This is a genomic window from Methylorubrum salsuginis, from assembly GCF_900114375.1.
Classification (GTDB): domain Bacteria; phylum Pseudomonadota; class Alphaproteobacteria; order Rhizobiales; family Beijerinckiaceae; genus Methylobacterium; species Methylobacterium salsuginis.
On record NZ_FOSV01000001.1, the window covers coordinates 302600 to 359641 of the forward strand.

At 69.3% G+C, this 57042-nt stretch carries 52 protein-coding genes and 2 tRNA genes (1 of these 54 running past the window's edge); 26 read left to right on the plus strand and 28 right to left on the minus strand.

The window, feature by feature from the left end; genetic code table 11:
• On the minus strand, nt 1–6011 hold a 6011-nt coding region (locus BM140_RS26065; RefSeq protein ID WP_207549413.1), incomplete at its 3' end, for a choice-of-anchor I family protein.
• Between the two features lie 578 nt (nt 6012–6589).
• Between BM140_RS26065 and BM140_RS26525 the strand changes: the two genes are divergently transcribed.
• The 3 genes from BM140_RS26525 to BM140_RS01395 all read left to right on the plus strand — a co-directional run bounded on the left by BM140_RS26525 (nt 6590) and on the right by BM140_RS01395 (nt 9467).
• On the plus strand, nt 6590–8062 hold the full coding sequence (locus BM140_RS26525) for a family 16 glycosylhydrolase (RefSeq protein ID WP_091941189.1): 1473 nt from the start codon (nt 6590–6592) through the stop codon (nt 8060–8062).
• A gap of 146 nt (nt 8063–8208) precedes the next feature.
• Nucleotides 8209–8394, plus strand: a complete 186-nt coding sequence (locus BM140_RS01390; protein WP_091941191.1) for a hypothetical protein — start codon at nt 8209–8211, stop codon at nt 8392–8394.
• A gap of 770 nt (nt 8395–9164) precedes the next feature.
• Nucleotides 9165–9467 carry a hypothetical protein gene (locus BM140_RS01395; protein ID WP_091941193.1) on the plus strand — a complete coding sequence of 101 codons (303 nt, stop codon included), beginning with the start codon at nt 9165–9167 and terminating at the stop codon, nt 9465–9467.
• Here the strand turns inward: BM140_RS01395 and BM140_RS01400 are convergent.
• Together BM140_RS01400 and BM140_RS01405 are read right to left on the minus strand one after the other, a co-directional pair.
• Nucleotides 9458–10132 carry a class I SAM-dependent methyltransferase gene (locus BM140_RS01400; protein ID WP_091941195.1) on the minus strand — a complete coding sequence of 225 codons (675 nt, stop codon included), beginning with the start codon at nt 10130–10132 and terminating at the stop codon, nt 9458–9460. The genes BM140_RS01395 and BM140_RS01400 overlap by 10 nt on opposite strands.
• A 112-nt stretch (nt 10133–10244) precedes the next feature.
• Nucleotides 10245–11828 (minus strand): oligosaccharide flippase family protein, encoded by a 1584-nt coding sequence (locus BM140_RS01405; RefSeq protein WP_091941196.1) that lies wholly within the window; start codon nt 11826–11828, stop codon nt 10245–10247.
• A gap of 501 nt (nt 11829–12329) precedes the next feature.
• Here BM140_RS01405 and BM140_RS01410 point away from each other — a divergent pair.
• The 4 genes from BM140_RS01410 to BM140_RS01425 all read left to right on the plus strand — a co-directional run bounded on the left by BM140_RS01410 (nt 12330) and on the right by BM140_RS01425 (nt 17053).
• Nucleotides 12330–13466, plus strand: a complete 1137-nt coding sequence (locus BM140_RS01410; protein WP_244535238.1) for a glycosyltransferase — start codon at nt 12330–12332, stop codon at nt 13464–13466.
• Nucleotides 13463–14317 carry a glycoside hydrolase family 16 protein gene (locus tag BM140_RS01415; protein WP_091941198.1) on the plus strand — a complete coding sequence of 285 codons (855 nt, stop codon included), beginning with the start codon at nt 13463–13465 and terminating at the stop codon, nt 14315–14317. Before BM140_RS01410 ends, BM140_RS01415 begins: the two co-directional genes overlap by 4 nt.
• A 627-nt stretch (nt 14318–14944) precedes the next feature.
• Nucleotides 14945–15529, plus strand: coding sequence for a DapH/DapD/GlmU-related protein (locus tag BM140_RS01420; RefSeq protein ID WP_091941200.1), 585 nt, complete (start codon nt 14945–14947; stop codon nt 15527–15529).
• Between the two features lie 426 nt (nt 15530–15955).
• Nucleotides 15956–17053, plus strand: coding sequence for an acyltransferase family protein (locus BM140_RS01425; protein ID WP_165616363.1), 1098 nt, complete (start codon nt 15956–15958; stop codon nt 17051–17053).
• A 171-nt stretch (nt 17054–17224) separates the two neighbouring features.
• Here BM140_RS01425 and BM140_RS01430 read toward each other — a convergent pair whose 3' ends face one another.
• The 11 genes from BM140_RS01430 to BM140_RS01480 all read right to left on the minus strand — a co-directional run bounded on the left by BM140_RS01430 (nt 17225) and on the right by BM140_RS01480 (nt 31095).
• Nucleotides 17225–17902 (minus strand): FkbM family methyltransferase, encoded by a 678-nt coding sequence (locus tag BM140_RS01430; protein ID WP_165616364.1) that lies wholly within the window; start codon nt 17900–17902, stop codon nt 17225–17227.
• 120 nt (nt 17903–18022) lie between these two features.
• Nucleotides 18023–19351, minus strand: a complete 1329-nt coding sequence (locus tag BM140_RS01435; protein WP_091941206.1) for a glycosyltransferase family 4 protein — start codon at nt 19349–19351, stop codon at nt 18023–18025.
• Nucleotides 19348–20712 carry a polysaccharide pyruvyl transferase family protein gene (locus tag BM140_RS01440; protein ID WP_244535239.1) on the minus strand — a complete coding sequence of 455 codons (1365 nt, stop codon included), beginning with the start codon at nt 20710–20712 and terminating at the stop codon, nt 19348–19350. The genes BM140_RS01435 and BM140_RS01440 overlap by 4 nt, the downstream gene beginning before the upstream one ends.
• Nucleotides 20699–22390 carry a tyrosine-protein kinase domain-containing protein gene (locus BM140_RS01445; RefSeq protein ID WP_091941208.1) on the minus strand — a complete coding sequence of 564 codons (1692 nt, stop codon included), beginning with the start codon at nt 22388–22390 and terminating at the stop codon, nt 20699–20701. Before BM140_RS01445 ends, BM140_RS01440 begins: the two co-directional genes overlap by 14 nt.
• Nucleotides 22387–23292 (minus strand): glycosyltransferase family 2 protein, encoded by a 906-nt coding sequence (locus BM140_RS01450; protein ID WP_091941210.1) that lies wholly within the window; start codon nt 23290–23292, stop codon nt 22387–22389. Before BM140_RS01450 ends, BM140_RS01445 begins: the two co-directional genes overlap by 4 nt.
• A gap of 427 nt (nt 23293–23719) precedes the next feature.
• Nucleotides 23720–24847, minus strand: a complete 1128-nt coding sequence (locus BM140_RS01455) for a glycosyltransferase family 4 protein (RefSeq protein ID WP_091941212.1) — start codon at nt 24845–24847, stop codon at nt 23720–23722.
• Between the two features lie 291 nt (nt 24848–25138).
• Nucleotides 25139–26572, minus strand: coding sequence for a hypothetical protein (locus tag BM140_RS01460; RefSeq protein ID WP_091941214.1), 1434 nt, complete (start codon nt 26570–26572; stop codon nt 25139–25141).
• A gap of 9 nt (nt 26573–26581) precedes the next feature.
• Nucleotides 26582–27904, minus strand: a complete 1323-nt coding sequence (locus tag BM140_RS01465; protein ID WP_091941216.1) for a polysaccharide biosynthesis/export family protein — start codon at nt 27902–27904, stop codon at nt 26582–26584.
• Nucleotides 27901–28827, minus strand: a complete 927-nt coding sequence (locus BM140_RS01470) for a GumC domain-containing protein (protein ID WP_165616365.1) — start codon at nt 28825–28827, stop codon at nt 27901–27903. The genes BM140_RS01465 and BM140_RS01470 overlap by 4 nt, the downstream gene beginning before the upstream one ends.
• A 66-nt stretch (nt 28828–28893) precedes the next feature.
• The gene (locus tag BM140_RS01475; RefSeq protein WP_091941220.1) at nt 28894–30066 is read right to left on the minus strand and encodes a glycosyltransferase; all 1173 of its coding nucleotides are present in this window, start codon (nt 30064–30066) and stop codon (nt 28894–28896) included.
• A 246-nt stretch (nt 30067–30312) separates the two neighbouring features.
• Nucleotides 30313–31095, minus strand: coding sequence for a sugar transferase (locus BM140_RS01480; protein ID WP_244535240.1), 783 nt, complete (start codon nt 31093–31095; stop codon nt 30313–30315).
• Nucleotides 31096–31776: 681 nt separating this feature from the next.
• Between BM140_RS01480 and BM140_RS26530 the strand changes: the two genes are divergently transcribed.
• The 3 genes from BM140_RS26530 (at nt 31777) to BM140_RS01495 (ending at nt 34084) form a co-directional block, all read left to right on the plus strand.
• The gene (locus BM140_RS26530; protein ID WP_280142575.1) at nt 31777–31899 is read left to right on the plus strand and encodes a hypothetical protein; all 123 of its coding nucleotides are present in this window, start codon (nt 31777–31779) and stop codon (nt 31897–31899) included.
• Between the two features lie 83 nt (nt 31900–31982).
• Entirely contained in the window at nt 31983–32363 is a 381-nt protein-coding gene (locus tag BM140_RS01490) for a response regulator (protein WP_165616366.1), read from the plus strand.
• A gap of 281 nt (nt 32364–32644) precedes the next feature.
• On the plus strand, nt 32645–34084 hold the full coding sequence (locus BM140_RS01495) for a mannose-1-phosphate guanylyltransferase/mannose-6-phosphate isomerase (protein ID WP_091941227.1): 1440 nt from the start codon (nt 32645–32647) through the stop codon (nt 34082–34084).
• Nucleotides 34085–34126: 42 nt separating this feature from the next.
• Here BM140_RS01495 and BM140_RS01500 read toward each other — a convergent pair whose 3' ends face one another.
• From BM140_RS01500 to BM140_RS01520, 5 genes are all read right to left on the minus strand, one after another.
• Nucleotides 34127–35029 (minus strand): diacylglycerol kinase catalytic domain-containing protein, encoded by a 903-nt coding sequence (locus tag BM140_RS01500; protein ID WP_091941229.1) that lies wholly within the window; start codon nt 35027–35029, stop codon nt 34127–34129.
• 12 nt (nt 35030–35041) lie between these two features.
• On the minus strand, nt 35042–36025 hold the full coding sequence (locus BM140_RS01505; RefSeq protein ID WP_091941231.1) for an SPFH domain-containing protein: 984 nt from the start codon (nt 36023–36025) through the stop codon (nt 35042–35044).
• Between the two features lie 20 nt (nt 36026–36045).
• Complete coding sequence (locus BM140_RS01510) at nt 36046–36783, minus strand: NUDIX hydrolase (protein ID WP_091941233.1); 738 nt, start codon at nt 36781–36783, stop codon at nt 36046–36048.
• Between the two features lie 657 nt (nt 36784–37440).
• Nucleotides 37441–37517, minus strand: a tRNA-Arg gene (locus BM140_RS01515).
• 44 nt (nt 37518–37561) lie between these two features.
• Nucleotides 37562–37638: transfer RNA gene (locus BM140_RS01520), tRNA-Pro, on the minus strand.
• Nucleotides 37639–37833: 195 nt separating this feature from the next.
• Here BM140_RS01520 and BM140_RS25310 point away from each other — a divergent pair.
• The gene (locus BM140_RS25310; RefSeq protein WP_131803719.1) at nt 37834–38118 is read left to right on the plus strand and encodes a hypothetical protein; all 285 of its coding nucleotides are present in this window, start codon (nt 37834–37836) and stop codon (nt 38116–38118) included.
• Between the two features lie 48 nt (nt 38119–38166).
• Here the strand turns inward: BM140_RS25310 and greA are convergent, their stop codons facing one another.
• The 3 genes from greA to BM140_RS01535 form a co-directional block, all read right to left on the minus strand.
• Nucleotides 38167–38631, minus strand: a complete 465-nt coding sequence (gene greA, locus BM140_RS01525; RefSeq protein ID WP_091941236.1) for a transcription elongation factor GreA — start codon at nt 38629–38631, stop codon at nt 38167–38169.
• A gap of 45 nt (nt 38632–38676) precedes the next feature.
• On the minus strand, nt 38677–39663 hold the full coding sequence (gene acuI, locus BM140_RS01530) for an acrylyl-CoA reductase (NADPH) (RefSeq protein ID WP_091941238.1): 987 nt from the start codon (nt 39661–39663) through the stop codon (nt 38677–38679).
• Between the two features lie 235 nt (nt 39664–39898).
• Entirely contained in the window at nt 39899–40498 is a 600-nt protein-coding gene (locus tag BM140_RS01535) for a hypothetical protein (RefSeq protein WP_091941240.1), read from the minus strand.
• A 472-nt stretch (nt 40499–40970) separates the two neighbouring features.
• Here BM140_RS01535 and fdxA point away from each other — a divergent pair, with 472 nt between their 5' ends.
• From fdxA to BM140_RS01550, 3 genes are all read left to right on the plus strand, one after another.
• Nucleotides 40971–41309, plus strand: a complete 339-nt coding sequence (gene fdxA, locus BM140_RS01540) for a ferredoxin FdxA (protein WP_091941242.1) — start codon at nt 40971–40973, stop codon at nt 41307–41309.
• A 411-nt stretch (nt 41310–41720) separates the two neighbouring features.
• Nucleotides 41721–42308, plus strand: a complete 588-nt coding sequence (locus BM140_RS01545) for a CarD family transcriptional regulator (RefSeq protein WP_091941244.1) — start codon at nt 41721–41723, stop codon at nt 42306–42308.
• A gap of 281 nt (nt 42309–42589) precedes the next feature.
• Nucleotides 42590–43462, plus strand: coding sequence for an RNA polymerase factor sigma-32 (locus BM140_RS01550; RefSeq protein WP_091941246.1), 873 nt, complete (start codon nt 42590–42592; stop codon nt 43460–43462).
• A 256-nt stretch (nt 43463–43718) separates the two neighbouring features.
• Here BM140_RS01550 and BM140_RS01555 read toward each other — a convergent pair whose 3' ends face one another.
• The 3 genes from BM140_RS01555 to BM140_RS01565 form a co-directional block, all read right to left on the minus strand.
• The gene (locus BM140_RS01555) at nt 43719–44693 is read right to left on the minus strand and encodes a LysR family transcriptional regulator (protein WP_091941248.1); all 975 of its coding nucleotides are present in this window, start codon (nt 44691–44693) and stop codon (nt 43719–43721) included.
• 356 nt (nt 44694–45049) lie between these two features.
• A complete protein-coding gene (locus BM140_RS01560) occupies nt 45050–45994 on the minus strand; it encodes a ribose-phosphate pyrophosphokinase (RefSeq protein ID WP_091941251.1) in 945 nt (314 codons plus the stop codon).
• Nucleotides 45995–46291: 297 nt separating this feature from the next.
• On the minus strand, nt 46292–46519 hold the full coding sequence (locus BM140_RS01565) for a DUF4170 domain-containing protein (protein ID WP_091941253.1): 228 nt from the start codon (nt 46517–46519) through the stop codon (nt 46292–46294).
• A 257-nt stretch (nt 46520–46776) separates the two neighbouring features.
• Here BM140_RS01565 and BM140_RS01570 point away from each other — a divergent pair, with 257 nt between their 5' ends.
• Both BM140_RS01570 and BM140_RS01575 read left to right on the plus strand, forming a co-directional pair.
• Nucleotides 46777–47175: a lysozyme inhibitor LprI family protein gene (locus tag BM140_RS01570; protein WP_091941255.1), complete on the plus strand. Its 399-nt coding sequence runs from the start codon at nt 46777–46779 to the stop codon at nt 47173–47175.
• Nucleotides 47172–48338: a YbfB/YjiJ family MFS transporter gene (locus BM140_RS01575; protein ID WP_244535241.1), complete on the plus strand. Its 1167-nt coding sequence runs from the start codon at nt 47172–47174 to the stop codon at nt 48336–48338. Before BM140_RS01570 ends, BM140_RS01575 begins: the two co-directional genes overlap by 4 nt.
• 19 nt (nt 48339–48357) lie before the next feature.
• Here the strand turns inward: BM140_RS01575 and xseA are convergent, their stop codons facing one another.
• Together xseA and BM140_RS01585 are read right to left on the minus strand one after the other, a co-directional pair.
• Entirely contained in the window at nt 48358–49890 is a 1533-nt protein-coding gene (gene xseA / locus BM140_RS01580) for an exodeoxyribonuclease VII large subunit (RefSeq protein WP_091941257.1), read from the minus strand.
• Nucleotides 49891–50021: 131 nt separating this feature from the next.
• Nucleotides 50022–50237, minus strand: coding sequence for a hypothetical protein (locus BM140_RS01585; protein WP_091941734.1), 216 nt, complete (start codon nt 50235–50237; stop codon nt 50022–50024).
• A gap of 127 nt (nt 50238–50364) precedes the next feature.
• Between BM140_RS01585 and purD the strand changes: the two genes are divergently transcribed.
• From purD to BM140_RS01630, 10 genes are all read left to right on the plus strand, one after another.
• The gene (gene purD, locus BM140_RS01590; protein ID WP_091941260.1) at nt 50365–51675 is read left to right on the plus strand and encodes a phosphoribosylamine--glycine ligase; all 1311 of its coding nucleotides are present in this window, start codon (nt 50365–50367) and stop codon (nt 51673–51675) included.
• Nucleotides 51672–52115, plus strand: coding sequence for a nucleoside deaminase (locus BM140_RS01595; protein WP_091941262.1), 444 nt, complete (start codon nt 51672–51674; stop codon nt 52113–52115). Before purD ends, BM140_RS01595 begins: the two co-directional genes overlap by 4 nt.
• Before the next feature lie 306 nt (nt 52116–52421).
• The gene (locus BM140_RS01600) at nt 52422–52637 is read left to right on the plus strand and encodes a hypothetical protein (RefSeq protein WP_131803721.1); all 216 of its coding nucleotides are present in this window, start codon (nt 52422–52424) and stop codon (nt 52635–52637) included.
• A gap of 248 nt (nt 52638–52885) precedes the next feature.
• Nucleotides 52886–53116, plus strand: a complete 231-nt coding sequence (locus tag BM140_RS01605; protein WP_244535242.1) for an elongator complex 1 family protein — start codon at nt 52886–52888, stop codon at nt 53114–53116.
• 211 nt (nt 53117–53327) lie between these two features.
• Complete coding sequence (locus BM140_RS01610) at nt 53328–53621, plus strand: hypothetical protein (protein ID WP_091941268.1); 294 nt, start codon at nt 53328–53330, stop codon at nt 53619–53621.
• A gap of 1 nt (nt 53622) precedes the next feature.
• Nucleotides 53623–54066, plus strand: a complete 444-nt coding sequence (locus BM140_RS01615) for a hypothetical protein (RefSeq protein ID WP_091941270.1) — start codon at nt 53623–53625, stop codon at nt 54064–54066.
• 63 nt (nt 54067–54129) lie between these two features.
• Complete coding sequence (locus BM140_RS25675; protein WP_165616368.1) at nt 54130–54300, plus strand: hypothetical protein; 171 nt, start codon at nt 54130–54132, stop codon at nt 54298–54300.
• A complete protein-coding gene (locus tag BM140_RS01620; RefSeq protein ID WP_244535243.1) occupies nt 54300–55748 on the plus strand; it encodes an APC family permease in 1449 nt (482 codons plus the stop codon). Before BM140_RS25675 ends, BM140_RS01620 begins: the two co-directional genes overlap by 1 nt.
• Before the next feature lie 4 nt (nt 55749–55752).
• The gene (locus tag BM140_RS01625) at nt 55753–56427 is read left to right on the plus strand and encodes a hypothetical protein (RefSeq protein ID WP_091941272.1); all 675 of its coding nucleotides are present in this window, start codon (nt 55753–55755) and stop codon (nt 56425–56427) included.
• Entirely contained in the window at nt 56411–56677 is a 267-nt protein-coding gene (locus BM140_RS01630; RefSeq protein ID WP_091941274.1) for a hypothetical protein, read from the plus strand. The genes BM140_RS01625 and BM140_RS01630 overlap by 17 nt, the downstream gene beginning before the upstream one ends.
• A 10-nt stretch (nt 56678–56687) precedes the next feature.
• Here BM140_RS01630 and BM140_RS01635 read toward each other — a convergent pair whose 3' ends face one another.
• Nucleotides 56688–57042, minus strand: the 3' portion of a protein-coding gene (locus tag BM140_RS01635) for a branched-chain amino acid ABC transporter substrate-binding protein (protein WP_091941276.1). Its footprint extends 770 nt past the window's final position; only the last 355 of its 1125 coding nucleotides appear in the window; the start codon falls outside the window, past its right edge; it ends in the stop codon at nt 56688–56690.

Consider the following 57042-nt stretch of genomic DNA (forward strand, 5'->3'; position numbering starts at 1 on the left):
TCGATCTCCTGGCCCGCCGCGAGGGTGTAGCTCGTGAAGGAGAAGACGGTGTCGGTGCCGCCGCGGGCGGCCTCGATCACCTGATCGCCCGCGTTGTCGACGATGTAGCGGTCGTCCCCGGTGCCGCCGACGAGCACGTCGCGCCCGACGCCGCCATCGAGCAGGTCCGTACCGGATCCACCCAGCAGGCGGTCGTCGCCCCCGAGCCCGAGGACGGTGTCGTCGCCCGCCGCGCCGTCGAGCCGGTCGGCGCCGTCGGTGCCGCGATAGGTCGCCGAGACCGCCGCGGTGATCGCCAACGGGATCGCGAAGCCGCGGGCGGCACCGCCCTCGGCATAGGTCAGCCCGAGCGTCTGCCGACCGACCGGGGCGTTGTCGGCCACCGTGTAGGTCAGGGCCGCGAGCTGCGCGGCATTCAGCGTGTCGCCGACCGCGACCGCCGCGTCGCCGAGGCGGAGCGTCCCGGCCTCGGGCAGCGCGGCGACGGTGTAGCCGGTGCCCGCCGTGCCCGGCGCCTCGATCGCCAGCGGGGCCGCGGTGCTGCCCTGCTCGAGCGAAACGGTCGCTTCCGAAGCCGCCAGAACGGTGTCGTTGCGGACATCGAGGTTCTGGATGCGCTGATCCAGGGTCGGGGCGGTGTCGCGCGTGCCGTAGGCCGTGCCGCGATGGAAGGCGGCGAGGTACTCGGCGAAGGCGTCCTGTTCGGTGCCCTCGGCGGCGAAGGTGGCGACCTGGCCCCCATCCGGGACGGTGTCGGCGTTGAGCGCCACCACGTTGGCGAAGCTCGGGTTGGCCGTGACGAAATTCTTGAACGGATAGCCGTCGCCGCCGGTGAGGAGGAAGCTCAGCGTCACGACCCGGATGGCGGCCGGCGCATCGGCCACGACCGCGCCGTTCTCGACCAGGGCGCGGGTCGGGTTGCCGGCCGCGTCGATGATCGAGGCCGAGACCACCCGCTCCCCCGCGGGCAAGTCGGGATCGTAGCTGAAGCTGATGCCGCCGATCTGGGCGAACTGACCCGGCGTCGCGCCCGGCGCGACGGCCGCGACCGCGTGCTCCAGCACCGCCAGGAGCTGGTCCGCCGTCACGGTGACGAGCGAGAGCGCGTTGTTGAAACGCAGCGAGTTGGCGATGTCGAGCTGTGAGATGTCGCCCTCGGCCTTGCCGGCCTCGGGGTTGGCCGCCGGGGGCAGCTCGGCGGGGTTCGCCGGATCGGAACTGATCGTGCCGATCGAGTCGCGCAGGCCGCCGCCGTTCTTGATCGAGACCAGGACGGTGTCGTCGGCTTTTTGCGCGTACCAGAGGTTGGCGTCGGACGAGAGGTTGCCGAGGTTGGTCTCCTCGGTGCGCACCTCGCCGCGGCGGCCTTCCAGATAGACCGCGGTCTTGCCGAAGATGTTGGAATCCTGCCCGTTGATGACCGCGCCGACGCCTTCGGCGATGTCGTTCACGAGGTCGCCGCGGGTGCCTTGCGCGAACGGATCGGTGTCCACCGTTCCGTCGCCGTCGATGTCGATCGGCTTGGAATAGAGGTCGTCCACCACCTTGTCGGTCGTGGCGTAGGCGCCGCTCACGCTCGAGTCGATGCTGCCGGCGATGACGTCGCCGTTCTCGTCGAACGCGACCACGAGGCGGCCGACATAGGCGTACTCGTTCGCGGTGTTGACGATGACCGTGGTCTTGCCGTCGGCATTCGTCGTCACGAAGGGGTAGGTCTCGGCGGCCGTGTCGCCCGGCTGGAGGCCGCGGGCGACGTCTTCGGAATCCGCCATCAGCGTGTGCGAGCCGCCGGCCACGATCACGTCGATGCCCTTGAGCAGCGGCGCCAGCGCCTTCTCCAGCGCAAGCTGCTGCAGGTGGGAGACGAGGACGATCTTGTCGATGCCCTGCGCGATCAGGGCGTCGATGGTCGGCTGGAGGATGGCGGCGAGCGCCGCCATGTCGTCGGCGTTCGGGCCGATCACCTCGACGCCGCCGGTCGAGGACAGGCTCTGGACGATCTGGGTGGTGGCGCCGACGATGCCGATCTTCTCGCCGCCCTCCTCGATGATGGTAGCGGGCGCGATCTTGGTGCCGATGCCGGCCGCCGGCGGGAAGCCCGAATAGTCGGCGGCATTGCGGATCGTGTCCGCGTAGAGCCCGCGCAGGTTGGCATCGCCCGAGAAGTCGAGATCGGCCGCGAGGTAGGGGAACTGCGCCCCCGGATAGCTGCCGGTCTGGCGGATCAGCGAGGCCAGCGCGCTGGTGCCGGCGTCGAACTCGTGGTTGCCCATCGCCGAGGCCTGGATGCCGATGATGTTCAGCATCGCGATGTCGGCGGTGCCCAGCCCCGGCGTGATGTTGAGCGTGCCCGCGGCCAATCCGTAATAGGTCTCCAGCGCGGTCTCGTAGACCTCCTTCAGCGACGGGTCGCTGCCGGCGTTGAAGAACGGGCTCGGCAGGACGTTGTCGCCCGACGACAGGGTGATCGAGTTGGCTTGCGTGTCTTCGAGGTAATCGACGATGGCGGCGAAGTTGCCGGCGCGATCGACGGCGTTCAGCCCGGCCTCGAAATCGGAGCCGTGCAGGATCTGCAGGCGATAGGGCGTGACCTCCGGCAGGTCGATCTCGTAGGCGGTGACCGTGCCGCTGACCTCGTTGGCGACCAGCAGCATGCCGGCCCCGGTCGGGCTCTCGCCGGCCGGCACGTACTTGACGACCTCCGGCGCCTTATCGCCCTCGGCCGGCGCGAGGTATTTCACGTAAGTCGGGTCGGCCGGATCGGTGACGTCGTAGATCATCACGCCGCCCTGGCGCTCCAGGCCGACGAAGGCGTAGGTCTTGCTGCCGATCTGGGCGACGTCGATGCCCTCGGGCTCGCCCGCCTTGTTGTCCGAGCGGGTGTCGAAGCTGACGCCGTTGCTCTCGCCGTTCTGGTTGAACACCGTGCCGGCATTGGGGAGCGCGGCGACGATCTTCTCGAATTCGCCGCCGGTGTCGGACACCTTGGTGATGGTGCCGTCGGCGTTCTGGCGGAAGATCGACATCCCGCGGCCGCCGAAGGTGAAGATCTCCTCCACGCCGGCCTGCGTCGGGTCGGTGTCGCCGTCGATGTTCGAGACGGTGAGGCGGCCGGCGTAATCCTCGCTCTTGAGCGCGGCCTCTTGGCTGCCGAACACCGCGTCGTTGAGATCGAGGGCGGAGAGGCGCGCCTCGTCCGAGCCGTCGACCCGCGAATCGCCCTCGTTGGCGGTGGCGAAGTAGGTGACGCCGCCGACCGTCCAGGTCGAGACCGCGTCGGGCATCAGCAGGCCCTTGATCGGGGCGGTGACGATGTTGATCTTGCCCTGGCTGTTCGAGCCGGTGCCGGGCCCGTCGCGGTCGGAGAAGTCGCCCTCGTTGCCGGCCAGCGCGTGATCGACGAAGCCGAGCGGCAGGATCGAGAGCAGCACCGGGCCGGTGCCGGTGATGTCGAAGCTCGCGACCGCGTTGTTCTCCTGCAGCGTGACGTAGGCGCGGGTGCCGTCGGCCGAGACGTCGATGTATTCGGGCTCCAGGCCCTGCGAGGCCGAGAGGCCTTCGAAGATCCGCACGCCCGCCGCGCGCAGGCCGTCCTCCGAGCCGTCGAGCGCCCCGAACCCCGTGGTCGCGACGGTGGCGTTGGCCGCACCCTGCGACAGGTCGATCAGCGAGACCGAGCCCGCCGATTCCACCTCGCCCGCGCCGGGATTCTCGCCCTCGTTGGCGACGAGCAGCTTGGTGCCGTCGGGGGTGAAGGTCAGCATGTCGGGCAGCGCGCCGACGGTCAGCGTCTTGATGAGCTGGCCGGTGGCGGTCGAGAACAGCGCGACCGTGCCAGGATCGGACTTCACCGGCGCCTCGATCGCGACCGCGAGCACGCCCTTGGCGATGGCGATCGAGTTCATGCCGCTCTCAGAGGTGTAGCCCGAGACGAGAGCCGCCACGTCGATCTCGCCGATCTTGGCGGGCGCGGTCGGATCGGCGAGGTTCACGATCTCGACCCGGTCGGTGACGTTGTTCATCACGAACAGACGGTCGCTCGACGCCTCGAAGGCGACGACCTCGGCCGAGCCGGTGCCCGAACCGGTGGCGTAGGTGCCGAGCAGGCGGGTGACGAGGCTGTCGGTCGCGACGGGCGTCGTGGTCGAGCCGGTCAGCGTCGAGTCGCCCTGCTCCAGGATCGCGACGCCGTTCACCGTGGCGGCGGGCACGACGAGGCTCGCCAGCAGCGGGTCGTGGTCGCTGGTCTGGTCGGCGAATTCGGCGTTGATGTGCACGATGTCGAACTCCGCACCCTGAAGCAGGCCGCCCGTGACCAGGACGTGGTCGAGCGTCTGGGAATTGCCCTCGAAGACGTAGTCGTACCGCTCGGCCTCCGGCAGCGCGTCCATGAGGTCGGACAGGATGGCGGTGCCGCCCAGGCTGTAGGTGGCGGTGGCGTCGATCGGGTCGGTGCCGGGCACCGTGTAGCCGGAGAGGTTCGCCTCGCCCTTCAGGACGCTCAGCGGCTGCTCGCCGGGGAACTCGTTGAGGTCGCCCACGACCATCACCTTGGCGTCCGGGTCCTGCGCCAACAGGCGGTCGACGAAGCCGTTGACGGCCTGGGCCTGGGCCGCGCGCTGCACCTCACCCGCGTTGAAGGGCGGCTGGTCGGAGCCGAGGAGGGGCGCGCTGCCGCCTTTCGAGGTGAAGTGGTTGTTGACCACCGTCACGGTCTGGCCGTTGAAGGTGAAGTCGGCGGCAAGCGGCGGGCGCGAGCCGAAGAAGGGGTTTTGGGCATCGCTCTGCTGGCCGGCATCGGCGGCCTTGAGCGGGCTGCCGTCGGCCGCGACCGTGCGCAGCGAATCCTCGACGAGGGACACCCGGTCGGTGCGGTAGACGAAGGCGGTGCGGATGTTGCCGCCCGGCTGGCCGCCATTGGTGTCGTCGCCGATGAACGGGTTGTCGGCATAGGCGTAGGTCACGCCCGCGGGCGCCGCCGCGTTGAGGGCGTCCACCAGCGCCTGGAGGGTCGCGGCGGCGCTGGTCAGCGTCGAGTTGGTCGGACCGTCGCCATCCTGCACCTCCTGCAGCGCGACGATGTCGGCGGCGTTGAGCGCGCCCAGGATCTCGGCGGCGACCCGCTCGAACCGGGCGGCCCCGTCGGTCGGGTCGAGGTTCTCGGCGTTGTAGCTCGCCACCAGCAGGCGGCTGGCCGTGCCGGACAGGGTGCCGTCCTCGCGGGCGATCGGGCTCGGCGCGGCCACCGTGTAGGCCTGCGTCGCGCTGACTTGGTAATTGCCGAACTCGTAGGTGACGATGCCGGTCACGTCGGAGAGGTGCGCCCCGACATTCACCGCCGGGGTGGTGAAGCCGCGCAGCAGGCCGGAATCGTCGTCGATCTGGATGCGCTCGGGGTTGAAGTCGCCCCCCACCGTATCGGTGTCGCCGAAGCGCGGCGTGCCGAGTTCGGTCAGGAGGTTGCCGCGGGCGGTCAGGCCGGTCGCGCTCGCGCCGTTGGCGGCGTTGCCGTCGTCGACGACCGTGAAGATCTCGCCGAAGCCGTTGGTCGGCCCGGTGGCGACCGGCGCCTTCACCGTGACCAGCATGCCCTCCAGGCTCTCGAAGAAGGCGACGCCCTCGGTGAGGCTCTCGGTCGGCGGCAGGCGCCCGCCCGCGCCGCCGATCTGGACGGGGGCGATGTCGGGAGCCTGATCGGCCTGGGCCAGGATCTGCACCGAACCCGACGCGGTCGCGGTCAGCTGCGTGATCGAGAGGCTGCCCGGCGCGGCCCCGCTCGGCGTGAACTCGCTGACGAGCCCGGTGGCCTCGACGTGCTGGCCGAGCGTGACGGCGGGCGCGGTGCGGGTGAAGACGAACAGCCCGTCCGAGGTGGCGGCGTCGCCGTCGCCGGTCGGGTCCTGGATGTAGAAGCCGTTCGAATCGATGGCCGTGACGATGCCGCTCGTCGTCACGCTGCTGCCGGCGACCGGCGAGCGCGTGCCCGATCCCTGGATTTCGTAGGTGCGCACCGGCGTCGTCCTCCCGAAGGCCGCAAGATAAGCCGGCAAATAGGTCGGCTTGATCCCGGCATCTCTTTCAAAGATCCGGCATGTTTTGGCAGTATTGTGCGCGACGGAAAGCACATGACTGTGCCGCATCGTGCAGGATTGGCCGATCTTCTTCGTCTATGCGCTGCTAAAACAGCGGTTCGTGACACGCGTATGAAGCGTGACGCTCACCGTCGCGTCGTCGCATGATGTTGATCGCGATCGGCCGCTCCCGCTCCCGCTCCCCCCTGCCCCGCCGAGCGCGGGCGGGGCGTGCTGCGGCGGCGTCGCCTCACGCAAAGCGGGGCGGCCCTGAGCCGAAACGCCGTTCCGACGCTCCGGCCCGAACCGAAAACCCCGCCAGGCCGCGTTGAACGCCGGCAGTGGGCCGGGCGAATGCGCTGCGTTGCGTTGATCTCCAAGAAACCATTGTCTCAGGCGTTCGGGGTTCTGCGCACATTCCGCATTCGGGTCGGGGCGCATTTAGATTTTATTATATCCCGGCCGCCACGCTTCGAAGGAACAACTTGCCCAAACATCGCACTGCTGAGGAATAGATCATGCCGGCCCCGGCGGGATACCAACTGGTTTATGCGGACGAGTTCAACCAGCTCAGCGTCTCGGCGAGCCGAACGGCGGATGCGAACTGGTACAGCGGGCAGGCCTGGGGCGGGTCCTTCGGGGAGGCGCGCTTCCTGCCCGCGAATGCCGCCAAATCGCCCTTCTCCATCGTCGACAAGGGCGGCGAGACCGCCCTGCGCATCCACATGACGCGCGATGCGGGCGGGCAACTGTCGAGTGGACTGATCTCCAACACCTTCCCGGACGGCACCAGCAAGACCGTCCGCGACGGCAACCCCTACGGCTATTACGAGGCCCGGCTCTGGCTTCCGGACGGGACGGGCGTCTGGTCGGCCTTCTGGGCGCTCGAATCGGAGCGGCTGTCCCCCACGCGCGACCGTGTGGTCGAAGTGGACGTGATGGAGAATTACGGCACGGCGATGCCGGGCCAGTATTCGAGCGTGGTGCACGAGTGGGATTGGGCGAACAAGACCCTGGAAGGTCACGCCAGCACCTATGCCCGTGCCAATCCGGGCGTGGGCGTCGTCGCGTCGGGGTGGCATACCTACGGCGTGGAGATCACGCCCGAGCGGATGACGTTCTACTTCGACGATCGCCCCTACTGGACGAAGGCGACGCCGGCGGCCCTCGATACCGACCCGATGTTCATGATCAACCTCGCGGCCGGCGGCGGCTGGACGATCGATCCGAAACTGAAGGACGCGTCGCTGTACGTCGATTATTTTCGCGCCTACGAGGCCAAGCCCCCGGGCGCGCCCCTCGATACGAAGACGGACGGGCCGACGCTGAAGGGAACGAGCGGCGACGACGTCCACGTCGTCACCGACGCGAACACGCGGATCGTCGAGGCCGCGAAGGGCGGCAACGACACGGTCCGCACCAGCGTGTCCTACACCCTGCCCGACAACGTCGAGAAGATCGTTCTCCTCGGCAAGTCCGATCTCGGGGCAACCGGAAACGGTCTCGCCAACGAGATCTACGGGAACGAGGGGGCCAACGTCCTCTCCGGTCTCGACGGCAACGACCGGATCTTCGGCGGGGGCGGCAAGGACGTGCTGATCGGCGGGGCCGGTGACGACCGGCTGGCCGGCCAGAACGGCGACGACGTCCTGATCGGCGGCCTGGGGGCCGACCGTCTCTACGGCGATGCCGGTGCCGACCGGTTCGTGTTCCAGAGCGTCCACGACAGTCCGGTTTCGGGGCGCGACACCATCGTCGGCTTCTCCGCCGCGCAGGGCGATCGTGTCGATCTCGCGCAGATCGACGCCAACGCGCTCCTGGCCGGCAACCAGCACTTCACCTTCATCGGCTCCGATGCGTTCACGGCGCCCGGCCAGCTCCGCTTCGAGAAGGGCGTCCTCTCGGGCGACGTCAACGGCGACCTGCGGCCCGACTTCGCGATCGATCTCCTCGGCGTGAAGATCCTGATGGCGGACATGCTGATCCTGTAGAGCGCCCTCCGACGGAAGGGGCCGGCTCGACGGTCTGCGCGGCGCAACGTGACCCGAGGGGCGGGCGGGGGCGCCGGTTGGCACGGTTCATGGTAAAGGAATTCCTTACGATGTCCGGGAGCCGGCGTCGGACGAGGAGTCCATCCATGCAGGATCGCGATCCGCTCTGGTACGACCGCGCCGAGCCTGACGAGGAGCCGGGGCTTCTGCTGACATCGGCCGCGATCCTGTTCGTGGGGGCGCTGAAGCTCTACGGCATGCCGTATCGCCTCTGCCGCACGCTCGCGGACCGGTTCATCCGCCGGGCCTTCCGGACCGCCCCGCGGCCTTGAACGGCCGCGGCTTACGGCCGGTGCCGACGAGTCGCATCTCCCCGTCATCGTGCCGCTTGGGGCATCCTCCCGAACGGGGGATGCCGGCATTCGGAAAAAGACGATGCGGCACAAGGATCTTGAGGATCGCCCGGGATCCGATATCCAGGATGATCCTCCCGCTTCGAGGGGCGGCATCCACCCTTCCGGCGGATCCACCGAATGCCTCTCGCGGCCCGCCCGACGCCCTGTCGAGCCCGAACGGGAAAACAGGTGCAGACGGATGACCTCCGTGGCTGTCCAAGTCCAATCGGCTTAATACCGATCGGCGATGATCCCGACTCGTCGCCGACTGCCCCGGCGACTGCGCGGCGGCGGTCGTCCGCCGGACGCACGGAACGGGGCCCGCGGTCCTGGTCCGCACCGTTCGGTTTAAGTCTTTTTACAAAAACGACTTTTTGAGAGCCGGCATCCGCCTCGCGGGCCGATGCCCGAGCGCATGCCCGGCGGGACGCGACGGATGATGGCGCGGCTTCTCCGGAACGAACCGCCCTTCCCCGCAGGGGTGCGGTGAGCGGCTCGACACGGAACGGTTTCGCCGCGCGGCAAATCTCCTCTATGTTTCCCTGCCCCGCCGAGGAGCCATCGCTTCGGCGCAAGAAAGATTTGTTCATGGGTGACCGGCATTCTCGCGACGCCAGCGGGCACCGTCACCGTTCCGTGCGCGGCCGTCGGTCGGCGTCTTGGCGTGGGATCGCGGCCGTGAAACGCTGGGAGACGGAGAGAGAGTGATGGGATCGATCACGATTTGGGCGCTCTTTGCCCTCTTCGGAGGCATCTGCGCCCGCTATGTCTCCGTGATCGGCTTCGCCTTGACCGCCGTGGGGATCATCGCGCTCCTCGCCGTGACGAACGCCCTGACGGAGGGCGGCCCCTTCGGTGCCGGGAGGCTGGTCGGTGGGTTCGTGGCTCTGCAGGTCGGCTATTTCACCGGCCTCGTCGTGCTCGCCCTGACCCGCCACGTGGCGCGCCTCGTGTCCAAGAAGGATCTGCGGCAGGTCGAGAAGGGCGACCTGCACATCCATCACGACTGAAGGGGACGCTCTCCCTCCGCCGGTCGGCCGGCGTCCGGCGCCTTGCGGGCGAAGGCCCAGACCATGACGGGATAATCCGGCTCGTTGGCGAGCGACCCGAAGAAGCCGCGCTTGCGCCAGGTCCGTAGATTGCCCACCAGACAGGCACGGTTCCCCCAGGCCTGCGCGCGGATGTCCTGCGCGGCGAAGCCGCATTCCTGCAGCAGGTAGCTCAGCCCGTCCGGTGTCCAGCGCGAGCAGTCGATCGGCACGCGGTGGACGCGCACGAGGAAGGGCGTGGCGATGACGAAATGTCCGCCGGGCTTGAGCATGGACCAGACGTTCCGGCCGGCGCGATAGGGCCAGGGGAGGTGCTCGAAGACCTGATCGGCGATGATCAGGTCGAATTGCTGCGGCAGGGTCTCGGCGCAGATGTCGAAGCCCGGATACTCGGTGTTCGTGTAGCTCTTGAATTTGAGATCGCGCGTCCACTGGTTGCCGCCGGAGATCTCCAGCACGTCGAGTCGCTGTGGCCCGAGCCCGCTGATGAAGTCGAAGCAGTCGCGGTACATCGCCGAGCGGACCCAGTCGGTGGTGTCGTACCCGGTGCTGCGAAGCATCCCGCGCATCTTCTCCCAGAGGGCCGGGCGCTGCCAGATGGCGTCGAGAAGGGGGGCAATGATCATTCCGGTTGCATCCCGTTGATGGGGTCGGGCGGATCGCGCTCCTCGCCGCCCGACCGATGGGTGAGTCCTTGCAAGCGCCTGCCCCTTGCAAGACGCGGGCAGCGCCCTGCCCTCATCGGCGGACCAGGCGCCGGATGCCGAGGAGATCCTCCCGCAGGCGCGACCCTTCGAGGAGAAGCAGGACGACGAGATGGCTCGCGAGCCCGGCCAGAAGGCCGGCGGCGATCCGCGGAATTTCCGTCGGGGCGCCCTGCACCACGAAATGGCAGGCGAGGCCGGCGGCGAGGCCTCCGAGCGTGGGCGCCCACATCCCCCGCAGCAGCGGCCCGATCGACGACAGGCCGATCCGGCCGGGCGCCCGCAGCATCAGCACGGCGAAGAGAATCTGCGCGACGCCGATGCCCCAGGCGACGCCGAAGGGGCCGAGCCAGGGGCCGGGCAGCACCGCGGCCACCCGCGCGACGACGAGGAGGAGCGAGAGGCGGAAGAGCGCCCAGCCGGCCCCCCGGGCGAGCATGAGCGCGCCGCTCTGATGCGCCACCGCGTTCAGGGCATAGAACGGGATCAGGATGCTCAGGATCGTCGCGGCGTCGCTCCAGGCGGGTCCGAGGATCCGCAGGATCAGGCCGGGCACGAGGGCGGAGGTGAGGAAGGCGACGGGGGCCAGCAGGATGCAGAGCAGGCGCACGAGCTTGGCGTGCAGGGCGGCGAGCTGCGCCTCGTCCTCGCGCAGGGCGTGGGCGTAGAGGGCGCCCCAGAGCGGACCCGACGCCGCCTCGCAGAGGAAGCGCGGCACTTGGTTGGCGAAGGTGAAGGTGCCGAGCGCCGCCGGGCCGAACAGGCGGCCGAAGAGGAGGTTCTCCACCAGCCGGCCGGCGAAGTCGACGAGCCGGCTGCAGACGAGCGCGCTGCCGGTGGAGACGTGCGCCCTGAGCACCGACGGCCGGAACACGAGGCCCGGACGCACGAAGGCGAGGAGGTTCAGGACGCATCCGCGCACGAGGTAGAGCACGACGTACTGGGCGGCGAGGCTCAGCGCCCCCGCGCCGCGCAGCGCGAGCGCCACGGCGACCGCCGCGCCGACCAGGCTGCCGGCCAGATCGGCGCCCGAGATCGCCGCGAGCCGGCGCTCCCGCGTCAGCCGGGCATAGGGCAGCACGGAGACCGTGACGAAGACGAAGCTCACGGAGAGCAGACCCATCACGCCCGCGACGCGCGGCTCGTGCGACAGCTGCGCCAGGATCGCGCCCCAGCCGGCCACGGTGAGCGTGAGGCCGACCCCGACCATCAGCACCAGCCAGAAGGCGGTCGACCAGATCTCGCGCGATTGCGTCGGCTCGCGGGCCAGGGAGGCGCCCAGCCCCCCGTCGGCCAGCGTCATGAAGAAGGCGACGGTGGGCAGGGCCAGGGCGTAGACGCCGAATTCGGCCGGCCCGAGCAGATGCGCCATCAGCGGCAGCATCGCCAGTTGCAGGCCGATCTTCACGAGGTTCGCACCGCCCCCGGCCAGCACGTTGACCGCAAGCGTGCGCGCGCCGCCGGGGGCCGCCTGCGCCATTTGGGCCGCCATCGCGGCTTGGTCCGGCACCGGCTGGGTCGGAGGATCGGGAAGCGGGACGGCCGTCTCCGGCGGCGCAGCCTCTTCCGGATCGGGCGCGACGGCGTGATCCCGGAGACGCTCGTTCTCTTCCCTCATCCTGAAGCGTTCTCCATGACGGCCTGCCGCTGCCGCGACCGAACGATCCCCGGGGCGGATGCCTCACTGGCAAGACTTGGACTGGCAAGACCCGGGCCGCCGGCGCGCGGACGCGCACGCCTCGCCCAATCGTGAGCGTGCCTTGCAAGCCGCCCGTTCGCTGCCGACGCGCCTTCGGCCCCGGCCAGCGCCGCGGAGGTTTTGCAAGAGACGCACAGTCCTGCGCCCTGCGACACGGTCGGGGCGGACGAAAACATCTGACTTCTTCGATGGATCGACCGGCACGGGGCCGGTCGGACATCGTTCATGACGGGAAGATCTGATCCGGCATGCCTTGCATCCTCGCGAATTCTGCCGATGATGCATTGCAAAATCCATGCACGCGTCCGGCTGCGGATGGTCCGCGGGCGGTTTTTGCAAGGCGAGCGGCCCCCGATCCCGGGCGCGCTCGACCCCGCAAGGCGCGGGCGCCTTCAGGCAGGTGTGCAGGTGCAGGCGGACGTGCGGGAGCCCCTTCGTGCCGAATCGGATCGTGCCGGGACGCCTTCCCTCGCGCCGTCCCTTCGCGTCTTCGTCCACCTCGCGACCGACAAGGATGCGGCGGCGTGGCGCCGGGCTTGGCAGGCCGGCACCCTGGTCGGCGTCAACGAGGAGACGCCCTACGGCTACGGCCGCGCCGAGCGCATGGGCTGTACGCTCGCCTTCTCGCGGGCCTTTCCGGAGAAGCCGGCGGTACGCTTCCTGCGGCTCGGGCTGCGCGTGCTCGCGGGGTTCGACCTGCTGCACGCCCTGCGCCAGGGCCGGGCGCTCCGCGAGGCCGACGTGGTCTGGACGCACACCGAATCCCAGTTCCTCGCGGTGGCCGCCGCCCTCGCCTTCCGGGCGCAGCGGCCGCAGCTGATCGGGCAGAGCGTCTGGCTGTTCGATCGCTGGGAGCGCCTCGGCCCGCTCCACCGGATGCTGTACCGCCGCCTGATCCGGGACGTGGACGTGCTCACGGTCCATTCCACCGAGAACCTCGCCGTGGCCCGGGCGCTGTTTCCCGGCAAACGGGTATTGCACGTGCCCTTCGGGATCCCGTCCGAGCGGATCACGCCGCCCGTCCGGCGGCCGGGCCGCCCGCTGCGCGTCCTGGCGCTCGGCAGCGACCGGCATCGCGACTGGGCCTGTCTCGCCGCGGCGCTCGACGGCGTGCCGGAGGCCTCGGCGATCATCCTGTCGGGCACGGCGCCGCGCCGGCTCGCCCGCGGGCGGCCGAACCTGCGGGTCGGCCGTGCCCGCAGCCAGGCCGAACTCGCCGCCCATTTCGCCGAGGCGAGCGTGGTCTGCGTGCCGCTGAAGCCCAACCGTCACGCCAGCGGCATCACGGTGATCCAGGAGGCCGTGCTCGCCGGCCTGCCCGTGGTGGCCACCGCCACCGGCGGGCTCGAGGGCTATTTCGGCCCCGACGCCGTCCGCTACGTGCCGCCCGGCGATCCGGCGGCCCTGCGGGCGGCCCTCCTCGAGATCGCGGCCGATCCCGAGGCGGCCCGCGCCCGCGCCGAGCGGGCGCAGGCGCGCATGATCGAGGCCGGGATCGGGGCCGAAACCTACATCCGCCGCCATGTGGAGATCAGCCGGGAGATGCTCGACCGATGAAGGCTCCGACCCTGGGACGCCCCGCCCACGCCGCGTTGCTGCTCGCGGCCCTGCTCGCCCCCCACCCGTCCGCGGCGGCCGACGAGCCGCTCGACCTGTGCGCCTACAAGCCGGCCTTCATGGAGGAGTTCGACAGCCTCAGCGTCGCCCCGCGGGTGCTGAACGCGGCGCGCTGGATCTCGCACACGCCCTGGAACGGCGATTTCGGCGATGCCCGCTTCGTCGACGACGCGCCCGCCGGGCCCTTCGCGATCAAGGACGGCATCCTCCACATCACCGCCCGCCGGGACGAGGCGGGCAAGTGGCGCTCCGGCCTGCTCGCCGCCTCGGACGGCACGGGGGCGGGCTTCGGCCTGCGCTACGGCTACTTCGAGGCCCGGATGCGCCTGCCGCCGGGGCCGGGCACCTGGCCGGCCTTCTGGCTCGGCACGCAGCGCCCGAACAGCGACAAGACCCCGAGCATCGAGATCGACGTGATCGAGTATTACGGCCATTCGGACGCCGCCTACTCCGCGGCTTTGCACGTCTGGTACAAGGGCAAGGACAAGGAGCGCACCACCAACACGGTGCAGAAGATTCCGGTGCCGGCCGGCTCGCTCCTCGACGCCTTCCACACCTACGGCGTGCGCGTGACGGCCGACACCATCACCTATTATCTCGACCGCGCGCCGGTCTGGCAGCGCCCGACGCCGCCCGAACTCGACAAGCCGCTGTTCCCCCTCGTCAACCTCGCCCTCGGCTCGGGCTTCCCGATCGACCGGACGCCCAACCCCTCGGTGCTCTTCGTCGACTACGTGCATGTCTACGCCCCCGATCCCGAGGGCCGGGCGGCGCGCTGCCCGGGGCGCTGATGACGCCCCCGTCCGGGCACCGGCCCCTCGGGCGGCGAAGACGGCGCGGGTTGCCATCGGGGCGTGTCCCGAGGCCCCATGGTCCGGGGCTCCCATGGTGGGGCTCCCATGGCCCGCGCCGTCCCGGACGCCCCCGGATCGGCGCGGCTCGCCCTTTCATGCCAAGCCGCATGGAAGACGACAGAGGGCCTCATCCCAAGCGGCACGGGACCGGACCGATGGTCCTGTTCCGAGCGTCCGGCGGAGGCCCGCCGCCCCGCCGTCGCGGGGGGCAATCGGCGATGCGTCACGATCATCGGCGATGGGGATCACATGCATCCGGCGCCCGACCGTTGACCCCATGTCGCGTCCCTTTGCGCGGCGGGCAACGGACGATGCGTGCCGTCCTCGTCGAGGGGCAGTGCGGCTCCGATCCACGGGGCGGAGCGGACCGGCGCCCGCCTGCGGTAATTCAGACTAGAATGTGCAAAATACAAATAACCCAAGCGGGAAGTGCGCCGATAATCGCATCGATGTTTTCACCTATGGTTGTAATTGGCTCATATTGGCACGGATGTTGCCCCACGACCAATCTCGATCGCACGCCCGGCGCGACGCGAGAGGTTGCATTCGAAAACGATCTGAACGATGCGGGACCTCGTCATGATCTTTGCCAGAGAAACGCTTCGGTACGTCTTCGTCAGCGCGGCAAACCAAATTCCTCGATTTCATACATTGGACTTCGTCAGAACCTCGATCCTTCGATGGGCAGGGCTGAAGATCGGCGAAAAGAGCCGTATATCCGGACACCTTGTGCTTGAGTTCAGCCTTCGGCGCGCAACCGTGAAGCATATATCGATCGGAAATGACTGCTTTTTAGGGTATAATTGTAGAATTTCTGCATCGAAGGCGGAGGTATGTATCGGAAACAAGTGTAATATTGGGCCCAATGTTTCGATAGAAACGGCGGGTCATTGGTTCAATCGGAAGGCAGACAAAAGGCATTCCTATCACAAGCCGGTGACGATCGAGGACAATGTCTGGATCGGGGCGGGATGTATCATCTTGCCCGGCGTGACGATCGGCCGGAACTCCATCGTCGCGGCGGGAGCCGTGGTGGCCAAGGATGTCGCCGAAGGGGTTCTGGTCGGCGGGGTCCCGGCCAGGACCATCAAGACACTGTCCGACTTCCCGGCAAACGCGTTTCCAGCCTTGGCCGAGGCGGTGGCTTAGCGTCTCTCACAAAATGCCCGCCGCGCTGTCGCGCTTGAAGACAACACCGACGGTGAACGGGCGCTTTGTGAGGCACTCCTCGGATGTCGAACGGTCGGATGAATGAGCGTCTGAGTCGTCGAACGCCCGCTCGCCTTGACCCACCGCTGCCGACCGCCGGGAGAAGATTGCGAACGCCAAGCTAATACAATGTTAAGTGTTCAAATGGTCAGCTTCGTCTGACTTGAGCTTGAACATCTCACCCGGTGAACAGCCGGGTTATAATACGCTCTCGGGCCGAGAGCATGTTTTCGGCACTCGATTCTCCGAACGCAGCGACCGCGCCTGCCGTAACCAAATTGATATGTGGCCAGCATCTTGCTTTGCCTTCCTTGCGGCGAAAAATTCATCGCGAGATAGCTGGTCACATATTTTGGCAGTGCCGTTTTGAACAATAGATCAAAAACTACGGGCAACCACTATGCAGCACTTGATGCATTGCGTGGCATTGCTGCAATTTCAGTGTTGTTCTATCATTTTCACGAATGGCTTGGTCAGAAATGGCTTGCGCCGAATGCAAGATTTGCAGTCGATTTCTTTTTTTGCCTCAGCGGCTATGTTTTGTCCGCAGCTTATGTCCATCGGATAGGTTGCGATTTGAAAAAATTCGATTTAATAAGGACAAGACTGATAAGGCTTATGCCAATTATATTTCTTGGTACTGCGATAAGTGCCCTGTACTATGCTGTGCGTATTTTAGTCCTCAAATATCCTTTGGATCCGGGCCTGCTCTCGTTCGCCACTTTGCTGGGACTGCTCAATTTGCCGTTTTTCGATGCCCCAAAAATCATCGGCGGCCCACAGGTTTTCCCGCTTAATGGACCTCAATACACCTTGTTTCTTGAGCTGGTGGTAAATTTATTCTGGATCATGACGTATCGGTATAGTGCAATTAAAATAAATATTGCCATAATACTAATTAGCGTTGTGTTGATGTTTTATTGCGGTGTTGGCGGCGACACAGCGGAAACTTTCTGGATGGGGTTTCCCCGAGTATTTGGTGCGTACTACCTAGGAGTTATTGCATTTGAGCTTGATAGCCAATTTCGTCAATTGAGTTTACGGCAGATTAGGGCCTTATTCGCTGCATCATGCATTACAACATTGTCAATTTTTTACTGGCCGACATCCTTGCCAAATGGCGTGGGGATCATATGGGGTTTTGCCTTATCTCCTGTTATCATTGTCTGCGGTGCACGCCTGAATTTGAGCGGATCGATCCGTTGGGCAAGTAATTTTCTTGGGCAAATTTCGTATCCTGTTTATGCCTTGCAATTCCCTGTGTTTCTTTGGATGAATGGAGTTTATCAGCAGCTACTCGGATGCCGCAATTCGGGTGCTTTAATGGTGATTGTCACCATAGCCTTGCTATGCGTTTCTTGGGTTGTATTGCGTTATTACGATGTTCCTGTGAGGCGTTTTTTGATGCGCCTCAACAAAAACGGTCGGCTGGAGCCTGCTGGTGTGGAGCAGCGGATGCTTTAGTTCAAGTCCTTGGTCGCTTTGCAGCGGTTACGATAGGACCAAAGATCATATTAAGATATCGACAGCCATATCCGGCTGGGTTGTATCGGGCCGACAGCTCTCTGTCGGTTCGTCGCGTCCGGAGCTGCCCCCGGCGCATCACGATAAAGCTGCTTCCTTGCGCGAGTGCCCTCACCGCCGGATGGCGGTGAGCATCGGCGAGGCGTGGCGGACCGCGAAGCCGAAGGTTTCCAGCTTCTCGACGATCTCGCGCTCGCAGCGCCCCTCGACCGTGTGGAGTTCCATCGTGATCTGACGGACCCCCGCGATCGACGCGTGGTCCAAGCCGTCGAAGATGTCGTATTCCGCGCCCTCGCAATCGATCTTCAGGAGCGCGACCGGGCCACCCACGGAGCGCAGGACGGACGTGATCGCCGCCGCCTTGACGGTGACCGGGCGGGTGCCCTCGCTCACGCGCTGGTCGATGCTCGAATAGGCGGTGGTGAGCGACGAGCGCTTCTGCAGGAGCAGGAGGATCTCGCCGTCCTCGCCCGCAACCGCCTCGTTGCGCACGGCGACGTTGCCGAGGGCGTTGATCGCCACGTTGCGGGCGAGGCGCGCGCAGACATCGGGGTTCGGCTCGAAGGCGATGACGCGGCCGGTCGGCCCGACCTTGCGGGCGGCCAGCACGGTGAACGATCCGAAATTCGCCCCGATATCGATCACCGTATCGCCCTCGCGAACGGTGATCCCATGGTCGAAATAATCCTCGCGGATGACGTTCTCGTAGAGCGTGTACCATTCATGGCACCCGGCCTGGAGATCGAAGCGCAGGCCGGCGCATTCCGCCCGGTAGTCCGAGCGCTTCACGCGCAGGAGATCGAGGATCAGGGGGCCGGAGCGCCGCTGGCCCCGTAGATGCGGCGGACCTGCTCGATTTTGGCCTGGATGTTCACGGGGCGGCGGCTCTCCGATGAACGGGACGGTCGGTCAGGCGGGCAAAGCGGCCCGCGCCGGCGAGAGGCCCGCCGAGAGGGCCGTGGCGTAGGCGTCGAGCAGGGCGTCGGTCCAGCCCTGCGCGCTGTGGCCGAGATCGGCCGTCCGGGTGAAGGCGTTGCGGCTCATCTGCTCGGTCAGCGCGTCGTCGCCCGCCAGCCGCGCCATGGCCCCGGCCAGCGCCGCCTCGTCGCGCGGGTCGCAGGCGAGCCCGGCCTCGCGGGCCACGATGTCGGCGGCGAGCAGCGCTTGGTCCGTCAGGATCACCGGCAGGCCGCTCCACAGGGCCTCGCCCGCCACGAGTCCGTAGGGCTCCGGGTAACGCGAGGGCATGACCAGTGCGCGGGCGTCGCAGACGAGGCGCGCCACCGTCTCGGCCGGCTGGCGGCCGGGAAACACGACCTCGGGATGGGCGCGCCGCAGCGTCTCGAGGAGCGGCCCGTCGCCGATCACCATGAGCGGGACGCCCGCCCTCCGCGCGGCCCGGGCCGCGAGGTCGGGGCCCTTCTCCTCGTTCAGACGTCCGACGAACACGAAGGTGCGGTTGCCCTCGGCCGCGATCCGGGTGGGGCTCCAGGGCGTGATCGGGTTCGGGAGCGTGGTGATCGATTCGTCCGGCACGCCGCCGCGGACCAGCAGCGGTCGCATCGCCGCGTGGATGGCCAGGACGCGCGGGCCCCCGCCCCGATAGTGCAGGGTTCGGGCCTGCACCGTTTGGCGCGCCACCCGCCAGAGCTTGTGGGCGTAGCTGCGGCGGTCGCATTGCGTCGTGAGGCAGGCGAGGCCCAGCGGCACGTGCGGACAGGCCTCGCCCTGCCGGAACAAGGCGTAGGCGCCGTTCGGGCAGGTGAGGAAGAAGTCGTGTGCGCTCACGAACAACCGCTCGCGCACGGGCTCGAGCGCCCGGAACACGGAGGGCGAGAGGATCTGGCTCCAGGTATGGAGATGGTAGACCGTACCGGGATCGTCCTGGCGGATCAGGTCGCCGACGAGATCGAGGGTGGCCGGGTTGTAGAGGCCGCGGCGCAGGCTCGCCAGGGCGCCCGCTTCGAGCAGCCGCCGGCCTCCGAGCGCGTGGACCGGGATGCCGGCCTCGTCGAGGACGGGATTCCGGCCCTCGTCGCCGGCGAGGTAGGTGACCGGGAGGCCGCGCGCGCGCAGGAGGCCCGCGCTCAGCAGCGCGAGGCCCGTGGCGCCGCCGAAGGCGAGGGAGCGGTCGTTGATCACGACGACGCGGCTCGGCATCGGGCCGGATTCCCTCCGACGTGCCGGCACGGCCTCGTCGGCGTGGGCAGGCGCGGCGGCGGCGGGCAGAGCGCTCATGCGTGCGCCTCACGGCGGGTCGCGGCGCCGGCCCCGGCGCCCGTCCGCAGCGCCTCGGCGAGAACGGCGATGTCCGCGCGGGCCTCGTCGAGGATCGCGGCGTGGCGGCGGCGGTCGAGCCCCTCGCGCAGGCCGCGCTCGGCCAGCGCCAGCACGGTCTCGGGGGCCTCGCGGCCGGCGGTGCGGACGAAGTCGCCGCGCCCGACGAGCTCGAAGAAGCTGACGAGCTTGCGGTCCCAGGTGAAGCCGATCTGGGGGATGCCGTAGGAATAGGCCGCGATGTTGGCGTGGAGCCGGTGGGCCATCAGCAGGTCGAGGCCCGACACGAAGGTCGCGAGCTCGCTCGGGTTGCGGAAGCGCGGGGCGAAGGTCATCGCCGGCCCGCCGGCCGGGGCGGCCTCGGCCAGGGTCGGGCGCAGGCGGCGCAGATAGGCCTCGTCCTCCGGGCTGCCGTTGGTGAAGACATCGACGGCCCATCCCCGCGCGACGCAGCCGCGGACCAGCGCGGCATACCACGCGGTCAGGTCGCGCTCGCTCACCGCCGCCTCGTCGGAATGGTAGCGCAGGGTGGTCGGATGCGTGAGGCCGAGGCCGATCCGCGGCGTCGTGCCCGGCCTGCGGACCTGCGGCACGTGGCGGGCGACCAGCAGGCCGGGATCGTGCACCACCCGCGCCGGGGGCGCGCCGGACGGACCGAGCCGGCGGTTCCAGATCTCGGCGGAGCGCGCGTCCCTCACCGAGGCGTCGAGGATGCGCGTGCCCGCCAGCGCGCGGCGGAACAGGGCGGCCCCGGTCTCGGACCAGTTGTCGGCCGCGCCGACGGCGAACACCGCGGTCGGGATGCCGGCGGCGCGCAATTCGCCCCAGGCGGCCTCGATCTTGAGCGGGAAATTGAGGTCGGCGTCGCTGAACAGGTTGCCGCCGCCGGTCACAGCGGCGTCGATGCCGGCGAGCCGCGCGCGCCAGACCGGGCGTTGCCGGCTCATGGAGCGGCCGAGCAGCGTGCGCGCGATGCCGTGGCGCACGGGGGTCGGGCAGCTCTGAAGCAGGCGCAACGCCGTCCCCCGCAGGCGCCCGCCCTCGACGTAGTCCGTGCGGCCGGCCAGATCGAAGGCCTCCACGGTGAGGCCGGGCAGGACGCGCTTGAGCTCGGCCTCGATGCATTCCGCGAGGAGGCCGTCGCCCAGGTTCGGGCTGTACTTGACGTTGAAGAGGCCGATCCGCAGTCCCCCCGCCCGATGCTCCGCGCGGGATCCGGGCCCGATCCCGTCGGATCGGGAGGCCTCACGGGGCTCCGTCGCCGCGCATGCCGCCGCCGGACCGGTGTCGATGTCGTCGAGAAGCGCCCTAGGCCGATGCACGGATGCGCCTCCAGGCGGTGCGAGACTGCGCCGGATCGTTGAGGACGATCCCCAGGACGCGACAATGGGTCGAGCCGAGGGCGCGGATCGCGTCCGCGAGCTCGTCGAGCTTCGTCCGGTCGAGGTGGGCGACGAGGACGATGCCGGTCAGCATCGGCCCGATCGCCTGAGCGTCGGCGGACGCGTCGAGCGGCGGCAGATCGAGGACGAGGGGCCTCTTGCCGCCGAACCGCGCCAGCGCCGCGCGCAACGCCTGCGTTCCGAGGAAGGCGTCGGGGTGGGCCGTCCGCCCGGCCGCGACGGCGGGCACGAAGCTGAGCGAGGCGTCGAGCGGGACTTCCGGGAGGTCCGCGTCGGTGCCGCAGGAGAGGGCGAAGTCTTCGAGCCCGGCCGTCGCCTGCGGGGCGAAGCGGCGGGTGAGTTCGGGCTCGCGCAGATCGGCATCCACCAGCACCACCCGGTCGCCCGATGCCGAGACCAGGCGGGCGAGATGGGCGCTGAGCGTGCTGCAGCCCGTGCCCTTCCGACAGGCGACGAAGCCGATCGAGACGGAGCGGGACGCGCCCTCGGAAGAGAACAGGACGGTGCGCAACTGGCTGAGGGCGAGGGCGAACGCGGCGTCGCGCCGCTTGGGGGTTGCGGTCTCCATCAGCCGCCCGCCCTTGAAGCGCGGGACGAGGAAACATTCGAGACCGAACACGCGTCGGATCTGGGCCGGCGAGCGCACGGTGCGGTCGAAGCTGTGCAGGACCGCGATGCCGCCGACGCCGCTGACGAGGCCGAAGAAGGCGCCGAGCAGGAGGATCAGCTTGGTCTGCGGATAAGCCGCCACGAGGGGCCGCAACGCCGCGCCGACGATGCGGGCATCCGAGTCCGGGAACTGGAAGTCGGTGATCACACCGGTGGCGACGGCCTCGTCGGCCGCCTTCCTCTGGGCCTGGATCAGGGCGATCCGGCCCTGCAGGAACTCGGTGCCGCGCTGGTCCGAGGCGGCGCGGACCAGCACTTGGTCGCGGATATAGGCGGCCGCGATGGCGTTCGTCAGGCGGGCGGTATCCTGCGGCGTCAGGCCCCGGAAGGACACTTCGAGAACGTAGGATTGTCCCAGCCGCTTGACCTGGACCCGATCGGAGAAGTTCTGGAACGCGATCTCGCGGGCGCGCATCGCCTTTTCTTCGGGCGTGAGCGGCGGTGGGGCCGGCAGCGGGAGCAGGGCGAGGAGGCGGTCGAGGGTCCGGCGAAGGAAGCCGGGCGGCTTCTCCGCGTAGGCCGGATCGGTGTCGAGGCCGAGCGTGTCGAAGACGTAGCGCAGGTTGCGCGCCGATTGGATGACCTGCACCTGGCTCTCCGCCTGGGCGCTGTCGAGCGTCGGGGCGGTCGCGGCGGCGGCGGCGGCCGCATCGGCCCCCGGCGGCAGGCGCACCCGCGGTTCCAGCGCGATCTGCGCCGCGGCCCTGAATTCGGGATCGGCGATCAGCACGTAGGCGACGCCGGCGGCCGTACAGACCAGGACCCAGAGCGCGAGAGGGACCGCCCGCCGCCGGATCGCGGCGATCAGGTCGCCGATCAGCGTGGTCTCGAGATCGTGCCCGGGCCCGCCGGGGTCGATCGGTTCGCGCCCGGCGCGCGCGTCGTCGTGCGGGTCGTCCGGGCGGACGAAGAAGGGGGTGTAGTTCATAGGGAGGCGGCCCGTTCCGGGGTCAGGCGCATGCGCAGCAGGTCGCAGGCGGCGATGAGGTTTCCGGCGAGGCGCCCGCGACGGTCGACATAGGGCTCGGGCCGGGCCGACTTCGCGAGGTTGGACGCGACGTTGCGGGCGATCTGGCGCACCAGCTGGGCGGTCGTCATCGTGCTCTTCCGGTACATGTAGACCGGGTTCATCACCTGGGAGTAGCCGAGCTTGCGCCCGGACACCCGGCCGCCCTTGACGCCGAGATGGACGCCGGTCGCGGTCCCGAGCTTGATCAGCCGGCCGCCGCGCTGCTCGACGCGGGTTCCGAAGTCGCGGTCCTCCAGCCAGCCGTAGAGGACGAGCCGCTCGTCGAACCGCAGCCCCTCGATCGCCGCGCAGCGGAAGGCCATGTTGCAGCCGTAGGGGCTGTAGCCCGGGATCACCCAGTCGCTCGTGGCCGGATCGTGGGCGGCGATGTGCGCCAGCGCCTCCTCCCGGGTGAGGCCGGGCCCGAGGATGCCGTCGGCCAGCACGTGGCCGGTGATGCAGGCGAGCCCCGGCTCGACGCGGAAGGCCCGCGACACGGTCTCGATCCAGCGGGGATCGGGATAGAAGTCGTCGTCGAAGAAGACGACCCAATCCGTGCCGTCCGGCAGCGCCCGCAGGATGCCGTTGCGCTGCCGGGCGAGGCCCGGCTGTTCGTAGACCACCGTCACGTCCGCCCGCGCGGCGACCGCGCCGACATCGGCCGGGCCCGTGCAGCAGACGATGATCGTGTGCGGCTTGAGGGTCTGGCGGGCGAGATGGTCGAGCATCGCCGCGAGTTGATCCGGGCGACCGCGGGTCGCGATGCCGACGCAGACGCGCGCCGGCTCGGTGTCGGTGCTGTGGAGGGGCCTGATGCTCATCACCGCTGGCTTCTCTCGCTGGCATGAAACGATCGGATCCGGCGTCCCGGCCAAGCAATCTGCGTGCGCGCCGCCGCCGCGCCGGGTGCAGATCCGGATCGCGTCGCGATCGGGCCGGGGCCTCGCGCGCGCGCCGACGGAGCGGAGGCCGCTCGGTCGAAAGACGGCACGCGGCCGCGAAGACTCGGCGATGCGTCCCGACCCGACGTGGCCGGGCGCGGCTCTCGAGCATCGTCCCAGACACGGGATCCGGGACGATGTTCTATGGTGTTGTGCCGCATCGGCTTTTTTCCGAAAGCCGGTTTCCATCTTTCGGGCCGATGCTCTAGAGCTGCGTCCGATCGCGTTGGGTCGGGACGCATCTCTAAGCCTTTGTTGAGTCGCGCTTTCTTTCGACGAACCGGCATCCACTTCGTCGGAAAGCGCTCTAGATGTCGCGCAGCAGGGCGAGATAGCCCTGCGCCGCGTTGTGCCAGGAGAAGGCCTTCGCGCGTTCCAGTCCGCGCCCGCGCAGATCGGCCCGCAGGGCCGGCGAGGTGACGAGGTTGCGGAAATGCGCCTGCCACGTCGGCGCGTCGTCCGGCCCCGCCAGGAGGGCGGCCGCGCCGCAGATTTCCGGCAGGCACGACTGGTCCGAGGCCACGACCGGGCAGCCGAGGGCCATCGCTTCGAGGACGGGCAGGCCGAACCCTTCGGAGCGCGAGGGAAAGGCCAGGCAGAGTGCGTGCGCGTAGAGCCAGGCGAGGTCGTCGTCCGTGACGAAGCCGAGGCCGTGGATGTTGCTGGCCCTGACGGATTCCGTCGGCGAGAAGATCGCCGCCGAGCCGCCGGCCACCACGAGGTCGATGCCCAGCGCGTCGAGCGCCGCCGCCTGCCGCAGGATGAAGGCGGCGTTCTTGTGCCGGGCCCGGCTTCCGAGCAGCAGGACGAAGGGCCGGATTCCGTCGAGGCGGGCCGGCAGGTCGGAGCGCGCCGCGCTCCAGCGGTACACGTGCTCGTGCCCGTTGTGCATGACCGTGATCGCCCGCGGCGCGATGCCGAGGCGCTGGGCGAGCTGCCCGGCCGAGAAATGCGAGACCGAGGTGATCATCGCCCCGCGCTTGACGAGGCTCGGCAGCAGCACCCGGTAGAGCGCGCGGAAGGTGGGGCTGTAGCTGCCGGGCGCGTCGAACACGTTGGTGTCGTGCATGCACACGATCTGACGGCGCAGCGAGACCGGTCCCGTGTTGCAGAGATTGAGCAGCGGCGCGTCCGTGCGCAGGGGCAGGATCGCCTGCTCCCAGAGATGGCCGGAGGCGCCCTCCGCGTGGCAGGTCCGGATCGCCGAGAGAGCCGGCACGGTGGTCGCGGCCGGCGGCAGGATCAGCCGGACCCGCGCAGCCCGGTCGTCCAGCAGGCCGTCGAGCACCGAGACGATCTCCCGGGCATAGCGCTGCACGCCGGTCACCGGTTGGGCATAGAAGCGGCCGTTGATCGCGAAGGCCAGCGCAGGAGACACGCCGGGGCGCCTCAGGGGCGGGCCGCGGGTGAAATGCGGCGCGTCGGCATAATACATCGGCCCCTCGCCGAGTGAGCAACGTAGCGGAGGTTTCGACACGCGGGCGGACTTCAGAATAGTGCCATCGATGACGGCTTCGCATCAATTGTGCCAAATGCATCGACTTGTCTTGTCTTGATCGGATCGTTCCGGCGCAGGTAACGCTTTCGTGTCTTCGGAATTCAGGGCCGGTCCCGAGGGCGCGGCCGACCCGTTCCCGGTTCCTGCGCCGTGCCGCCGGGCTGCGGGGGCGGAGAGCCCCGCGCGGCATGGCGGCCGAACCTGCGCGGTCGCGTGCGGCGATCCCGATCACGACCGGACCTCCGATGGACCGCCCGATGCGGACAAGCTCCCGCGCGGCGAGCGGGATACCGGCCGCAGGCCGACGGAGGGCGTGTGGGTGGCGGCGATCATGCCGAGCGCCGCGGAGACGGCGATGCCGATGTCGGGAATGGTCCCGGAGAGCTGGTACATCACCAGCACCGGCACGAGGGCGAGCTTCGTGACCGTGGCGAACAGGAGGGCCTCGCGCGAAGCCCCCCGCGGGGCGGCCACGAGCTGCTGCGCGATGAAGCCGAACATCAGCAGCGCTCCGAAGAGGCCGGTGCTGCCGAGGATCGAGATCGCCCAGTTCGAGACGCGGATCGAGCCGAGCCCGACGCCGAGGCCGCCGGAATCCAGGAAGGCGTGCCAGCCGACCCGGTTCCACAGGCTGCGCTCGGCGTAGGAGGCCGAGCTCGACTTCTGGAAGACCATCTTGTCGACCATCGCGACGACCGGGTCGAACAGCGTCGGCTTGATCACGAAGGCGGCGAACACCGCGAAGACGGCGAGCACGATGAGGCCGAATTCCAGGCCGATCTGCCCACGGCGCGGATTGCCCGCATCGAGCATGCGCACGAGCAGGTCGAGGCCGTAGACCGCCCCCAGCACCGCGAGGCCGACATAGGCCGTGGACGAGGTCGAGAGCAGGGTCATCAGCAGGAGGGCGACGATCGCACCCAGCACCAGGAGCTGCTCGACGCCCGCACGGTAGAGCGGCCGGGTGAAGATGAGGGCCGCCGCGAAGCCGACGCAGGCCGTGCCGTAGCTGGAGGCCTCCGGCATCAGACCCACGACGCGCTTGGCCCCGTCGGCCTCGACATCTGTCAGGAGCGCGTAGGTCGCCGTGCGGAACGGATCGAGGACGGCGCCGATGTTGAGGGTGTAGGTGATCAGATCGACGAGGCCGGTGGCGACGAGCGCGAAGGCCGCGTAGAGCAGCGCGCGCCGGTAATGGGCGCGCAGGGCGTCCGTCTGGCCGATGATCGCGAAGGCCAGAGTGGCGGCGTAGGACAGCATCATGTAGCCGGACTGGGTGATGTTGCCCGCTCCCGGCTTCAGGATGTCCGTGCCGAACCGGAAGGCGGAGACCGGCACGACCTCGATCATCCCGGCGAACAGGCGCGGCAGCACCACGGCGCCGAACAGGGCGTAGACGAGGAAGGCCGTGAACAGGAGGAGCCGCTGCGGGTCGAGGGCGGCTTCGACGCCGCGCAGGACGTTGCCGCGCTGGATCAGCACCTTGCAGACGAAGACCGCGGCGCAGACCGATTGCGGCAGCAGGGTCGCCCCGCCGCTTCCCGGCAGCATCTGCAGGGAGCCGAACGCGCCGCAGACCATCAGTAGGTAGAGCAGGCCCGGTCCGTTCGAGGCGGCCGCCGCGACGATCAGGACCCACAGGAGCGCGGCAGGCCAGCTCACGGGCGTGCCTCAGTAATTGCCGGACGAGTCGGCGGAGGCCCGGGCGCCTCTGTCGGCGACCGCAGGGTTCGGGCTGGTCATCCGCGGCTGCACGCGCACCACGTCGCCGGGTTGCAGCAGGTCGTCCTCGTCGGCCGGCAGCGATTCCGCCTTGCCGCCGCGGCGGCGCAGGATGACGTAGTCCGGCTTGGAGAAGGCCTCGGAATTGGCCAGCACGGCCGCGGGCGAGGTGATCTCGGCCTGGCGCAGGAGGTTGTTGGACGCCCCGATCTTGGCCTCGGTCTCGTTGAGCTTGATCCGCGTCTCGGCCGATTCCTGCAGGGCGACGTTGCGGCGCTGATCCCTCAGGTCGAGGATGTCGCGGTCGGCCTTCGAGATGTCCTGCCGGGCCCGGATCACGGCGATCTGAATGTCGAGCCGGTTGGATTCGAGGGTCGCGATGGTCTGCGACGCCTCGATCTGCCGCGGCATCGCCGAGAGCCCCTTCGCCACGAGGCCGGCGATGCGGGAGAGTTCGTTCTTCATCAGTTCGAGCTGATCGGCGGTCTTGACGTCCTTCGCCGTCAGCGACGCGATCTGCTCCGTCAGGAATTCCTTGTATTGCTTGAGATTGAGGATCTGCGACTCGAGCGCCGCCCGGCGGGTGTCGAGGGTGAGGCGCTCCTCGCGCAGGATCCGGGCGATCTCGGGGTCCTTGCCGCGGGTTTGAAGCTCCACCGGGAAGGCGATGGGGATCTCCCGGATCTCCGCATCGAGACGGGCCTGTCGGGCGATCAGCGCGAGACGGGTCGCCGACAATTCCTCGATGTCGCCGCGGGCCTGCACGGCGTCGCGGGTGAAGCGCAGCAGGAGGTCGGTGGGCACCCGCTGCATGCCGCCGGCGATGCTGACCGCCTGAAGGACGCTGAGCTGGGGCCGGTAATCGTACTCGCCCGGCTTCTCGACGCTGCCCAGCACGTAGATCGGGCGGAACTTGACGACCTGGACCGAGGCGTCGGGCTTGGTGGCGAGGCCGGCCTTGGCCTTCAGCCGCTCCGTGAGTTCGGCCGCGACCTCCGTCGTCGTGCGGCCGCTGGCCTCGATCTCGCCGACCAGGGGCAACGCCACCTGTCCGGAGGGCGTCACCGTGAACTCGCCGTCGAAGGCCTGCCACTGGTAGGCCTCGCCCGTGCCGGCCCGCAGGTCGGAGACCTTGACCTCCAGCCGGTCCTGGGGCCCGAGCCGGTAGGGCTCGTCGGCCCAGGCGGCACCGGAGGCCGCGCCGGTGGCGGTGAGCAACAGGACCAGGGCCAGGCGGGCCGCGGCATACCGGGTCTGGAGACGCGTTCTCATGCGATCCTCACGCGTTCGGGCGATGGTCCGATGGGGCGGCCGATGCGGGCGGTCCGCACCGTGGGCCGAGAGACGGACTGCGGCAGCAGCACGATGAGCAGGCCGCTCATCGCGCCGAGCCCGGCCAGCATCGCCAGCAGCGGCGCCGGCTTCGGGAACGCGCTGCGCAGCGGGAGCTTGGCGGGCCCGAGCAGGCGCACGTCGGCATCGGGCATGCCGCCGTCGGGGATGCTTCCCAGGCGCAGGCCGGCGCTGGCCGCCAGAAGCTGCGTGTGCAGGCTGTTCACGCGGCTCTCGAGATAGGCGCCCCGGCGCTTCTCACGGGCCAGCACGCCGCGCAGGCGGTGGGCGGCGTAGGCCACGGCAATCGCGTTCACGACCCGCGTCGCCTGTTTGGCGCTCTGCGCGCGGTAGGAGATCTCGATGACGTAGGACAGCCCGAGCCGGCGCGCGCGCACGCGGTTGGCGAACGCGTAGAAGGACGGGACACCGTCCGCGGCGGGCTCGATGAGGCGCTCGAACCGGCGGATCTTGGCGCCGAGATAGGCCCAGAGCCCGTCCGCGCCGCTGCGGCTCTCGGGAGCCTCGGACAGGTTCAGCGCCTTGAAGACCTGATAGAGCAATTGCTCCGAGCGCAGGGCGCGCAGTTCGGTCTCGCACTGCTCGCCGTCGATCATGAACTGGTGGAAGTGCCGGACATCCTCGGGACCGTCGTTGATGATGACCCGCGGCTGCAGCAGAACCTGCGTCGTGGCGACGAAGTCCGGCCGCAGCAGTTTCACGTAGACCGCGCCCGCCGCGACGAAGGCCGCGACCCACAGCGCCAGGAACACCCTTTTCGAGCGCAGGAGCCTCAGGGTCGAGACGATGCCGGCCCAGGCCTCCTCCTCGGAGCGCTCACCGCCCCAGATCGGTCGTGCCATCGGCCGGGCGGCCATTCGGGGGGAAGCGGCCCTCATCGCCGCCACGCTCCGCGAAGCGCCCGATCTTCACGCATAGGCCGGCCGTCTGCGGCTCAGCGGAACCGGCAGACCGGCCGCCTCGGGCGCGGCGACCGGCGGCTGGCTGCCATAGGTGCCCATCCAGGCGGCGCCGACGGCCTGGCGCATCTGGCGCTCGAACCGGGCGGGATTGAACTGGCGTGCGTGCAGGGCGATCTCGGCCGGGTCGAGATCGAGACCTTCCAGGCGCGCGACCGCGTCGATCAAGGCCTCTTCGCTCTGCTCGTGGAAGAACACGCCGGTGCGGGCCTCGACCACCGTCTCGGTGGCGCCGCCGCGTCCGTAGGCGATGACCGGGCGACCACTCGCCATCGCCTCCACGGGCACGATCCCGAAATCCTCCTCGCCGGGGAAGATGAGGCCGCGCGCCCGCGCATAATGATGCCGCAGGGTGGCGAAGGGCTGGGCCCCGAGAACCTCCACGGTGGGGCCGGCGAGGGCGCGCAGCTCGCCCAGCATCTCGCCGCCGCCGATGATCACGAGGCGCCGTCTCAGCGCGTTGAAGGCCCGGACGGCAATGTCCGGCCGCTTGTAGCGGACGAGTTCACCGACCATCAGGTAGTAGTCGCCGACCTCCTCCGGCGCGACCGGCGCGAAGGCGCTGACATCGACCGGCGGATGGATGACCTCGGCGTCCCGGCGGTAGTAGCGGCGGATGCGGCCGGACACCGTGCTCGAATTCGCGACGAACCGATCGACCCGCGCGGCCGAACTGGCATCCCAGGTCCGCAGGTAATGGGTCAGCAGCGGCATGGTGGCCCGGGCGATCGGCCCGGCGCTGCGCCGGTAATCGTGGTACATGTTCCAGATGTACCGCATCGGCGAGTGGCAATAGCAGATGTGGACGGCGCCCTCCGGCGGGACGACGCCCTTGGCCGGGCCCGATTCACTGCTGATGATCAGGTCGTAACCGCTGAGATCGAGCTGTTCCAACGCCAGCGGCATCAGCGGCAGGTAGGATTTGTACATCCGCGCCGCCCGCGGAAGCTTGGCGATGAACGAGGTGCGGATGGTGTGGCGGCGCAGATCGTCCGACAGCGCCTCCGGCACGACCACATGCGTGAAGATGTCGGCGTCGGGATACATGCGGCAGAGCGCTTCGAGCACCTTCTCGCCGCCGCGCATGCCGACAAGCCAGTAATGGACGATCGCAACACGCATGACGCTTCTCCGGGACGGACGGGTCGGGACGGCTGGGGGCAGCAGGGCGCCGCTGCACAGGCGGAAGGACGCGAGCGCCGACCCGCGATGGTCTGGCCCGTCTCCCGTGATCGGCAGGCCGAGCGGCGGACATCCCCCTCGCCCTTCGAGAGCCGCGCCCGACCCCGTCGGGTCCGGGCGGCTCCAGGTTTTCGTCTCGACGCGCCTTCTTGCGCCGAGCCGGCATCCCCTTCGTCGGGAAGCGCTCTAATACGAGCCCTTCACCAGGAAGACGGCCGGGATCGTGCGGAGGATGATCAGCAGATCGCTGAGGAAGTTCTGGGACTCGACATACTGCCGGTCGAGGCGCACCCGCTCGGCATAGCTCGTGTCCGAGCGGCCGCTGATCTGCCAAGCGCCGGTCAGGCCCGGGCGCACCGCGAAATACGCGGACGCCGCATCCCCATACTTCTCGACCTCCGCCTCGACGATGGGACGGGGCCCGACGATGCTCATCTCGCCCCGGACGATGTTGATCAGCTGCGGCAGCTCGTCGAGGCTCGACTTGCGCAGCACGCGGCCGATCGGGGTGATGCGCGGATCGTTCTTGAGTTTGCGGCTCCGGTTCCACTCGGCGAGCGCATCCGGATTCTCGGCGAGATGGCGGGCCAGGGCCTCCTGGCTGTCCACCCGCATGGTGCGGAACTTCAGACAGCCGAAGCTCGTCTGACGGCGGCCCAGACGCCGATGACTGTAGAAGGGCGAGCCACCATCGAAGGCCCAGATCGCCAGGGCGACCAGGATCAGCAGAGGTAACAGCACGATCAGGGCCGTCAGCGCGGTGCCCACATCGAAACCGCGTTTGAGCGTGCGATCCACCAATCCGCGCGACCCCGATGGGCGCCGCACCAATGGCCGGAAAGTCTGCTTCTTCAGATGTGGGCTGACGACGAATAGGTTTTGATCTGACACCCGGGCCTCCCTCATGTCGGGATCGACGAAAGACATCGTTAACCACACGGCGTCATAATTGCTGGTGCAGCGCAGCAAGACAAGTCTCGGCGCGGGCAGATGCTGCACAACTTTTTATCCGCGCGATTTCTTTTTGGGCACATTCTCTGGTGGTATAGGCAATTAGTCCTGTCTTCGATCCGGGGCGCCCGCCTTCTACGCAGTCGGACGCCTGTCTTCTACGCAGTTCGGCTCATTTGTTCAGCGCCGATTTCCTGCGCATCGGGCCCGTGAGTCGAAGACCGATAGCGATATGACTTGACAGTTTCGTCGATATTCATTTCAAATTTTCGGTCAACTTTGAAGCGGTTGCTTCTGTCTGGAATGATTTTGTATGATTTTCGGAGTTTAAGCTGGATTTTAGGGAATATGTGGCTGATTCGGCCAAGTCATACAACGACATCATCGGCCCCGGCGCCGAGATGGAGCGGTGCCTGAAGCGGGTGGCGGGCGTCGCGTGCCGGGCCGCGAGAGCGCGCGAGTCCGTCCGCTGCGCCCCATGACGGGCGACGACCCGCAAGTTGGACGGATGGCCCGTCCTGCCGAATTTGCCGCACTGCAACGAAGGCGCGTGCGGTCTCCTGATCCGTGACGGCGCGGCATCGCCTTCAGGCCCAGTGGAGCCGCTGCCTGCCGAGGATGTTTCGCCGGTGCGCGCACAGCCTGGGTCACAGTGTCGAGCCCGGAGCCGAAACCGCGCTCTCGACCGTGCCGGCCTCGATGAGGCTCACGACCTTCGTGTCTCGTGGCACGGCGATTGCTGTTCTCGCCGCCATGAAGGCAGGGGATGCCGTTCCATTCCCTGACCTGGCCGGCATCGATACCGTGTCGGCCATCGATTGAGATGCCCTCTGGCCGGCCGATGGTGTTCGAGCGTGTCCCAACTTCGTGCGCATGCTCCGCCATCCTCTCGAGGCGGCGCGGATGTGGAGGGCAGCCCTCTCGTCGTCGTCGCGGACGATGAGGTCGCCATCCGGATCACGACCTGCGCCGCGCTGTCCCGTGAGGGATTTCGCGTGATGGCCGTCTCGACCTGCGATGAGGCCCTCGCCTATCTCCGCCGGGCCCGCGATGCGCATGTCCTGATCACGGACGTGATCACGCCCGGGGAGGTCGATGGATACGAACTGGCTCGGGTCGCCAGCCGCGAGTTTCCCCATCTCGCAATTCTCATCACCTCCGCGCAGAGCCAGCCCCGGTTCGGCGACATCGTTCTGGGGGCTTGGTTTCTCGCAAAACCCGTGAACTTGGATGTCTTGGGCCCCGTCGTGCGAGAATGCATGCAGTCGACCTGTCGAAAGACGTGATTTTTGTACTATTTATTTTTTAATTTAGATTTTTGTGCGATAGATCGATGTCGGTTTTTATATCATATGGTAGTGATTTTGTTTTGAAATATCAATGGCGCTGTTTATAGAAAATGACGTGATAAAATAAGGCGGGTTGCTGGGAGCGTTCTTCAGCCTTTCGAAAAATGACGAGGCTGCAAGAAAAAGAGGAGAGCTTCGGCCCGGATCCGTTATCCAGGACGAAGCGCTGAGGAGCGGCCCAAGAGGCGCGGTGACTCGAAACAAGGGGCGTCGAAACGGTGCGCAAGTCTTCTGCTCTCATCCATCCCGTGATCCTGTGCGGCGGGGCGGGCACCCGGCTCTGGCCGGCATCGCGCGAGTGCATGCCCAAGCAATTCGCGCGTCTCGTCGACTTGGAGCAGTCCACCTTTCAGGCGACGATGCGCCGTGTCGCCGAGCCCGGCCTCTTCGCCCGGCCGACCGTGATCGCGGCGGCCGAGTCCCGCTTCATCGTGGCCGAACAGCTCGCGCAGATCGGGCTGCCGGCCGACATCGTCCTCGAGCCGCAGGGGCGCGACTCCGCCGCCGCGGTGGCGGTCGCGGCGCTTCACGGCGCCCGGACGGACCCCGAGGCGATCGTGCTGATCCTGGCCGCCGACCACGTCATCGGCGATGCGGAGGCCTTTCGCCGGGCTGTCGCGACGGCCGCCGCCGCGGCTCGCACCGGCTCCATCATGACGCTCGGCATCGAACCGACCCGGCCCGCCGCCGATTACGGCTACATCCGCCGCGGCGCCGCCTTGTCCGATGACGGGGGAAGCCGGGGGCCTTGCGCGGTCGAGCGCTTCGTCGAGAAGCCGGACAGGGCCGGTGCCGAGCGCCTCATCGCCGAAGGCGCGCTGTGGAATTCCGGCTACTTCCTGTTCCGCGCCGATACGATGCTGGCCGAACTCGAAACCTTCGCTCCGGATGTGCTCGCGGGCGCTCGCGCGGCGCTCGAGGCGGCGACGACGGATCTCGATTTCGTGCGCCTCGATGCCGCGGCGTTCGAGACGATTCCGAAGATCTCGATCGATTACGCGGTGATGGAGCGCACGGGGTGCGCCGGCGTGCTTCCGGTGTCCTTCGCTTGGTCGGATGTCGGCACCTGGGACGCGGTCTGGAGCGTTCTGGAGCGGGATGGGGACGGCAACGCCTTGCGCGGCCGCGTCGAGGTGATCGGCACGCGCAACAGCCTCGTGCACAGCGAGGTCGAGGGGCTGACCACGGTCGTCGGCCTGGAGGACGTGGTGGTGGTGACGACCCCCGACGCCGTGCTGGTCGCCTCCAAGGCGCAGTCGGGGCGGGTGAAGGAACTGGTCGGACGATTGCGGGCCAAGGCGCATCCGGAGGCCGATACGCATCGGCGCATGTACCGGCCCTGGGGCTGGTATCAGCGCATCGACATCGGTGAGCGTTTCCAGGTGAAGCGGATCATGGTGACGCCGGGCGGACGCCTCTCGTTGCAGAAGCACTTCCATCGCGCCGAGCACTGGGTGGTCGTCAAGGGCACGGCCGAGGTCACGCTCAACGAGCGCGTGGCGCTGGTTCATGAGAACGAGGCGATCTACCTGCCGATCGGCTCGATGCACCGCCTGACCAATCCCGGGAAGATCCCCCTCGAACTCATCGAGGTGCAGGTCGGCTCCTACACGGGCGAGGACGACATCATCCGCGTCGAGGACATCTACGGGCGCTGAGGCGGGTGCGCTTGCAACGATCGGTGTCGTTGCATCGATCCGTCAGCCGCCGTCCCCCGCGATGAGGTTGAGCGTCCGGGAGGCCGGGCCGATCTCGACGTGGCGGCCCCAGTCGAAGGCGATGAAGTCCTGCTCGATCCCGTCGGCGAAGACCACGCCGCCCTCGTTCATCCGCGAGACCACCGAGAGCGTCGCCGCGGTGAGCTTCCCCGCCCGCAGATGCGTGGAGGTGGCCACGCTGGGGAAGGGCTCGCGCACCCAGTAGCCGACGGCCGATTCCTCAGGGCCGAGGGGGAAGCCGAGCCCGGTCGCCTCGCTGATCGAGCGCGCCCAGCCCGTCGCCCCGGTGCCCGAGGCGACGATGAGCCCGCTCGACGCGTGGTCCTCCGCCGCCGCGCCCGCCGCGATCCGGTAGCGTGCGGATTGGTGGCTGCGGTGGCCGACGAAGATTTCGTTGAGGGCCAGCAGCCGCTGCCCGTCGTCGAGCACCGCCTGCACCATGGTGCGCCGCTCGATTCCGGCGGCGCCGGCCACGGTCGCCGGCAGCAGGGGCCCGAGGCGCTCGACGGCGATCCGCGCCAGAACGCCGTCGTAGAGGTCCGGTGCCGGATTGAGGCCGATCACCGGCTGGCCGTCGAGATATTTCGCGACGTTGGCGACCAGCCCGTCCTGTCCGACCGCGACGACGACGTCCTCCGGGGCGAACAGGAAGCGGTCGAGGTCGGCCCGGCGCGCCAGCGCCTGCCGCCACTCCCCCGGCACCGCGGCGCGGGCCTGCGCCAGCACCGCGTGGAACCGGGCGTGGCGATCCTCGACCTCGCCGAGGGACTGCCCGCGGCTCTCCAGGAAGAACTGGGCCTGTCCGCGGGTCGCGTGCCGGGCCAGCAGCAACTCGTAATCCGTGTCGCGGGTGACGAACACGGCGCGCGGAGGAATCGCCGCCATCGCATCGACTCCTCAGCGGGGGGCCGTGAGGGGGGCCGCCCGGCGGAACTCCCCGATCACGCTGGCGAGGAGATCGGGGGTGAGGTTGACGTGCTCGATCGTCTCCAGCTTGCCCGCGAGCTCCCGCGCCGCCAGGCCGAGCAGGGTCGCCGGCGGCAGGTCGCGGTAGACCGCCACGCGGCGCGCCTCGGCCTCGGCCCGCGCGCCTTCGACGAGGCGGATGCGCTCGGCCTCCGCCGCCGCCTCCAGGCCGCGCGCCTCGGCGAGCCCCGCCGCCCGGTCGCGGGCATTCTCGGCCTCGCGGGCAATGAGGCCGGATTCGCGCTGCGCCAGCTCGGTGCGGGTCGCGAGTTCGTTCTCGGCGATGGCGCGCTCCTTCTCGACCGCGAGCGCGCGGCGGGCGAAGGTCGCCTCGTCGGCCTTCTGCTGCAAGGCTTCAAAAGTCGGCGTCTGGAGCGCCCGCTCCAGTTCGCTCGTCGGCGCGAGGTTGGTGAGCCGCATCGAGACCGGAGCGATGCCGATCTCGGCGAGCGCCGGGGCTTCCATCAGCACCGCTTCGAGAAGGAGGCGCAGCGGCTCCGGACCGGCATCGAGCAGGGCGCGCACCGGGCTCGCGCCGAGGTGCTGCAGCACCGTCTGACCGGCGATGCCGGAGAGCCGGGCCTCGATCCGCTCGATCGGCTCGCCCTGGAACTGGCCCTTCCTGAGGCCGATCGAGAAGTCGATGCGGCTGGCCAGCAGCTCCGGATCGACGACGTGCCAGCCGATCGTGCCCTGCACCGCGACGCTCTGGAAGTCCCGGCTGCGCCCGCGCACGAACAGGGTCATCTCGCGGTCGTCCATCGGCACTTCGCTGATGCTCGCCGTCTCCGGTCGGAACCAGAACACGAGGCCCCGCCCGCTCTGGCGGACGCGGCCGTTGCGGTAGCGGATGACGTGCCGGCTCGCCTCGCTGCGCAGCTGGGCGACCGGACCGAGATTGCGGATCGTGGCCACGGCATCCTCCTCGAAAACGATCAGCGGGGTTGGCGGAAGCGGTAGAGTTCGGGCGGGCGGAACGAGGTGCCGGCCGCGCGCGCGCCGGTGGGTTCGAGCCAGCCGCGGTCGAGCATCCGGCGGCGGAAGGCGGGTTTGTTGAGGGCGGTGCCGAGGATCGCCTCGTGCACGTCCTGGAGCTGGCGCAGGGTGAAGCGGTCCGGCAGCAGGGCGAAGCCGACGCTCGAGTAGTCGAGCTTGCCCCGAAGCCGCAGGATCGCGAGCGCCAGGATGTCGGCGTGGTCGAAGGCGAGGGGCAGCGGGCCGCGCTCCTGGCCGTCCTCGGGCGCCCGCACCGCGACCGGGCCCCCCGCCTCGCCGGCCCAGGGCACCTCGATCACCGCCGGCCGCAGGCCCGCGCCGTTGCGGGCCGCCGCGGCGAAGGCGGTCTCCGGCAACAGGGCCAGATAGGCGACCGACACGATGCGCATGCGCGGATCGCGGTCGATCGCGCCGAAGGTGTAGAGCTGTTCGAGATGGAGCCCCGAGAGCCCCGCCTTCTCGCGCAGCACCCGATCGGCCGCCGCCTCGAGCGTCTCCGCCACGCCGACGAAGCCGCCGGGCAGCGCCCAGAGCCCCGCCTGCGGGGGCTCATCCCGCTTCAACAGCAGCGCGGCGGGGCGGCCGTCGCGAAGCCCGAGCAGGACCACGTCGACGGTGAGCGCGAGGCGCCCGTAGGCAGACGGGTCGTAGGTCGCGAGAAACGCGTCCTCACTCATGGCGGCCTCTTATTCGCATTGTGCGAATAACTAAGATGTAAATTGCGATTATGTCAAGCGGGCGCGTTCGGTGCGGTCGATGAGCCGGTCCGCGCCGGCCCCCGAAAAGAAGTTCGAAAACCGTCTGCGGGTGCGTCGGCGAAAGCCGGCCTGCCGCGCCGATGTCCCTGTCGAGGGGAGAACACCGCCCCATCAGGCGGTCCGTCCCTGACCCGGACAGCGCTGTTCGTGCTTACCGCCGCGGGCCTCCTCGCCGCCGCGAATCCCTGCAGCGGATGCAATGCCAAGCGGATCGCGTCGTCTTGTACGGCTCAATCGCGAGCGAGGTACAACGCGCGCGGTCTCGTGGTCTGCCGAGATCCGACCTCGTGGGCGGCACATTGATCAGACCGATTTTCGATACGAAACCGGGCCCGGTCCGCGCACTCTCAAGGGCTGGCGGCTCGCCATCGGTCAGGAGGTAGAGCCCAGACCCGTGCCGGCATCAGCCGACTTGAGCCATCATGGGAGCGTGGTGCGCTGTTGGGAAGAACCGCAGCGGTAGAGGCTCGCGGAGCAAAACCGATTTGCTTCCCGCGACGGTGCGGCCAGGAGGCGGACTGCCTGAGGGCAGCAAGCGCTGAGCTGTCTTGCTCTTTGATTTTGTCGAAGAATGAATGGCGCGCCCGAAAGGATTCGAACCTCTGACCCCCAGATTCGTAGTCTGGTGCTCTATCCAGCTGAGCTACGGGCGCCCTTGTTTTGTCTTGCCACCCTTTTCGGGTGATCTCCTCTTGTTTGGTCGGAGTGGCAGGATTTGAACCTGCGACCCCCACGTCCCGAACGTGGTGCGCTACCAGACTGCGCTACACTCCGAAGCCGCCCGCCCCGAAGGCCGTCGGCGAGCGGGTGTATAGCTGGCACTTTCCGGGGTCGCAAGCGGGTCTTTGCCGTTCGGCGGTTCTTTTCTCGGCGGGCGGTCCCGGTGCGGGCCGGGATGGCGAGCGCGAACCCGCCTCCCCGACCGCGCGTTACGCCGGGCATCCAACGACGACAGAGACGAGACTCGCCATGCAGAAACCTACGCGGATCATCACACCGGCGCTGGCCGCCGCCCTCCTTCTCGGACTTGCCGGCGGAGCCTGGGCTCAGGGAGCCGCGGCTCCCGCTGCGACGGAGCGCAGCAGGGGCGAGCCGGGCGGCATGGGGGGCAAGGGCGGGGCGGCCGATGGGGGGACCTTGGAGCGCCGCGGCCAGGTCCCAGCCGGAAATCCGAGCCAGGACACGACCGGCGCCATCGGCCATCCGAAGAGCAACAACAGCAACGGCGCGACCACCGCACCTGCGGCCCGCTGATCTCGGACGCGCGCGGCGGGCCGGCGAACGGGTCCGCCGCGGCGGCGGTCAGCGGATTTCCGCGATCTCGAATTCGTGGTCGTTGACCGTGACCGTGTCGCCGATGCCCTTGCCGGTCAGCGCGCGGGCGAGCGGGGCCACGTAGGAGATCGATCCGGCATTCGGATCGGCCTCGTCCTCGCCGACGATCCGAAACGTCTGGCGGGTGTCGTCCTCGCGCAGCACCGTCACGGTCGCGCCGAAGCGCACAGTCTCGCCGTCGGACGCCTCGTCCACGAGCTGGGCCGAATTCTTGCGCAGGCTCCAGTAGCGCAGATCGCGCGAGACGCGGGCATGGGCCGCCTTGTCGTCGCGGGACAGACCGGACAATTCGGCCTCCAGCCGCCCCGCCTCGGCCTCGATCTGCGCGAGGCCCTCGGGCGTGACGTAGTTGGGGTGGGGGGAGATCGGCCGGTCGGGCAGTTCCTCGAAGGCCTCGCCGCCCTCCGGCTCACGGACGAATGCTCTGCTCATGGGCGCGGCAATGCGCGGAACCGGCGGGCGGTTCCCCTGGAGGCGTCACGCCATCGCGACGATCGTGCGTCCGCGCACCTTGCCGGCGAGCAGCGCCTCGGCGCGGGCGCCGGCCTCTTCCAACGGGATGGTCGTCGTCATGCGATCGAGGAGCGCGAGATCGAGATCGCGGGCGAGCCGCGCCCAGGCGGCGCGGCGCGGCTCCAGCGGGGTCGTCACGCTGTTGATGCCGAGGAGCGAGACGCCGCGCAGGATGAACGGCGCCACCGAGGAAGGCAGGTCCATGCCGCCGGCATTGCCGCAGGCCGCGATGGCCCCTCCCCCCTTGGTCATCGCCAGGGCGTTGGCCAGCACACGGCCGCCGACCGCGTCGATGCCGGCCGCCCAGCGCTCCTTGGCCAGGGGACGCGGCTCGCCGGCCAGCGCCTCGCGCTCCAGAATTTCGGCCGCGCCGAGTTCCTTCAGGTAATCCGCCTCGTCGCCGCGGCCGGTCGCGGCGACGACGTGCCAGCCCGCCCTTTCGAGGAGGGCGACCGCCACCGAGCCGACGCCGCCCGCCGCGCCCGTCACCAGGGCCGGGCCGGATTCCGGGGTGAGGCCGTGGCGCTCCAGGGCCAGCACGGAGAGCATCGCGGTGTAGCCGGCGGTGCCGACCGCCATGGCGCGGGCGGGCGTGAGGCCCTCGGGCAGCGGCACCAGCCAGTCGCCGCGCACGCGCGCGACCTGCGCCAGCCCGCCGAGATGGGTCTCGCCGACGCCCCAGCCGGTCAGCACCACGGCATCGCCCGGCTTGTAGGCGGGGTGCCCGGAGGTCTCGACGGTGCCGGCGAAATCGATGCCGGGGATCATGGGAAAGCGGCGCACCACCGGCATCCGGCCGGTCATGGCGAGCCCGTCCTTGTAGTTCAGGCCCGAATGCGAGACCCGTACGGTGACCTCGCCGTCCATCAGTTCGGACGGTTCGACATCGCGCAGCGCCAGGGTCTGGCCGCCCTCCGCCTTCTCGATCACCCAGGCCTTGAACGCCGCCATGCCCCGCTCCCCGATCTCTCTCGGGGAAGGGAGCTACGGCGCAGGCTAGCCGATTCAAGGCCGATTTTTCTCTTGTCGGCCTCAAGCGCCGGCGGCCGCGTCCGCGGCCTCAGGCTTTCGCTTCGCTAGTCGGCCTCGGCCAGAGCCGAGGCCCGCTCCGCCGGGCGCTCTTCGCGCCCGGAATACGGAAGCCACCGCTCGTGGCCGAGCGATGGCACGGTTCACCCGAACAGAATCAGTAGCCGTCGTAGACGCTGCCGCGGGAGAAGCCGAGGCCGACCCCGATATCGGCGGCGGAGGCGCCGGCGAGGCCGAAGGCGTCGGGGATCGAGCCGACGCCCAAGGGGCCATAGCCGGGGCCATAGCCGGGGCGGGGGCCGTAGGCCGGCGCGGCGGCGGGCACCCAGGCGGCGCGGGCGGGCTGGACCAGCACCTGGCGCTGCGTCGTGGCGTAGACCGGCGGCAGGGTCTGCGGGATCACCTCCGCGGGGCGCACCAGCACGCGGCGGGTCTGCACGGCGTATTGCGGCGGAGTCGTCACCCAGCAGCCGACGAGCTGGCCGTAGGCGTCGGTGCTCGTCTGCCAGCGGCGGCCGCCGGGGGCGACCAGCACGCGCTCGGACACGGTCTCGTAGACCGGCGGGGTCGAGCGGTAGACCGTGCGGGCGGGCTGGACCAGCACCTGCTCGGAGACTGTGTCGTAGACCGGCGGCGTGGTGACGCGGCGGTAGCACTCGGCGCTGACGCAGCCGCCGCCGGCCTGGGCCGGGACGGCGCTCGCCGACAGCGCGAAGGCCGCGGCGAACAGGGCGGGACGAAGAGGGAGGGCGGCCATCTGATGAAGAGTCCTCGGCGAGACGCGTTACTTGAGGTGTCGAGCGCCGCCGCCGATTCCGGCGCGCGCTCCTCTCGACGCGACAAGTGCAGCCAAGGTTGCGTGGCCGACAAGCTCGATTGTCGAAGACAGTAAAATTAACCAACGACTCAGACTACGCAGACCTTTCCGGCATTCCTCGACTTTGTCGGAACCGGTGGGCCGGCCGGCGGGATACCGCGATGCCGCCGTCGTGACGGCGGGGGCGACCGCTCGCGTTCCGTCGGCGCGGCGCCCCGCGATCGGTTTGCCCGGCAAGGATACGGCCGGTGCGGTTGAACGGCGCTTGTCAGCCCACCGGTCAGGGTCTAGAGCGCTTGGCCGACCGGGCGGCGCCCGCGACACGAACAACCGTGTTGCGGCCAGGGAAATCCGCCCGAGACCGGGCGCGCGTCCCTCGCGGCGCGGAGAGGATTGCAGGACCGAACGGCCCATGACCTACGTCGTCACCGACAATTGCATCAAGTGCAAGTACATGGACTGCGTCGAGGTGTGCCCCGTGGATTGCTTCTACGAGGGTGAGAACATGCTCGTGATCCATCCCGACGAGTGCATCGATTGCGGCGTGTGCGAGCCCGAATGCCCCGCCGAGGCGATCAAGCCCGACACCGAGGGCGACCTCGAGACCTGGCTCAAGCTCAACGCCGACTACGCCAAGACCTGGCCGAACATCACCCAGAAGAAGGATGCGCCCACCGACGCCAAGCAGTGGGACGGCGTGGCCGGCAAGTTCGAGGCGCATTTCTCGGCCAATCCGGGCTCCGGCGACTGAGCCGGCGCGTTCGGCCTCCACCGCATAATCCCGCGGGCGGCCTCGCTTCGAGGCCCTGCCCTGCTTTCGTCATCCCCCGCGGATACGCGCCCGACGCGCCGGCAATCCTTTGATTCGCCGGCCATTCGTGCTATACGGATGGCCGCCGTCGCTCACGCCCGATGCGCTTCCTCCGTCACCGCCCCGGCGGGTTCCATCTTCCTGGAAACGAGGTTGGCTGCGATCGACCGCCGGAAGCATTTCGCTCCCGGCGCGTTCTCTCGTGCGGTGTGGGCAGCGCGGACCAATGCCCGGGAACCGGCAGGCCTTCGGATCGGGCCCGCCGGGCGAGGCGTGCGCCGGGTGTCCCACCCCGGAAGCGACGAGCGCGGGCTCGAGACCCGCGTGGATGACAGTGGAGGCTCATTCCGCATGACCACAGCCAAGAAGACGACGGCAGGCCGCCAAGGCTTCAAGACCGGCGAGGCGGTCGTGTATCCGGCGCACGGCGTCGGGCGGATCACCGCGATCGAGGAGCAGGAGATCGCCGGCTACAAGCTCGAACTGTTCGTCGTTTCCTTCGAGAAGGACAAGATGGTCCTGCGCGTGCCCACCGCGAAGGCCAACAGCGTCGGCATGCGCAAGCTCGCCGAGCCGGAGCTCGTCAAGAAGGCCCTCGACGTGCTGACCGGCCGCGCCCGCGTCAAGCGGACGATGTGGTCGCGCCGCGCCCAGGAATACGAGGCCAAGATCAATTCCGGCGACCTGATCTCGGTCACCGAAGTCGTGCGCGACCTCTACCGCTCTGAGGCTCAGCCCGAGCAGTCCTACAGCGAGCGCCAGCTCTACGAGGCCGCCCTCGACCGCGTCGTGCGTGAGATCTCCTCGGTGAACAAGATCACCGAGACCGAGGCGCTCAAGCTGATCGAGCAGAGCCTCGCCAAGTCGCCGCGCCGCGCCAAGGCCGATGCGGATGCCGAGGGTGAGGGCGACGAGGGGGACGTGGAGGAGGCCGCCTGAGGCGGTGGCCGGGCGGCGAAGCCGCCGGCCTCACGATTCGCTCATGTCTACGAGAGGGTCTGGCGCAAGCCGGGCCCTTTTTTCATGCGTGATATGCATGCCTCTTGAATTTCTTGTGATCGGTTCCACGCGCTCGCAGGGAACCACCCCCGCAGCAATGTGTTGTGCCTGAGCCACGAATGGCCCGACCCAGGGTGCGTTCGCGTCCGCATCCGCGGGCTCCTCGCGAACGAACCGTCACCCTGCGGTCCTATCCAAGAACGCTCACGAGAGAGGCGGGCATGGCAGAGATCGCGGGGATGCGGCGTCAATTCGTTCGGACAGCGATGGAGGCGCCGTTCCTTGCGCGGGAAGAAGAGCGGGGCCTCGCGGTGGCTTGGAAGGAGGCGCGCGACGAGCGTGCCCTGCACCGGCTGATCTCCGCCCATATGCGCCTCGTCATCGCGCTGGCCGGCCGCTTCCGCCATTACGGCCTGCCGATGGCCGACCTCGTCCAGGAAGGGCATGTCGGCCTGATGGAGGCGGCGGCCCGGTTCGAGCCGGAGCGGGACGTGCGCTTCTCGACCTACGCCACGTGGTGGATCCGCGCCTCGATCCAGGACTATATCCTGCGCAACTGGTCGATCGTCCGCGGCGGCACGAGTTCGGCCCAGAAGGCCCTGTTCTTCAACCTGCGCCGTCTGCGCGCCCGGCTGATGCAATCGACCGAGGAGCAGGTCGGCTCCGAGATTCACAGCCGCATCGCCACCGCCATCGGCGTGTCGCGCGAGGACGTGGCGCTGATGGACGCCCGGCTGTCGGGCCCCGACATGTCCCTGAACGCTCCGGTCGGCGAGGACAGCGAGGCCTCGTCCGAGCGGATGGATTTCCTCGTGGACGGCGCGGCGCTCCCCGACGAGACCGTCTCGGCCCGCGTCGATGGCGAGCGCCGCCTGATCTGGCTGCGTCAGGCCCTCACCGTGCTTTCGGAGCGCGAGCTGCGCATCCTGCGCGAGCGCCGGCTCGCCGAGGATCAGGCGACGCTGGAGGCGCTCGGCCATCGCCTGGGCATCTCGAAGGAGCGCGTCCGCCAGATCGAGAACCGCGCCCTGGAGAAGCTTCGCCGCGCTCTGGCCGAGAAATTCCCGCAGGCGCCGAGCAGCGTCTACGCCTGAGCCCGAATCGGGCGTCGAAGGGGTCGTGCCTGCGGGCGCGGCCCTTTTTTCATGGGACGCGCGGGTCTCCGCCCTTCGGAAAAGGCGATGCGGCACAACAGCCTAGAGCATCGGCCCGAAAGGCGGGAACCGGCTTTCGGAAAAAAGCCGATGCGGCACAACAGCCTAAGCCCTCGTGCCGAATTCGATGTCCGGCACGCGGCGCTGGCGATGATGGCGCGGATTCATCTGCCGTCGCGAACGGCAGCCAAAGGAATCAGGACGACAGAGCGCGCTCGATGACCCGCGTCCGCGCGGGCCCGGAGCAGGAGCGGCGGCCCTCGCGGGAGGCGGTCGCGAGCACCGTGGCGAGGCGCTTGGTGGCGAAGTCGATGAAGCTGCGGGACTTGGCCGGCAGCAGCCGCGAGGTGGTGACGAAATAGACCGGCGTCGCCGGCAGGGTCCAGTCCGGCAGCACCCGGCGCAGGCGCCCGTTGGAGACGTCGCTGTCCACGTTGATGACGTTGGCGGTGGTGATCCCCTGCCCGGCGACGGCGAAGCGCCGGGCGAGGCTCGGCGAGTTGCAGGAGATCGGCCCGCCGACGGTGATCGCCACGGTCTCGCCGTCGCGGGTCAGCGACCACGTGGCGTTGGTGCCCTGCGACGGCACGATGACCTGATGGCTCTCCAGATCCAGCGGCGTCGTCGGTTCGCCGCGCTCGTCGAAATAGGAGGGCGCGCCGAACAGGCCGTTCTCGACCTCGGCCACCTTGCGCACGATCAACGAGGTCTCCCGCGGCTCCTCGATGGCGACGGCGAGGTCGTAATTGTCGCCGACGAGATCGACCGGTGCGGGCTTGAGATCGACGTGGACGTGGATGTGCTCGTGCTGGGACGAGAACTCGGTGATGACGCCGGAGAGATGGCGCAGCACCCAGAAATCCGGTGGCGCGGCGATCTTGAGGAATCCGCTCGGCCCCTTGGCCACCGCCATCATGTCGTCGAAGGTGCGCTGCGCCTCATCGACGAGACGCGAGACCTGGGCGAGATAGGCCTCGCCGTAGGAGGTCAGGGCGAGCTTGCGTGTGGTCCGGTCCAGCAGCCGCAGGCCCACCGCCGACTCGAACAGGGTGATGCGCCGGGACAGGGACGAGATCGGCATGCCGAGCGCGGCCGCAGCCTGACTGAAACTCTTGCGGCGCGCGACCTCGACGAAGAGGGCCATGTCGCGCAGCAACTGAGGATGCGGCATTGGTCCGCGGCCTACCCACTCGGTCCGTGCATGGCCGCACGGCCGCGTGTTTTCGGCCGTGCGTCCATATTTCTCCACCACCATAGCGGGTTCAACCAGACCCGGCCATGCGAGGTCCGTTCGGAAAAGTCGTTTCGCCCTGTGGGATAATTCCACCGCGTCCCTGGAGCACCGTCCTGGATATCGGATCCGGGACGATGCTCTCCGGTGTTGGGCCGCATCGTCTTTTTCCCGAAAGCCGGAAACCACCTTTCGGGACGAGGCTTTAGGCTACGCCCCTGCAGGGAACGCGCGGTGGACCGAACAGAAATTTTTCTCCGGCCGGCGGGGCGGCCGGGCGCGGAAGGGCCCGCGCCTCAGGTGAAGAGGCTCGACACACTCGATTCGGTGGCCGTGCGCCCGATCGCTTCGCCGAGCAGCGGCGCGATCGAGATCACGCGGATGTTGCGCGCGAGCTTGACCGCCTGCGTCGGCAGGATCGAATCGGTGATGACGAGTTCCTTCATCCGCGAGGCGGCGATGCGCGAGACCGCGCCGCCCGAGAGCACCCCGTGGGTGATGTAGGCGGACACGTCCCTGGCGCCCGCGTTCAGGAGGGCTTCCGCCGCGTTCACCAGGGTGCCGCCGGAATCGACGATGTCGTCCACGAGGATGCAGGACTGGCCCTCGACCTCGCCGATGATGTTCATCACCTCCGACTCGCCCGCCCGCTCGCGGCGCTTGTCGACGATGGCGAGCGAGGCATCGATGCGCTTGGCCAGCGCCCGGGCGCGCACCACGCCGCCGACATCGGGGGAGACCACCATGCGCTGGCCCGGCGCCAGCCGCTCCTTGATGTCGCGCACCATCACGGGGGCGGCGAACAGGTTGTCGGTGGGGATGTCGAAGAAGCCCTGGATCTGGCCGGCATGGAGATCGAGGGTGAGCACCCGGTCGGCTCCGGCCTCGGTGATGAGGTTGGCGACCAACTTGGCCGAGATCGGCGTGCGGCCCGATGTGCGCCGGTCCTGTCGGGCATAGCCGAAATAGGGGATCACGGCCGTGATGCGCCGCGCCGAGGAGCGCCGCGCCGCGTCGATCATGATGAGCAGTTCCATCAGGTGATCGTTGGCCGGGAACGAGGTCGACTGGACGATGAACACGTCCTCGCCGCGCACGTTCTCCTGCAGCTCGACGAAGATCTCCATGTCGGCGAAGCGCCGGACCATGCAGCTTGCCAGCGGCAATTCGAGATAGGCGGCGATCGCTTCGGCGAGCGGGCGGCTCGCATTGCCTGCGATGATCTTGATCGACGACGTCATGCCGGGCGTCTCTCGGCTCTCTCAACTGGCGGAACGCGCACGACGACGCACGTCCCAGACCGCGCCGCAATCCGGTCGCGCCGGCTCATAACAGCGGGGCCGCGTCGTCACAACAGCTTCGCGGGGCGAAGCTGTTGTGAGGGTTTTGGCTGACCTCAAACGCCGGCAGCCGCGTCCGCGGCTTTGGCTGCTCGCTCCGCCAGACGCCTTGGCTCATGCCGAGGCGTCTGGCGGAGCGCTCTTCGCGCCCGATTACACGGAAGCCGGAGGATCGCTTCGCCCGTTGGGGCGCAGCCCTCACGGCTCGAGCAGGCGGTGCAGGTGGACGATGAAGTAGCGGGTCTGGGCGCTGTCGACGGTGGCCTGGGCCTTGGCGCGCCACGCCGTCTGGGCGGAGGCGTAGTCGGGGAAGATGCCGACCACGTCGAGATCCTTCAGGTCGCGGAAGCGCACGCCCGAGACATCCTCCAGCTCGCCGCCGAACACGAGGTGGAGCTTCTGGTCCGAATCGATCGCCGTGGTCACGAAGCCTCTCCTGCCGCCAAGCCCGTATCCTGCCCGTATTCCGGAAGGCACGGGCCGTGCCGCGTCGGTCGCAGAGGCGGTCAGGCGGGTCAAGCCGCCCCCGCGGCGGGAGGGGGTTGCGTGATGGGGCGCCGGACGGCGAGCTCGGGCCGACGGCGTACAAGAGCTTGTGCACGAGCCGGTTCTTGACCGGACCCTCGGCGTGGGCGGAATGGAGCGGCCGGGCGCCCCGCCCGCCGCCGCCGGGAGTGCCCAGAATGGTTCGCGCGTGTCTCGCCGCCGCCGCGTTCGGTCTCGCGCTCGGTTCGTCCGCCGCCGCCGCGGAGTGCAAGGGCACGGCGCAGGCCGATCTCAACGCCTGTGCCGACGCCGACCTCAAGCGCGCCGACGCGGCGATGAACGCGGCCTATCTCAAACTGATGAAGCGCATCGGCCCGCAGGCGCAAGCGGCCCTCAAGGAGGCACAGCGCGCCTGGCTGCCCTACCGTGACAAGAGCTGCGATCTCGAAGCCCTCGGCACCGAGGGCGGCTCGGCCCAGCCGATGGTGCGCGCGGGCTGCCTGACCGCCCTCACCGAGGAACGGACCCGGCGGCTGACCGGCTACCTCACCTGCCAGGAGGGCGACCTCGCCTGCGTCGGCACCCTCGCCGAGTGAGCGGCGCGCCCTCCCCCGCCGATCCGGCGATCCGGCCGCTCGTCGGCGGCCTCGTGGCGCTCGCCGTCGCCATGGGGATCGGCCGCTTCGCCTTCACCCCGCTGATGCCGCTGATGATCCGCGACGGCGGCCTCGACGCCGCCACCGGCGCCGAATGGGCGGCGGCCAACTATCTCGGCTATCTCGTCGGCGCCCTGAGCGCGGCCCGCTTCACCGATCCGCGCCGCGGCCTGCGGTTCGGGCTCCTCGGCGTCGCCGGAACGACGCTCGCGATGGCGGGGATCGGCGCCGTCCCAAGTCCTTTGGTCGGCGCCGGGCTGCGGGCGGCGGCGGGCGTGTTCAGCGCATGGGCGCTGGTCTGCGCCAGCGGCTGGTGTCTCGCCGAACTCGCCCGGCACCGGGCCGAGGCGTGGGGTGCCTGGATCTATACCGGCGTCGGCCTCGGCGTCGCGCTGGCCGGCATGCTGGCCTGGCTCGGCGGGCGCCAGCCGGCGGACCGGCTCTGGCTCGAACTCGGTCTGATCGCGGCGACAGGGACGTGGCTCGTGTGGGGCCTTTCGCGCGGCCCGGGCGAGGCAGGCGCCGCGCCGCACACGGCCGAGGTCTCGGCAGAGCGCCGGGGCGGACAGGCGGCCCTCGTGGTCTGCTACGGCGCCTTCGGCTTCGGCTACATCCTGCCCGCGACCTTCCTGCCGGCCATGGCGCGGGCGCTCACGCCCGATCCGCTGGTGTTCGGGCTGGCCTGGCCGCTGTTCGGGCTGGCCGCCGCCCTCTCGGTCGCGGGCGTGGCCCGCTGGGGGCAGCGGGCGCCGCGGCGCCGGGTCTGGGCGGTGGCGCAGGGCGTCATGGCGCTCGGAACCGCCCTGCCCCTCCTGCTTCCGTCGCTCTGGAGCGTGGCCGCCTCGGCGCTCCTCGTCGGCGGCACCTTCATGGTGGCGACCATGGCCGGCCTCCAGCTCGCCCGCGCGGCGCATCCCGCCGACCCGACCCCGCTCCTCGCCCGCATGACCGCCGCCTTCGCCGCCGGTCAGATCGCCGGCCCGCTCATGGTCCGCGCCCTCGGCCTCGTCGACATGGCCGAGGGGGCCGCCCTCGCCTGGACCGGAGCGGCGGCGGTGGCGGTTCTGGCGGGCACGGCCGCGTGGCTGTGGGGCGAGCCGTGAGCGGGCCCGTCGGGAAACCTCAGAACAGCGAGCCTTGCCGCGCGGCGGGCGCGGCCTCGGCGGTCTCCGGCTTCGGCGCCTCGGGCGCCGGCTTGCGCGCGGCGCGCTTCGGCTTGGCCGGGGGCGGCGGTGCGGAGCCCTCGGGCAGGGCGGTGATGGCGCCGTCGGCGAACTGGAGCTGAAGCCGGGCCGCGGTCGCGGCGGCCTCCGCCGAGCGGATCGGCAGGCCGGCCTCGTCGCGCACCAGGGCGTAACCGCGGGCCAGCACCGCCCGGTAGCTCAGGGCGCCGAGCATCCGGTCCAGGGCGCCGAGCCGGTCGCGGCGGCGCTCGAGCATCCGCAGCACGGCGGTGCGCGGGCGGTGGTCGATGCCGGCCAGCCGGGTGCGGGCCTCGGCCACCGCGATGGCCGGCGAGCGGCGGGTGAGCCGGTCGGCGAGCCGCGACAGCCGCTCGCGGGAATCGCGGGCGTTGGCGGCGAGCGCGGGCCGCAGCCGCGCCTCGGCGAGGTCGAGCCGCTGGCGCTTGCCGGCCAGGAAGGCGTCCGGGTTGGGGATCGCCCGCACCAGCGCGCGGAAGTCGGAGCGCTCGCGCTCGATCCGCCGCAGCACCGTGCCGGCCTGCCGGGCGCCGAGATCGTGGATCTGGGCCAGCAACTCGGTCCGCACCGGCACGGCCATCTCGGCGGCGCCCGTGGGCGTCGGGGCGCGGCGGTCGGCGGCGTAGTCGATCAGCGTGGTGTCGGTCTCGTGGCCGACCGCCGCGATCAGCGGGATCGCGCTCTCGGCGGCGGCGCGCACCACCGCCTCCTCGTTGAAGGCCCACAGATCCTCGATCGAGCCGCCGCCGCGGGCGACGATCAGCACGTCCGGCCGCGGGATCGCCCCGCCCGGCACGAGCGCGTTGAAGCCGCGGATGGCGGCGGCGATCTCGGGCGCGGCCCCCTCCCCCTGCACCCGCACCGGCCAGACCAGGACGGGGCGGGGGAACCGGTCGGCGAGCCGATGGAGGATGTCGCGGATGACGGCGCCGGTCGGCGAGGTGACGACGCCGATGACGCCCGGCAGGAACGGAATCGGCCGCTTGCGCTCGGGCGCGAACAGCCCCTCGGCGGCGAGCACCCGCTTGCGCTCTTCCAGCAAGGCCATCCAGGCGCCGACGCCCGCGGGCTCCATCGAATCGACGACGATCTGGTACGAGGATTTTCCCGCAAACGTCGTGATCTTGCCGGTGGCGACGACCTCCAGCCCCTCTTTGGGCTTCTGGCGCAGCCGCCCGAGCACGCCCTTCCACACCACTGCGTCGATCTTGGCGCTGCCGTCCTTGAGCGAGAAGTAGGCGTGGCCCGAGCCGTGCGGCCCGCGATAGCCCGAGATCTCGCCCCGCAGCCGCACATGGCCGAAGGAATCCTCCAGCGTGCGCTTCAGCGCGGCGGCGAGATCGCCGACCGACCATTCCGGGGCGTTGGCGTTGAGGAGCGCAGCGGGCGAGGCCTCCCCCGGCGGCGGAGGCGGCGGCACGGCGGCGGGACGCGGCGGGGGCACGAGTGGCATGGCCCGGACGCTACGGGACCGGGCCGGGGCGGGTAAAGGGCAGGTGGGCCACAGGTTGGGGAGGGATGCGGGGGCGCCACGTCAGAGAGGCACAGGGCGCCGGCGGCAACCTCGTGGGACGCCTCCGTCGCTCAGATCAACTGCGCGAGGATGAGCGCCGCCGTCAGCGCCGGCGCGGCCGCAATCATCACGGCCCAGGGCCAGGCCGGGACGGCGCGGGGGCGGCGGTTGTCGTTGGCGGCCCGCGGCGCGAGGCGGCGCGCCACCACGTAATGCGACAGCCGCACGGCCGTCGGCCCGGGTTGGGCGGGAAGCGTGGGGCTGGTCGAGTGGCGGCAGAGGGGCATGGCCTGCATCAACGGGCGAGCGGGCGCGGCGTTCCGCGTCGCGGCGCGCCCCGGCGCGAAATCAGCGGCGCCCGAATTGCTCCCGAGCCCTTCCCCCGGCCCGCGATTTTTGGGATGGGGTGAGACCATGAGCCAGACCCCTCTCAACATCCTGCTCGTCGGTTCCGGCGGGCGCGAGCATGCCCTGGCCTGGGCGATCGCGAAATCGCCGCTCTGCCAGAGGCTTTTCGTGGCTCCCGGCAATCCCGGCACCGCCCGGCACGGCGAGAACCGCCCGGACCTCGCGGTCGCCGACCACGACGCCGTCGTGAGGTTCTGCCGGTCCGAGAACATGGGGCTCGTGGTGGTCGGGCCGGAGGCGCCGCTGGTGGCGGGACTCGTGGACGATCTGACGGCCGCCGGCATCCCGGCCTTCGGGCCGACCAAGGCCGCGGCGCAGCTCGAAGGCTCCAAGGGCTTCACCAAGGATCTGTGCGCCGAGTACGGCATCCCCACCGCCGCCTTCGGCCGCTTCACCGCATTGGATCCGGCGCTCGCCTATCTGCGGAGCCAAGGCGCGCCGATCGTCGTCAAGGCCGATGGCCTGGCCGCCGGCAAGGGCGTGACGGTGGCCGAGACCCTGGAACAGGCCGAGGAGGCCGTGCGCGCGATCCTGGGCGAGGCGGGCGGCGCCCAAGGGGGGGCTCTCGTGATCGAAGAGTGCCTGTTCGGCGAGGAGGCGAGCTTCTTCGCCCTGTGCGACGGCACCCGCGCGATTCCGCTGGGCACCGCGCAGGACCACAAGCGCGTCCATGACGGCGACCGCGGCCCCAATACCGGCGGCATGGGCGCCTATTCCCCCGCCGCCATCGTCACGCCGGAGATCGAGCGGACCGTGATGGAGGCGATCATCGCCCCCACCCTGCGCGGCATGGCCGAGCGGGGCACGCCGTTCTCCGGCATCCTCTATGCCGGGCTGATGCTGACCGATGAGGGCCCCAAGCTCATCGAGTACAACACCCGCTTCGGCGATCCCGAGGCGCAGGTGCTGATGCCGCGGCTCACCGGCGATCTCGTGCCCGCCCTGCTCGCTGCCGCCAGGGGCGACCTTTCGGGCGTGACCATCGGCTTCGATCCGGCGCGGGCGGCGCTCACCGTGGTGATGGCGGCGCAGGGTTATCCCGGCCCCGTGACCCGCGGCTCCGAGATCCGCGGCGTCGAGGCGGCGGAGGCCGAGGGCGGCGCCATCGTGTTCCAGGCCGGCACCCGCCGCGAGGGCGAGCGGCTGCTGTCCGACGGCGGGCGCGTGCTTGCAGTGACCGCGCTGGGCGCCAGCGTCGGGCAGGCGCAGGCCCGCGCCTACGCGGCTCTGGACCGGATCGACTGGCCGGAGGGCTTCTGCCGACGCGACATCGGCGGGCGGGCGGTGGCGCGCGAGAACGAGGCGCCCTCGACCTGATGGACCCGTTCGACCTCGCCTTCGCCGCCGCCCGCGAGGCGGCGGATCTCGGCGAGGTGCCGGTCGGCGCGGTTCTGGTGCGCGACGGCGCGGTGATCGCGACCGCCGGCAACCGCCCGCGCGCCCTCCGCGACCCGACGGCGCATGCCGAGATCCTGGCGATCCGCGCCGCCTGCGCCGCTCTGGGCGACGAGCGGCTTTCGGGCTGCGACCTCTACGTGACGCTGGAGCCCTGCCCGATGTGCGCCGGCGCGATCTCCTTCGCCCGCATCCGGCGGCTCTACTACGCGGCGAGCGACCCGAAGGGCGGCGGCGTCGAGCATGGGCCGAGGGTGTTCAACCAGCCGACCTGCCACCATGCCCCGGAGGTCTATTCGGGCTTCCGCGAGCGCGAGGCGGCGGCCCTGCTGCGCGGCTTCTTCGCCGGGCGCCGGGCCTGATCCGCCGCCGAGGGCATCGGTGACCGGGGCGTCGGCGTATCGGAGCAATCCGCGGCGAACGAAAACGGAGAGGAACGTTCTGGATCTTGGATTCAGAACGTCTCTTTCCGGTCCTCCGCCACACGTCTTTCTTCGAAAGACCGACACCGCCCTTCGGATCAATGATTAAGCCGGCAATCTATGCGCCGCGGCCGGCCCGTGCAGCAGGGCAACACCTGGCGATCATGGTAAGCCAATCCCTAATTCGTTATGGAATTATCAATCTCGATCTTGCTATCCCACAGCCTCCAGGGGTGGGGGTTCATCATGTCGAAGGCAACGCTCGCCGATATTGCGGCGTGTTTCAGGATCATTCTCGGGCGTGAGCCGAGTTCGGAAGAAGTCGGCGTTCACACGCGAGCGCATCTCGGCAACGATCTGGCCGATGTGCTGAAAAGCTATTTGGAATCGGAAGAATTTCGCGGTCGCCAAATCGTCCAGGTCATCAAATCCCAGCCTGAGCGGCTGCGCGCCGTCGGTTGAGGGGGCGGCCTGAGGGTCGGTGGCCGGGCAACGAGCCCGGTCATCACTGCCTTTCGAAGGGGCAGACCAAGAGAGCCGGCCATGTCTTGAGCGGTCGAGGTGCCGAAGCGGGGCTGTATTCGTGGCATACCATATAAGGCAAAGTGGCTGGATTCCGCGCTAGCGCCTTGGTTTGTCAAGCTTTTCGTTTGCGATACGGGGTTTCCTTCCCGTCGTTCCTGCTCTAAGTCTCGTGAATGCCTCGCCTCGTGACCTACACGATCAGCGACCGAGCGGACGGGCGGTTCGACGTGACCGCCACCATCGAGCCCGACAAGGTTTTCCGGCGTGATGGCTTCGCCACCTTGGCGGAGGCCGAAGAATGGGTGGACGGCCTGCGCGTGTTGATGGCCGCACTCGGTGCCCCGGTTGCACAGAAAACGCCTGCCGAGCCGCTCGCGTCCCCGCCGCCGCTCCGCACGCCTCGCCGCGCCCGCTGACGCCGGAGCAGGTGCGCTCCTGCGCCTGCCGCACCTCCTCGCCGATAGCCTCCGAGCCGTCCGGCTGAAGGGCGGAGGCGGGATGGAACCATCGTGCTCAAATGGTGCGCCGCCGCGACGTTTCCGGCTTGACGCCCGTCCGGAGCGGCAGGATATTTCCCGGCAAGAAAGGTCAATTCCTTTCAAGAATACATGCCGGAGGAGGTGCGCCGTGCAGGATCCGCGGGTCTCTGCCATGTTCGGCCGCGACAAGGCGGCGGCGATTCTGGCCGTCTGCGTCGTCTGGATGGTCTACGCCTTCACCTTCTGGACCATGCGGGAGGCCATCGCGGCCGCCGGGCTCACGGGGCTGATGGCCGGCGTCGGCTTGTGCGTCGTCCTGCTCAACACCGCCGCGATCGCCGCGATGATCCGCCATTACGGCGAGGACCGCGCCGCGATCTACGGGATGGACCTCTACTATCTCGACCAACTGCGGGCGCTGCGCCGCAAGGGGGAGGTCTGACATGGCCGGTGCTCCCTCTCCTCAGAGCCGCAAGCCCCCAAATCGCCTCCCTCAAGGTCGCACCCCCTACGAGCCGCCGGCCCAGTCGGTCGCGGGCCAAGTCGTCGACGCCCTGCTGATGCTGGTGCTCGTGGTCATCACCCTCTACCTGCCGCTGCTGCTCAAGCTCGCGGGCGGGGGCACCACCACGAAGACGGTCGAGAACCCGACCTGGGAGTCGCTCGGCCAGAACGCCGTGATGGCGGCGCAGTGGGAGAAGCTCGACTTCACCCCGGAAAAAGCCGCGACGATCATCGGCACGCGCTTCGACTACGCCTTCAACTGGGGCGCGATGGCGTTCACCGCGCTCATCATCGTCGGCTACTTCGTGTTCCTGTTCCGCTACTCGGACAAGCAGTACCGCGAGGTCATCGCCGAGCGGTTCGACGGGCCGCCGCGCAACTGAGGTTGCCGGCTCCTGAAGCCGTCCGACCCCTTTCACCGCGTTCGAAAGTCGGGGGACCCTGCCATGGTGGCCATGATGAACTGGGGCGCCTGGGCGGTCGCGACCGTCCTCGCCCTGTGGATGGGCTTCGACCTCTGGCGCACCAACCGCACCTACGACGAGAGCTTCCTGCTCTCCTCGGAGGAGGGCGAGATCGTGGACGCCGATGTCGGCGAGACGGCGGCGAGGTCGTGATGACGAGCACCCTGCAACCCGCCGCCGCTCCGCCCTCGGCCGTACCGGGAACACCGACCGCCGAGGTCGCGACCGAAAAGTCCCGAAAAATAGCGCTGCTGCGGGTGCTCGGGCCGGGCCATGTCTGGGCGCTCGGCGTCGGCATCGTGCTGGTCGGCGAATTCATGGGCTGGAACTTCGCCGTCGGGAAGGGCGGGCCGCTCGCGGCGCTGGCCGCCTGCTGGCTCGCCGGCATCCTCTACACCTGCGTCGCGATGATCGATTCCGAGATCACCTCGACGGTCGCGGCGGCCGGCGGGCAATACGCCCAGGCCAAGCACATCATCGGGCCGCTGGCCGCCTTCAATGTCGGCCTCTACCTCGTCATGGCCTACACCATGCTGGAGGTCTCGAACGCCATCGTGACGGGCGACCTGATCGAGGCCTTCGCCCACAGCCTGCATCTGGAGGGCACGGTCGACAAGCGCGCCTTCATGGTGCTGACCGTGGTGGCGCTCGCCTTCCTCAACTATCGCGGCGTGCTGGCGACGCTGACCCTCAACCTCGTCATCACGGCCGCCGCTTTTGCCGCCATCGTGGTGCTGTTCGTGGCCGCCCAGCCCTGGGCGCCGGGCGCGGTGCTCCAGCACGAGAGCCTGCTCGTCGGCCTGCCCTATGGGTCGCTCGGCATCCTCGCGGCGATGCATTTCGGCCTGTGGTTCTACCTCGGCATCGAGGGCACGACCCAGGCCGCGGAAGAGGTGCGCTCGCCCGCCCGCGCGCTCCCGCTCGGCACCATGACCGGCATGATGACCCTGCTGATCGCCGCGACCCTCACGTGGTACGTCTCCACCGGCCTGATGCCGTGGGAATATCTCGGTCAGGCCGTCACCCCGCTCTACGACGCGGCCCGGCTGACCGGGAGCCGCTGGCTGGAGCTGTTCCTGTTCCTCGGCACGCTGTTCGCCACCGTGGCGTCCGCCAACGGCTGCATCAACGACGCCTCCCGCGCCTGGTTCGCCATGGGCCGCGACCGCTACATGCCGGTCTGGTTCGGGGCGGTGCATCCGACCTACCGCACCCCTTACCGGGCGATCGTGTTCTTCGTGCCGATCGCGATCCTGTTCGCGATCTCGACCCCGCTCGATCAGACCATCACGCTCTCCATCCTATCGGGGCTGCTCGGGTACACGTTGATGGGCATCTCGATCGTGCTGTTCCGCCGCAAATGGCCGCTCGGCACGATTGCCCGCGGCTACGTCCACCCACTCCACCCGCTGCCGGCCTTGCTGCTGCTCTCGCTCTGCACCGTCACCTATCTCGCGGTGTTCCTCGGCTACGGCACCCAGCTGCTCGCCATGATGGCCTTCTACATCGCGGCCTCGGCCTGGTTCGTGCTGCACCGCTACAAGTATGTCCGCCGCGGCGAGCAGTTCACGATGCCCTGGCCCAAGCCCAAGGGCTATTGAGCCGATGTTCCTCGCGGTCTCCGTCCTGATCGCGCTTACCGCCGCCGTCTTCTGCCTCCGGCAGGGACGGCGGTCGGCGGCGTGGCGGGCCGGTCTGTTGTCGGGATGCGCGCCGCGGCTGGAGGCGCCGCGGCTCGGGCGCGACCGGGCCGGGTTCGCCACCCTCGACGGTTCTCACGATAGCCTGCCGGTCGCCGTGCGGCTGATCCCGGAGGCGCTGGTGCATCGGCGCCTGCCGCAGCTCTGGCTGTCGGTGAGCCTGCGCTGCCGGTTGCCGACGGGGGCCACCCTCGACGTGCTGCGCCGGCCCGCGGGGGCCGAGTTCTACGCTCCCGCCGATCTGCCCCTGCGCCTCGACACCCCGGCCGGCTGGCCCGCCGACACGCTGGTGCGCGGCACCCCCGAGGCCGAGGCGCTGCTGCGACGGGCCGAACCCATCCTCGCAAAAATCCTGGCCGACCCCCGCGTGAAGGAGGTGCTGGTGACGCCGCGGGGGTTACGCCTCGTGGTGCAGGCGGCGCAGGGCGCGCGCGGCGCCTACCTGCTCACCCGCGGCAGCCGGTTCGACCTCGACGGCGTCGCACCGGCGCTCCTCGACGAGACGCTGGCCGGGCTGCATCGCCTCGCCCGCGCCCTGTCGCACAATCCGGACGAGATCGACCATGTGCGCGCCGCCTGATCCGCGCCACGTCCTCTTGGTCGCGGCCCTGCTGCCCGGCATGGGCCATGTCTGGACCGGCCGCGCCGCCCGCGGCCTGGGCTTCGCCCTCTTCGCCATCCTGGGCGGCTGGCTCACGGCGAAATTCGCGGCCCCCGAGGCGAGCTTCGTCGGGCGCCATGCCGGCGGCTTCTTCGTCTGGGCCCTGTCGCTGACCGACGCCTATCGCGGCGCCCGGCTCGACCGCACGCGGTTCGAGCGGGGCGTTTGATGCGGGATCGCTACGGCGCGATCTCGTTGCCGGTGTAGTCGATGGTGCCGGACGGGCCCTTCTTCCACTCGTAGATCACGTAGTCCGGCCGGGTGATGTCGCCCTTCTTGTCGTAGGCGATGTCGCCGATGGCGGTGGCGGTCGGCTTGCCCTGGTGCAGGTAGGCGGCGAGTTTTTCGCCCTCGGTCGAGCCCGTGGCCTCGACGGCTTTGGCCAGGATCTGCACCGCGGCATAGGCGTAGAGGGTGTAGCCGTCCGGCTCGATGCCCTTGGCCTTGAAGGCGGCGACCACGTCCTTGGCCGCCGGGTTCTTGCGCGCGTCCGGCGGGAAGGTGGTGAGCGTGCCCTCCGCCGCCGGGCCGGCG

Coding starts and splice junctions, on each gene's coding strand:
- BM140_RS01555 (WP_091941248.1), bottom strand. CDS start 44,693: ATGCCGCATCCTCAGTTGCTGCGCGACATGGCCCTCTTCGTCGAGGTC.
- BM140_RS01415 (WP_091941198.1), top strand. CDS start 13,463: ATGAAGGCTCCGACCCTGGGACGCCCCGCCCACGCCGCGTTGCTGCTC.
- BM140_RS01615 (WP_091941270.1), top strand. CDS start 53,623: ATGGCCGGTGCTCCCTCTCCTCAGAGCCGCAAGCCCCCAAATCGCCTC.
- purD (WP_091941260.1), top strand. CDS start 50,365: ATGAGCCAGACCCCTCTCAACATCCTGCTCGTCGGTTCCGGCGGGCGC.
- BM140_RS01400 (WP_091941195.1), bottom strand. CDS start 10,132: ATGATCATTGCCCCCCTTCTCGACGCCATCTGGCAGCGCCCGGCCCTC.
- BM140_RS25675 (WP_165616368.1), top strand. CDS start 54,130: ATGGTGGCCATGATGAACTGGGGCGCCTGGGCGGTCGCGACCGTCCTC.
- BM140_RS01395 (WP_091941193.1), top strand. CDS start 9,165: ATGGGATCGATCACGATTTGGGCGCTCTTTGCCCTCTTCGGAGGCATC.
- BM140_RS01545 (WP_091941244.1), top strand. CDS start 41,721: ATGACCACAGCCAAGAAGACGACGGCAGGCCGCCAAGGCTTCAAGACC.
- BM140_RS01465 (WP_091941216.1), bottom strand. CDS start 27,904: ATGAGAACGCGTCTCCAGACCCGGTATGCCGCGGCCCGCCTGGCCCTG.
- BM140_RS01435 (WP_091941206.1), bottom strand. CDS start 19,351: ATGAGCGCTCTGCCCGCCGCCGCCGCGCCTGCCCACGCCGACGAGGCC.
- BM140_RS01475 (WP_091941220.1), bottom strand. CDS start 30,066: ATGCGTGTTGCGATCGTCCATTACTGGCTTGTCGGCATGCGCGGCGGC.
- BM140_RS01535 (WP_091941240.1), bottom strand. CDS start 40,498: ATGGCCGCCCTCCCTCTTCGTCCCGCCCTGTTCGCCGCGGCCTTCGCG.
- BM140_RS01550 (WP_091941246.1), top strand. CDS start 42,590: ATGGCAGAGATCGCGGGGATGCGGCGTCAATTCGTTCGGACAGCGATG.
- BM140_RS01390 (WP_091941191.1), top strand. CDS start 8,209: ATGCAGGATCGCGATCCGCTCTGGTACGACCGCGCCGAGCCTGACGAG.
- xseA (WP_091941257.1), bottom strand. CDS start 49,890: ATGCCACTCGTGCCCCCGCCGCGTCCCGCCGCCGTGCCGCCGCCTCCG.
- BM140_RS01500 (WP_091941229.1), bottom strand. CDS start 35,029: ATGGCGGCGATTCCTCCGCGCGCCGTGTTCGTCACCCGCGACACGGAT.
- acuI (WP_091941238.1), bottom strand. CDS start 39,663: ATGGCGGCGTTCAAGGCCTGGGTGATCGAGAAGGCGGAGGGCGGCCAG.
- BM140_RS01445 (WP_091941208.1), bottom strand. CDS start 22,390: ATGAACTACACCCCCTTCTTCGTCCGCCCGGACGACCCGCACGACGAC.
- fdxA (WP_091941242.1), top strand. CDS start 40,971: ATGACCTACGTCGTCACCGACAATTGCATCAAGTGCAAGTACATGGAC.
- BM140_RS01405 (WP_091941196.1), bottom strand. CDS start 11,828: ATGAGGGAAGAGAACGAGCGTCTCCGGGATCACGCCGTCGCGCCCGAT.
- BM140_RS01625 (WP_091941272.1), top strand. CDS start 55,753: ATGTTCCTCGCGGTCTCCGTCCTGATCGCGCTTACCGCCGCCGTCTTC.
- BM140_RS01510 (WP_091941233.1), bottom strand. CDS start 36,783: ATGAGTGAGGACGCGTTTCTCGCGACCTACGACCCGTCTGCCTACGGG.
- BM140_RS01600 (WP_131803721.1), top strand. CDS start 52,422: ATGTCGAAGGCAACGCTCGCCGATATTGCGGCGTGTTTCAGGATCATT.
- BM140_RS01455 (WP_091941212.1), bottom strand. CDS start 24,847: ATGTATTATGCCGACGCGCCGCATTTCACCCGCGGCCCGCCCCTGAGG.
- BM140_RS01450 (WP_091941210.1), bottom strand. CDS start 23,292: ATGAGCATCAGGCCCCTCCACAGCACCGACACCGAGCCGGCGCGCGTC.
- BM140_RS01570 (WP_091941255.1), top strand. CDS start 46,777: ATGGTTCGCGCGTGTCTCGCCGCCGCCGCGTTCGGTCTCGCGCTCGGT.
- BM140_RS01585 (WP_091941734.1), bottom strand. CDS start 50,237: ATGCCCCTCTGCCGCCACTCGACCAGCCCCACGCTTCCCGCCCAACCC.
- greA (WP_091941236.1), bottom strand. CDS start 38,631: ATGAGCAGAGCATTCGTCCGTGAGCCGGAGGGCGGCGAGGCCTTCGAG.
- BM140_RS01620 (WP_244535243.1), top strand. CDS start 54,300: ATGACGAGCACCCTGCAACCCGCCGCCGCTCCGCCCTCGGCCGTACCG.
- BM140_RS01560 (WP_091941251.1), bottom strand. CDS start 45,994: ATGACGTCGTCGATCAAGATCATCGCAGGCAATGCGAGCCGCCCGCTC.
- BM140_RS25310 (WP_131803719.1), top strand. CDS start 37,834: ATGCAGAAACCTACGCGGATCATCACACCGGCGCTGGCCGCCGCCCTC.
- BM140_RS26525 (WP_091941189.1), top strand. CDS start 6,590: ATGCCGGCCCCGGCGGGATACCAACTGGTTTATGCGGACGAGTTCAAC.
- BM140_RS01420 (WP_091941200.1), top strand. CDS start 14,945: ATGCGGGACCTCGTCATGATCTTTGCCAGAGAAACGCTTCGGTACGTC.
- BM140_RS26530 (WP_280142575.1), top strand. CDS start 31,777: ATGAGGCTCACGACCTTCGTGTCTCGTGGCACGGCGATTGCTGTTCTC.
- BM140_RS01470 (WP_165616365.1), bottom strand. CDS start 28,827: ATGGCACGACCGATCTGGGGCGGTGAGCGCTCCGAGGAGGAGGCCTGG.
- BM140_RS01630 (WP_091941274.1), top strand. CDS start 56,411: ATGTGCGCGCCGCCTGATCCGCGCCACGTCCTCTTGGTCGCGGCCCTG.